The 55,375-nt window shown below is 73.2% G+C and carries 55 protein-coding genes and 1 pseudogene (2 of these 56 only partly in view); 31 read left to right on the top strand and 25 right to left on the bottom strand.

All coding sequences use genetic code 11. The features are described 5' to 3' along the window. The 4 genes from DEH69_RS09670 to DEH69_RS09655 all read left to right on the top strand — a co-directional run. Positions 1-602 carry the end of an NYN domain-containing protein gene (locus DEH69_RS09670; protein WP_113686508.1) on the top strand. The gene continues 616 nt to the left of window position 1, outside the view, so the window shows 602 of its 1,218 coding nt (coding positions 617-1,218); its start codon lies off the left edge, out of view; it ends in the stop codon at positions 600-602. Between the two features lie 193 nt (positions 603-795). After that, positions 796-1,758 (top strand): ABC transporter ATP-binding protein, encoded by a 963-nt coding sequence (locus DEH69_RS09665; protein ID WP_113686507.1) that lies wholly within the window; start codon positions 796-798, stop codon positions 1,756-1,758. Then, a complete protein-coding gene (locus DEH69_RS09660; RefSeq protein ID WP_113686506.1) occupies positions 1,755-2,522 on the top strand; it encodes an ABC transporter permease in 768 nt (255 codons plus the stop codon). The genes DEH69_RS09665 and DEH69_RS09660 overlap by 4 nt, the downstream gene beginning before the upstream one ends. A 119-nt stretch (positions 2,523-2,641) precedes the next feature. Beyond that, on the top strand, positions 2,642-3,259 hold the full coding sequence (locus DEH69_RS09655) for an ABC transporter permease (protein ID WP_113686505.1): 618 nt from the start codon (positions 2,642-2,644) through the stop codon (positions 3,257-3,259). A gap of 41 nt (positions 3,260-3,300) precedes the next feature. Here the strand turns inward: DEH69_RS09655 and ybaK are convergent, their stop codons facing one another. Continuing rightward, positions 3,301-3,774: a Cys-tRNA(Pro) deacylase gene (ybaK, locus tag DEH69_RS09650; RefSeq protein ID WP_258534561.1), complete on the bottom strand. Its 474-nt coding sequence runs from the start codon at positions 3,772-3,774 to the stop codon at positions 3,301-3,303. A 29-nt stretch (positions 3,775-3,803) separates the two neighbouring features. Further along, a complete protein-coding gene (locus tag DEH69_RS09645) occupies positions 3,804-4,559 on the bottom strand; it encodes an LON peptidase substrate-binding domain-containing protein (protein ID WP_113686503.1) in 756 nt (251 codons plus the stop codon). A gap of 91 nt (positions 4,560-4,650) precedes the next feature. On the opposite strand from DEH69_RS09645, the gene hisD reads away from it, so the two are divergent. The 10 genes from hisD to DEH69_RS09605 all read left to right on the top strand — a co-directional run bounded on the left by hisD (position 4,651) and on the right by DEH69_RS09605 (position 13,345). Beyond that, complete coding sequence (gene hisD, locus DEH69_RS09640) at positions 4,651-6,051, top strand: histidinol dehydrogenase (protein ID WP_113686502.1); 1,401 nt, start codon at positions 4,651-4,653, stop codon at positions 6,049-6,051. Next, positions 6,048-7,166: a histidinol-phosphate transaminase gene (locus tag DEH69_RS09635; protein WP_113686501.1), complete on the top strand. Its 1,119-nt coding sequence runs from the start codon at positions 6,048-6,050 to the stop codon at positions 7,164-7,166. The genes hisD and DEH69_RS09635 overlap by 4 nt, the downstream gene beginning before the upstream one ends. Next, on the top strand, positions 7,163-7,753 hold the full coding sequence (gene hisB, locus DEH69_RS09630) for an imidazoleglycerol-phosphate dehydratase HisB (RefSeq protein ID WP_113686500.1): 591 nt from the start codon (positions 7,163-7,165) through the stop codon (positions 7,751-7,753). The genes DEH69_RS09635 and hisB overlap by 4 nt, the downstream gene beginning before the upstream one ends. Beyond that, positions 7,754-7,912: a hypothetical protein gene (locus DEH69_RS31380; RefSeq protein ID WP_181727345.1), complete on the top strand. Its 159-nt coding sequence runs from the start codon at positions 7,754-7,756 to the stop codon at positions 7,910-7,912. It abuts the gene before it with no gap. Positions 7,913-7,916: 4 nt separating this feature from the next. Beyond that, positions 7,917-8,561 carry an imidazole glycerol phosphate synthase subunit HisH gene (gene hisH / locus DEH69_RS09625; RefSeq protein ID WP_113686499.1) on the top strand — a complete coding sequence of 215 codons (645 nt, stop codon included), beginning with the start codon at positions 7,917-7,919 and terminating at the stop codon, positions 8,559-8,561. After that, complete coding sequence (priA, locus tag DEH69_RS09620; RefSeq protein WP_113686498.1) at positions 8,561-9,277, top strand: bifunctional 1-(5-phosphoribosyl)-5-((5-phosphoribosylamino)methylideneamino)imidazole-4-carboxamide isomerase/phosphoribosylanthranilate isomerase PriA; 717 nt, start codon at positions 8,561-8,563, stop codon at positions 9,275-9,277. The genes hisH and priA overlap by 1 nt, the downstream gene beginning before the upstream one ends. After that, on the top strand, positions 9,274-9,696 hold the full coding sequence (locus DEH69_RS09615; RefSeq protein ID WP_258534560.1) for a Rid family hydrolase: 423 nt from the start codon (positions 9,274-9,276) through the stop codon (positions 9,694-9,696). The genes priA and DEH69_RS09615 overlap by 4 nt, the downstream gene beginning before the upstream one ends. Continuing rightward, positions 9,693-10,463 (top strand): imidazole glycerol phosphate synthase subunit HisF, encoded by a 771-nt coding sequence (hisF, locus tag DEH69_RS09610; protein WP_113686496.1) that lies wholly within the window; start codon positions 9,693-9,695, stop codon positions 10,461-10,463. The genes DEH69_RS09615 and hisF overlap by 4 nt, the downstream gene beginning before the upstream one ends. Positions 10,464-10,962: 499 nt before the next feature. Further along, positions 10,963-11,607 carry a serine/threonine-protein kinase gene (locus DEH69_RS33375; RefSeq protein ID WP_309302773.1) on the top strand — a complete coding sequence of 215 codons (645 nt, stop codon included), beginning with the start codon at positions 10,963-10,965 and terminating at the stop codon, positions 11,605-11,607. Further along, positions 11,489-13,345, top strand: coding sequence for an Hsp70 family protein (locus tag DEH69_RS09605; protein WP_309302772.1), 1,857 nt, complete (start codon positions 11,489-11,491; stop codon positions 13,343-13,345). Before DEH69_RS33375 ends, DEH69_RS09605 begins: the two co-directional genes overlap by 119 nt. A 213-nt stretch (positions 13,346-13,558) precedes the next feature. On the opposite strand, the gene DEH69_RS09600 is transcribed toward DEH69_RS09605, so the two are convergent. After that, entirely contained in the window at positions 13,559-13,966 is a 408-nt protein-coding gene (locus DEH69_RS09600; RefSeq protein WP_147255503.1) for a hypothetical protein, read from the bottom strand. Positions 13,967-14,606: 640 nt separating this feature from the next. Here DEH69_RS09600 and DEH69_RS09595 point away from each other — a divergent pair. The 3 genes from DEH69_RS09595 to DEH69_RS09585 are packed head-to-tail and all read left to right on the top strand — an operon-like array spanning position 14,607 to position 17,738. Beyond that, the gene (locus tag DEH69_RS09595) at positions 14,607-15,641 is read left to right on the top strand and encodes a polysaccharide lyase family 1 protein (protein WP_258534559.1); all 1,035 of its coding nucleotides are present in this window, start codon (positions 14,607-14,609) and stop codon (positions 15,639-15,641) included. 13 nt (positions 15,642-15,654) lie between these two features. Then, positions 15,655-16,707 carry a polysaccharide lyase family 1 protein gene (locus DEH69_RS09590; protein WP_113686493.1) on the top strand — a complete coding sequence of 351 codons (1,053 nt, stop codon included), beginning with the start codon at positions 15,655-15,657 and terminating at the stop codon, positions 16,705-16,707. Continuing rightward, positions 16,704-17,738, top strand: coding sequence for a polysaccharide lyase family 1 protein (locus DEH69_RS09585; protein ID WP_113686492.1), 1,035 nt, complete (start codon positions 16,704-16,706; stop codon positions 17,736-17,738). Before DEH69_RS09590 ends, DEH69_RS09585 begins: the two co-directional genes overlap by 4 nt. Before the next feature lie 135 nt (positions 17,739-17,873). Here the strand turns inward: DEH69_RS09585 and DEH69_RS09580 are convergent, their stop codons facing one another. From DEH69_RS09580 to DEH69_RS09570, 3 genes are read right to left on the bottom strand one after another with little or no spacing between them, the layout of a single operon-like run. Next, on the bottom strand, positions 17,874-18,617 hold the full coding sequence (locus DEH69_RS09580) for a succinate dehydrogenase/fumarate reductase iron-sulfur subunit (protein ID WP_113686491.1): 744 nt from the start codon (positions 18,615-18,617) through the stop codon (positions 17,874-17,876). Continuing rightward, positions 18,614-20,557, bottom strand: coding sequence for a fumarate reductase/succinate dehydrogenase flavoprotein subunit (locus DEH69_RS09575; RefSeq protein ID WP_113686490.1), 1,944 nt, complete (start codon positions 20,555-20,557; stop codon positions 18,614-18,616). The genes DEH69_RS09580 and DEH69_RS09575 overlap by 4 nt, the downstream gene beginning before the upstream one ends. Positions 20,558-20,561: 4 nt before the next feature. Continuing rightward, positions 20,562-21,320, bottom strand: coding sequence for a succinate dehydrogenase (locus DEH69_RS09570; RefSeq protein ID WP_113686489.1), 759 nt, complete (start codon positions 21,318-21,320; stop codon positions 20,562-20,564). Between the two features lie 95 nt (positions 21,321-21,415). On the opposite strand from DEH69_RS09570, the gene DEH69_RS09565 reads away from it, so the two are divergent. Further along, a complete protein-coding gene (locus DEH69_RS09565; protein ID WP_113686488.1) occupies positions 21,416-22,309 on the top strand; it encodes a LysR family transcriptional regulator in 894 nt (297 codons plus the stop codon). Between the two features lie 10 nt (positions 22,310-22,319). Here the strand turns inward: DEH69_RS09565 and DEH69_RS09560 are convergent, their stop codons facing one another. Genes DEH69_RS09560 through DEH69_RS09545 form a run of 4 tightly spaced genes read right to left on the bottom strand, consistent with a single transcriptional unit; the run spans position 22,320 to position 26,101 of the window. Next, the gene (locus DEH69_RS09560; protein ID WP_113686487.1) at positions 22,320-22,895 is read right to left on the bottom strand and encodes a hypothetical protein; all 576 of its coding nucleotides are present in this window, start codon (positions 22,893-22,895) and stop codon (positions 22,320-22,322) included. Positions 22,896-22,906: 11 nt separating this feature from the next. Beyond that, complete coding sequence (locus DEH69_RS09555; protein WP_113686486.1) at positions 22,907-23,788, bottom strand: carbohydrate ABC transporter permease; 882 nt, start codon at positions 23,786-23,788, stop codon at positions 22,907-22,909. After that, entirely contained in the window at positions 23,785-24,747 is a 963-nt protein-coding gene (locus DEH69_RS09550; protein ID WP_113686485.1) for a carbohydrate ABC transporter permease, read from the bottom strand. Before DEH69_RS09550 ends, DEH69_RS09555 begins: the two co-directional genes overlap by 4 nt. A 46-nt stretch (positions 24,748-24,793) precedes the next feature. Next, complete coding sequence (locus DEH69_RS09545) at positions 24,794-26,101, bottom strand: ABC transporter substrate-binding protein (protein ID WP_113686484.1); 1,308 nt, start codon at positions 26,099-26,101, stop codon at positions 24,794-24,796. 398 nt (positions 26,102-26,499) lie between these two features. Here DEH69_RS09545 and DEH69_RS09540 point away from each other — a divergent pair, with 398 nt between their 5' ends. Continuing rightward, positions 26,500-27,222, top strand: a complete 723-nt coding sequence (locus tag DEH69_RS09540; protein ID WP_113686483.1) for a VOC family protein — start codon at positions 26,500-26,502, stop codon at positions 27,220-27,222. 269 nt (positions 27,223-27,491) lie between these two features. Further along, positions 27,492-29,330 carry a GAF domain-containing protein gene (locus DEH69_RS09535; protein ID WP_181727344.1) on the top strand — a complete coding sequence of 613 codons (1,839 nt, stop codon included), beginning with the start codon at positions 27,492-27,494 and terminating at the stop codon, positions 29,328-29,330. Here the strand turns inward: DEH69_RS09535 and DEH69_RS09530 are convergent. Then, the gene (locus DEH69_RS09530; protein WP_113686482.1) at positions 29,318-29,782 is read right to left on the bottom strand and encodes a Crp/Fnr family transcriptional regulator; all 465 of its coding nucleotides are present in this window, start codon (positions 29,780-29,782) and stop codon (positions 29,318-29,320) included. The genes DEH69_RS09535 and DEH69_RS09530 overlap by 13 nt on opposite strands. Before the next feature lie 318 nt (positions 29,783-30,100). On the opposite strand from DEH69_RS09530, the gene DEH69_RS09525 reads away from it, so the two are divergent. Then, on the top strand, positions 30,101-30,955 hold the full coding sequence (locus DEH69_RS09525; protein WP_113686481.1) for a universal stress protein: 855 nt from the start codon (positions 30,101-30,103) through the stop codon (positions 30,953-30,955). 93 nt (positions 30,956-31,048) lie between these two features. Here DEH69_RS09525 and DEH69_RS09520 read toward each other — a convergent pair whose 3' ends face one another. Continuing rightward, a complete protein-coding gene (locus tag DEH69_RS09520) occupies positions 31,049-31,744 on the bottom strand; it encodes a response regulator transcription factor (RefSeq protein WP_113686480.1) in 696 nt (231 codons plus the stop codon). A gap of 236 nt (positions 31,745-31,980) precedes the next feature. On the opposite strand from DEH69_RS09520, the gene DEH69_RS09515 reads away from it, so the two are divergent. Further along, positions 31,981-32,700 (top strand): universal stress protein, encoded by a 720-nt coding sequence (locus tag DEH69_RS09515; RefSeq protein WP_113686479.1) that lies wholly within the window; start codon positions 31,981-31,983, stop codon positions 32,698-32,700. Between the two features lie 200 nt (positions 32,701-32,900). After that, the gene (locus DEH69_RS09510; RefSeq protein ID WP_113686478.1) at positions 32,901-33,530 is read left to right on the top strand and encodes a hypothetical protein; all 630 of its coding nucleotides are present in this window, start codon (positions 32,901-32,903) and stop codon (positions 33,528-33,530) included. Positions 33,531-33,616: 86 nt separating this feature from the next. Here DEH69_RS09510 and DEH69_RS09505 read toward each other — a convergent pair whose 3' ends face one another. After that, positions 33,617-34,501 carry an NAD(P)-dependent oxidoreductase gene (locus DEH69_RS09505; protein WP_113686477.1) on the bottom strand — a complete coding sequence of 295 codons (885 nt, stop codon included), beginning with the start codon at positions 34,499-34,501 and terminating at the stop codon, positions 33,617-33,619. Positions 34,502-34,596: 95 nt separating this feature from the next. Here DEH69_RS09505 and DEH69_RS09500 point away from each other — a divergent pair, with 95 nt between their 5' ends. Then, complete coding sequence (locus DEH69_RS09500; protein WP_113686476.1) at positions 34,597-34,941, top strand: helix-turn-helix domain-containing protein; 345 nt, start codon at positions 34,597-34,599, stop codon at positions 34,939-34,941. A gap of 140 nt (positions 34,942-35,081) precedes the next feature. Here DEH69_RS09500 and DEH69_RS09495 read toward each other — a convergent pair whose 3' ends face one another. Together DEH69_RS09495 and DEH69_RS09490 are read right to left on the bottom strand one after the other, a co-directional pair. Further along, complete coding sequence (locus tag DEH69_RS09495) at positions 35,082-36,029, bottom strand: DUF389 domain-containing protein (protein ID WP_113686627.1); 948 nt, start codon at positions 36,027-36,029, stop codon at positions 35,082-35,084. A gap of 192 nt (positions 36,030-36,221) precedes the next feature. Further along, entirely contained in the window at positions 36,222-36,860 is a 639-nt protein-coding gene (locus DEH69_RS09490) for a TetR/AcrR family transcriptional regulator (protein WP_113686475.1), read from the bottom strand. Positions 36,861-36,973: 113 nt separating this feature from the next. On the opposite strand from DEH69_RS09490, the gene DEH69_RS09485 reads away from it, so the two are divergent. Further along, a complete protein-coding gene (locus DEH69_RS09485) occupies positions 36,974-37,345 on the top strand; it encodes a hypothetical protein (RefSeq protein WP_113686474.1) in 372 nt (123 codons plus the stop codon). Between the two features lie 76 nt (positions 37,346-37,421). Here the strand turns inward: DEH69_RS09485 and DEH69_RS09480 are convergent, their stop codons facing one another. Next, positions 37,422-38,846, bottom strand: coding sequence for an MFS transporter (locus DEH69_RS09480; protein WP_113686473.1), 1,425 nt, complete (start codon positions 38,844-38,846; stop codon positions 37,422-37,424). 337 nt (positions 38,847-39,183) lie between these two features. On the opposite strand from DEH69_RS09480, the gene DEH69_RS09475 reads away from it, so the two are divergent. Continuing rightward, the gene (locus tag DEH69_RS09475) at positions 39,184-39,690 is read left to right on the top strand and encodes an N-acetyltransferase (protein ID WP_258534558.1); all 507 of its coding nucleotides are present in this window, start codon (positions 39,184-39,186) and stop codon (positions 39,688-39,690) included. A 12-nt stretch (positions 39,691-39,702) separates the two neighbouring features. Here the strand turns inward: DEH69_RS09475 and DEH69_RS09470 are convergent, their stop codons facing one another. The 7 genes from DEH69_RS09470 to DEH69_RS09435 form a co-directional block, all read right to left on the bottom strand. Continuing rightward, positions 39,703-40,080 carry a hypothetical protein gene (locus DEH69_RS09470; protein WP_113686471.1) on the bottom strand — a complete coding sequence of 126 codons (378 nt, stop codon included), beginning with the start codon at positions 40,078-40,080 and terminating at the stop codon, positions 39,703-39,705. 29 nt (positions 40,081-40,109) lie between these two features. Next, positions 40,110-40,535, bottom strand: coding sequence for a thioesterase family protein (locus DEH69_RS09465; protein ID WP_181727342.1), 426 nt, complete (start codon positions 40,533-40,535; stop codon positions 40,110-40,112). Positions 40,536-40,710: 175 nt separating this feature from the next. Beyond that, entirely contained in the window at positions 40,711-41,133 is a 423-nt protein-coding gene (locus DEH69_RS09460; protein ID WP_113686469.1) for a hypothetical protein, read from the bottom strand. Positions 41,134-41,146: 13 nt separating this feature from the next. Beyond that, positions 41,147-45,745 (bottom strand): DUF6531 domain-containing protein, encoded by a 4,599-nt coding sequence (locus DEH69_RS09455; protein ID WP_113686468.1) that lies wholly within the window; start codon positions 45,743-45,745, stop codon positions 41,147-41,149. 213 nt (positions 45,746-45,958) lie between these two features. Then, positions 45,959-46,498 (bottom strand): DinB family protein, encoded by a 540-nt coding sequence (locus tag DEH69_RS09450; RefSeq protein WP_258534557.1) that lies wholly within the window; start codon positions 46,496-46,498, stop codon positions 45,959-45,961. 587 nt (positions 46,499-47,085) lie between these two features. Further along, complete coding sequence (locus tag DEH69_RS09440) at positions 47,086-47,619, bottom strand: DUF6083 domain-containing protein (protein WP_147255501.1); 534 nt, start codon at positions 47,617-47,619, stop codon at positions 47,086-47,088. Between the two features lie 59 nt (positions 47,620-47,678). Next, on the bottom strand, positions 47,679-48,191 hold the full coding sequence (locus tag DEH69_RS09435; protein WP_113686465.1) for a hypothetical protein: 513 nt from the start codon (positions 48,189-48,191) through the stop codon (positions 47,679-47,681). A 298-nt stretch (positions 48,192-48,489) separates the two neighbouring features. Between DEH69_RS09435 and DEH69_RS31375 the strand changes: the two genes are divergently transcribed. Beyond that, positions 48,490-49,044, top strand: coding sequence for a DUF4142 domain-containing protein (locus DEH69_RS31375; RefSeq protein WP_181727341.1), 555 nt, complete (start codon positions 48,490-48,492; stop codon positions 49,042-49,044). 207 nt (positions 49,045-49,251) lie between these two features. Beyond that, complete coding sequence (locus tag DEH69_RS09425) at positions 49,252-49,815, top strand: hemerythrin domain-containing protein (protein WP_113686464.1); 564 nt, start codon at positions 49,252-49,254, stop codon at positions 49,813-49,815. 101 nt (positions 49,816-49,916) lie between these two features. On the opposite strand, the gene DEH69_RS09420 is transcribed toward DEH69_RS09425, so the two are convergent. Next, the gene (locus DEH69_RS09420) at positions 49,917-53,507 is read right to left on the bottom strand and encodes a BTAD domain-containing putative transcriptional regulator (RefSeq protein ID WP_181727340.1); all 3,591 of its coding nucleotides are present in this window, start codon (positions 53,505-53,507) and stop codon (positions 49,917-49,919) included. Between the two features lie 103 nt (positions 53,508-53,610). Here DEH69_RS09420 and DEH69_RS33635 point away from each other — a divergent pair. The 3 genes and pseudogenes from DEH69_RS33635 to DEH69_RS09410 all read left to right on the top strand — a co-directional run. Further along, positions 53,611-54,090, top strand: a pseudogene (locus tag DEH69_RS33635) (NAD(P)-dependent oxidoreductase); the annotation flags it as partial. A 21-nt stretch (positions 54,091-54,111) separates the two neighbouring features. Beyond that, positions 54,112-54,531, top strand: coding sequence for a hypothetical protein (locus DEH69_RS33630; RefSeq protein WP_369008268.1), 420 nt, complete (start codon positions 54,112-54,114; stop codon positions 54,529-54,531). Positions 54,532-54,535: 4 nt separating this feature from the next. Next, positions 54,536-54,826 (top strand): hypothetical protein, encoded by a 291-nt coding sequence (locus DEH69_RS09410; RefSeq protein WP_113686462.1) that lies wholly within the window; start codon positions 54,536-54,538, stop codon positions 54,824-54,826. On the opposite strand, the gene DEH69_RS09405 is transcribed toward DEH69_RS09410, so the two are convergent. Beyond that, a protein-coding gene (locus DEH69_RS09405; protein ID WP_113686461.1) for a TIGR03085 family metal-binding protein crosses the window boundary here: on the bottom strand, positions 54,823-55,375 show its 3' portion. Its footprint extends 83 nt past the window's final position; only the last 553 of its 636 coding nucleotides appear in the window; the start codon falls outside the window, past its right edge; the stop codon is at positions 54,823-54,825. The genes DEH69_RS09410 and DEH69_RS09405 overlap by 4 nt on opposite strands.

Here is a 55,375-nt window from a genome sequence, read left to right as displayed (position 1 = left end):
ACGCCGAGACCTCGGCCACGCCGTCGAGGACCACCCAGCGCGAGCCCGCCCCCGCGGGCAAGAACGGCACCGCCCCCGCCGAGGAGCCGGCCTGTGAGCCGGACGACCGCGACGGCGCCGTGCCCGCCGCCAAGGGCGTGCCCACCCCCAAGGACCTGGCGTCGCTCGGCCGCCCCGTCCCGCCGCCCGCCACCGCGACGCTGCGCTGGTCGTCCGACCGCGGCTGGGTGGACCGCGGGGGCCCCGAGGAGTCGCCCGAGATCGCCGCGCTGCCGATGCTCTCGCAGCTGACCACCGCGGAGCAGCGCTGGGCGGACCGCGAGGAGGACATCACGGCGGTGGGCGGCGACCCGTTCGAGGTGGGGCAGGTGTTCGCCAGGCGCTGGGCGGAACGCCTCGCCGGGCCCGCCCCGTTGCAGCAGCTCTCCGGCGAGTACCCCCGCATCCCGCACCGCATCGACGGCGAACTCCTGCGTTACGCCGCCAGGTTCGGCCTGCTGACCCACAAGGACGACCAGATCGACGAGCAGGACCGCTATGCGATCCGCGCCGGGTTCTGGCGTGAGGTCGACGGGCGCACCGGCGCCGAACGCACCTCCTGAGCCCGCCCGTCAACGGCCCCGTCACCGGCCCCGCCATCGCCGCCCGTGTCCGAAACGTGCCCCGGTGTCCGGCGCGCGCCCGCCGCCACGTAGGCTCCTGACCGTGGCCGCATCGATCGCCAGGGCCGGGTCACCGACGGCAGCAGCCCGGCGCGCGCCGGCCCGCCCCCCACTCGTCGAGGCCGCGTACACGGTGCGCGGGCTGACCAAGACCTATCCGGGCGGGCGCCGCCCCCGCGGCGCCCCGCCCGCGGGCCCCGTCACCGCGAGCCGCGACATTGCGCTCGACATCGCGAGGGGCGAGGTGTTCGGGCTGCTCGGGCCCAACGGCGCGGGCAAGACGACGCTCGTCAGGCAGCTCACCGGGCTGCTGCGCCCCGACGCGGGCAGCGTCACCCTGCTCGGCCACGACCTCGTCCGCCACCCGCGCCGCGCGCCCCGGCTGCTCGCCTACCTCGGTCAGGAGTCCACCGCGCTCGACGAGCTGACCGTGGCCCTGGCCGTCGAGACCACGGCGCGGCTGCGCGGCCTCGACGCGGAGGCGGCCCGCCGCGAGCGCGAGGCCGTCATGGAGGAGCTCGACCTGGCCGCCGTCGCCTCGCGCCCGCTCAAGCGGCTCTCGGGCGGCCAGCGCAGGCTCGCCTGCGTGGCCGCCGCGCTCGCGGGCCCGCGCCCCGTGCTCGTGCTCGACGAGCCGACGGCGGGCATGGACCCGGTGGCCAGGCGCGCCGTGTGGGCCGCGATCGACCGGCGGCGCGCGTGCGAGGGAACGACGGTGGTGCTGGTGACGCACAACGTCATCGAGGCCGAGACGGTGCTCGACCGGGTCGCGGTGATCGACGCGGGCCGCGTCATCGCGTGCGACACCCCGGGCGGGCTCAAGGCGCTGGTGGGCACCGACGTCCGCCTCGAGCTGGTCTGGCGGGACGAACCCCCGCTCGGCGAGCCGGAGATCGCGGCCCTGCGCGCGGCGGCGAAGGTGGCGGGTCGGCGCTGGACGCTGCGGCTGCCCGCCGACCGCGCCCGCGAGGCGGTGGCCGCGGTGACGGCGGGCCCCGCGTTCGCCGCGCTCGACGACTTCACGCTGGCCACCCCGAGCCTCGAGGACGTCTATCTCGCCCTGGGCGGGCGCGGCACGGGCCTGGAGCGTTCGTGAGCGCCCACCCGCTGGCCCCCGGGGTGGGGGTGTGGCCCGCGCTCGGCGCCGTATACCGGGCGCAGCTGTCGCGCGCGCGGGTGGCGCGGATCCCGCTGCTGTTCGTGGCCACCTTCCAGTCGATCGGGATCATGATCCTGATGCGCGGCGTCGTCGACGGCGGCGAAGGCGAGGAGGCGCGGGCCGTGGTCGCCGGGTCCGCGGTGCTCGTGGTGGCGTTCGTCGCCCTCAACCTGCTGGCCCAGTACTTCGGGCAGCTGCGCGCCGCCGGTGGCCTCGACCACTACGCGACCCTGCCGGTGCCCGCCGCCGCGGTGGCGCTGGGGACGGCGGCGGCGTACGCGTCGTTCACCGTGCCGGGGGTCGTGGTGACCGCCGTGGCCGGGGGGCTGCTGTACCAGCTGCCGCTCGGCGGCCTGTGGGTGCTGCTCGCCGTGGTGCCGCTGGCCGGGGCCGCGCTGGCCGGGCTCGGCGCGGCGCTCGGCCTGCTCGCGCCGCGCGCCGAGCTGGCCACGCTGTGCGGGCAGCTCGGGATGTCGGCGGCGCTGCTGCTCGGCGTGCTGCCCGAGGGGCGGCTGCCCGAGCCGGTGCGCCTGCTGCGCGACCTGCTGCCGTCGAGCTACGGCGTGGACGCGCTGGCCGTGGCGCTCGGCCCGCGCCCCGACTGGGGCTCGGTGGTCGCGAACCTCGCCGTGTGCGCCGGGGTGGGCGCCGCCGCGCTCGCGCTCGCCACCTGGGCCTACCGCCGGGCCGCGCTGCGCTGAGCCCCTTCGCGCCCGCGCGAGCCCCGGCGCCCTTCTCCGCGCCCCCGCGAGCTCCCGCCCGACGCCCGAACGGCCGTCCCCGGGACCGAACAGGCGGCCGGGCCTGGCAGGATGACGGGGTGACCGATCCCCAGCCCGCACCCGATCACCACCCCGAGTCCCCGTCCACCGGGGGGCCGCCCGGTGGCGGGAGCCCAGGGCAGCGCACGGACTGGCGGCGGGAGATAGCCGACGGCGTCCGCGTGGCGCTGCCCCTCGCGGCGGCCAGCGGCCTGGCGCTCGGGCTGCTGTGGCTGTGGCTCGCGCCCCGGGTGCCGCTGGTGTCGGACGGCAGGTCGGTCATGCTGGCGAACTCAGAGGGCCAGCAGGCGATCGCGGCGGACGGCACGTTTCTGCTGCTCGGCCTCGCGATCGGCGCGGTCGCGGGGGTCGTGGTCTTCGCGCTGCGGCGCACGGGCGGGGTGGCCCTGGTGCTCGGGCTCGCCGCGGGGGCGCTCGCGGGCTCCTGGCTCGCCTGGCAGCTGGGCATGTGGCTCGGCCCCACCGACGACGTCGCGGCGGCGGCCCGGGACGCCGGGGTCGACAACGTCTTCGACGCGTCGCTGCGCCTGGGCGCCAAGGGCGTGCTGTTCGCCCTGCCCGCCGCCGCGGTGGGTGCCCACCTGCTGTGCCAGGCGGTCCTCGGCCCCCGCGACCCCGAGCCGGTGCCGGTCGAGCTCCCCCAGTGGCGCGAGTAGGCGACCCTCAGACGAGCCTCGGCCGGGGCCGTGCGCCGGGCCTACTCCCGCGTGATCGGGGCCGTCACCGCGCCCGTCAGGGCGATCAGGTCGCCGGGGGCGAGCTCCATCTCCAGGCCCCTGCGGCCCCCCGAGACAAAGATCGTCGCGTGGCGCTGCGCCGACGCGTCGAGCACCGCGCGCAGGCGCTTGCGCTGCCCGACCGGCGAGATGCCGCCCCGCACATAGCCCGTCGCGCGCTCGGCCGCGGCCGGGTCGGCCATCGCGGCGCGCTTGCCCCCGGCCGCCCTGGCCAGGGCCTTGAGCGCGAGCGACGCGGAGACCGGGAGCACCGCCACCGTCAGCGTCCCGTCCACCTCGGTCACCAGCGTCTTGAACACCCGCTCCGGGTCGACCCCGAGCGCCTTCGCCGCCTCCTCGCCGTACGAGGGCGCGGCCGGGTCGTGGGTGTAGGAGTGCAGGGTGAACGCCACCCTCGCCCGGGCCGCGGCCACCGTCGCGGGAGTGCCTGTCATGGGAACCTCCACGTCCATGGTGCCGATGGTCAGTTGAGGCTGGTCGGCCTGGCCGTGTACTCCGCGCCCGGCACCGAGGGCAGCTTGCCGATCAACGCCGTCTCGTGGCGCAGGATCCGCAGCTCCTCCGCCAGCCGCGTCGCCGTGTCCTTGGCCTGGAGCAGCCGCTGCTTGTCGCCGGAGTAGAGCATCGTCGCCGCGGCCACCAGGTAGGAGACCACCGACGGGTCGTCCGGCAGCTCCTGGCCGGGTGCGAGGGTCCGCTCGTTCGCCCCGGCGAGCACCTTCTGGTAGGAGCGGAACGCCCGCAGCACGCCGGACGCGAGCGCCCCCGCGCCCTCCCCCGCGACCTCGGGCAACGGCTCGATCTCCGCCGTCAGATACGGGCCGCTCGCGTCCACCGACACCAGCCGGAAGCGGGTCGTCCCTGTGGCCAGCACCTCGTAGCTCTCGGCGGGGTCGCCCTCGCCGCGCGGCCTGATCGTCGAGGCGTCGGCGACGCAGCCGACCGCGTGGAACGAACGGGCCGGGTCGTCGGGCGCGAAGCCCGCGGCGGCCCCCGCCTCGGGCGGCTCGGAGCCGTCGGGCAGGCCAAGCGCGCTCGGTGCCACCTCGTGCCCGTCTCTGATGGCGACGACCCCGAAGGGCCGCGGCCCCTCGTCGGGCAGGGCGAGCAGGTCCTTCATCATCGCCCGGTACCTGGCCTCGAAGACGTTGAGCGGCAGCACGAGCCCGGGGAACAGCACGGTGTTCAGCGGGAACAGCGGGAGGCGCGTGGTCGTCACGACCGGCCAGCCTATCGGTTGCCCTTCGGGCCATGGACCGCATCGTGAAACGGGATCTCGCCACCGTGAGACGGTCTGCGAGACTGGAACGGTGCTGACCCGAATCGATCTGCGGGATTCGTCCACCCCGGGCGTGATCGACCGCGACCTGCTGCCCCGCGCCGAGCTCGACGTCGAGGCCGCCCTGGCGAAGGTGCGGCCCATCTGCGACGACGTGCGCCATCGCGGCACCGCGGCGCTGATCGAGTACGCGCGGCGGTTCGACGGTGCCACCATCAGCCGCACCCGGGTCCCCGCGAAGGAGCTGACGCGCGCGCTCGATGGCCTTGATCCGGCCGTGCGGGCCGCGTTGGACGAGTCCATCCGCCGCGCCAGGACCGTCCACCGCGACCAGCGGCGTTCGGACACCACCACGCGCGTCGTGCCGGGCGGCACGGTGACCGAGCGGTGGGTGCCCGTGGAGCGCGTGGGCCTCTATGTGCCGGGCGGGCAGGCCGTCTACCCCTCGTCCGTCGTGATGAACGTCGTGCCCGCGCAGGAGGCGGGCGTCGGCTCGCTGGCCGTCGCGTCGCCGCCGCAGCGCGAGCACGGCGGGCTGCCGCACCCCACGATCCTGGCGGCCTGCGCGCTGCTCGGCGTCGACGAGGTGCACGCGGCGGGGGGCGCGCAGGCGATCGCGATGCTGGCGCACGGCACCGACGAGTGCGCCCCCGTCTCGCTGGTGACGGGCCCGGGGAACGTGTATGTGGCCGCCGCCAAGCGGCTGCTGCGCGGGATCGTCGGCATCGACGCCGAGGCCGGTCCCACCGAGATCGCCGTGCTGGCCGACGAGAGCGCCGACCCGCGCCTGATCGCCGCCGACCTGATCTCCCAGGCCGAGCACGACGAGCTGGCCGCCGCCGTGCTGGTCACCCCGTCCGTCGCGCTGGCCGACGCCGTGGACGCCGAGCTGCGCGTCCAGGTCCCCGCCGCCAAGCACCAGAAGCGGATCGCCGAGGCCCTTTCGGGCCGCCAGTCCGCGGCCGTCCTGGTCGCCGACCTCGACCACGGCCTCGCCGTCACCGACGCCTACGCCGCCGAGCACCTGGAGATCCAGACGGAGAACGCCGCCGAGGTCGCGGCCCGCGTGCGCAACGCCGGGGCCGTCTTCGTCGGCCCGCACTCCCCGGTCTCCCTCGGCGACTACTGCGCCGGGTCCAACCACGTGCTGCCGACCGGCGGTTGCGCGTGCCACTCATCGGGGCTCTCGGTGCAGTCGTTCCTGCGCGGCATCCATGTCGTCGCCTACGACCGCGCCGCGCTGGCCGAGGTGGCGCACCACGTGGTCGCGCTGGCCGAGGCCGAGGACCTGCCCGCGCACGGCACGGCGGTCACCGTCAGGCTTGAGGGGAACGGCAGCCTCAAGGGGAACGGCAGCCTCAAGGGGAACGGCAGCCTCAAGGGGAACGGCAGCACAGCGACCGTGAACGGGAAGGCACCGCACCGCAAGTGACCCGCATCGACGACCTGCCCATCCGGGACGAGCTGCGCGGCAAGACGCCGTACGGCGCCCCCCAGCTCGACGTCCCGGTCCGGCTGAACACCAACGAGAATCCCCACCCCGCCCCCGAGGCCCTGGTGCGGCGGATCGCCGAGCGCGTCGCCGACGCCGCCCGCGACCTCAACCGCTACCCCGACAGGGACGCGCGGCAGCTGCGTGCCGAGCTTGCCGCGTATCTCACCCGCGCCACGGGGCACCCCCTCACCGCGGAGCGCGTCTGGGCCGCCAACGGCTCGAACGAAGTGCTCCAGCAGCTCCTCCAGGCGTTCGGCGGCCCGGGGCGCGGGGCCATCGGCTTCGACCCCTCCTACTCGATGCACTCCCTCATCTCGCGCGGCACGGGCACCTCCTGGATCTCGGGCCCGCGCAGCGAGGACTTCGGCATCGACCAGGACGCCGCCGTCGCCGCGATCCACGCGCACAGGCCCGCCGTGGTCTTCGTGTGCTCGCCCAACAACCCCACCGGCACCGCCGTATCGGCCGGGACCGTGCTCGCCCTGCACGACGCGGCCCAGGCGGCGGCGCGTGACGAGCGCGGCGCGCTCGTCGTGGTGGACGAGGCGTACGCCGAGTTCAGCCACGGGCCCTCGCTGCTGCCGCTCATCGAGGGCCGCCCGCGCCTGGTGATCACGCGCACGATGTCCAAGGCGTTTGGCGCGGCCGGGCTGCGGCTCGGCTATCTGGCCGCCGACGCCGCCGTGGTGGACGCCGTGCAGCTGGTGCGGCTGCCCTACCACCTCTCCGCGGTCACCCAGGCCACCGCGCTTGCCGCACTGGAGTTCGCCGATACGCTGCTCACCTATGTCGAGGAGCTCAAGGACGAACGCGACCGGCTCGTCACGGAGCTGACCGCGATCGGCTGCGAAGTGACCGAGTCCGACGCCAACTTCGTCCAGTTCGGCCGCTTCGACGACGCGGCGGCCGTGTGGCGGCGGCTGCTCGACCACGGGGTGCTCGTCCGGGACAACGGCGTGCCGGGGCGCCTGAGGGTCACCACGGGGACCAGGGCGGAGAACGACGCGTTCCTCGACGCGGTACGCGCAGTGACGAAGGAGATCAGCCAATGAGCCGCGTGGGACGCGTGGAGCGCACCACCAAGGAGACGTCGGTGACCGTCGAGATCGACCTCGACGGCACGGGCCGTGTCGATGTGTCGACGGGCGTCGGCTTCTTCGACCACATGCTGGACCAGCTGGGGCGGCACGGGCTGTTCGACCTGTCGGTCAAGACCGAGGGTGACCTGCACATCGACAGCCACCACACGATCGAGGACACCGCGCTCGCGCTGGGCGCGGCGTTCCGGCAGGCGCTCGGCGACAAGGTCGGCATCGTCCGCTTCGCCGACGCCTCGGTGCCGCTCGACGAGTCGCTCGCCCAGGTGACCGTCGACCTCTCGGGGCGCCCCTACCTGGTGCACCGCGAGCCCGACGGCATGGCGCCCATGATCGGCGCGTACGACACCACGATGACCCGGCACATCCTGGAGTCCTTCGTCGCCCAGGCCCAGATCGCGCTGCACGTTCACGTCCCCTACGGGCGCAACGCGCACCACATCGTGGAGTGCCAGTTCAAGGCGCTGGCCCGCGCCCTGCGGTACGCCAGCGAGATCGACCCCCGGCAGACCGGCGTTCCCTCGACCAAGGGGGCGCTGTAGATGAACGGCGTCTCCACCCTGCTGATCGTCGTCGGGCTCTTCCTCGCGGGCGGCGTCTACTCGTTCGCCAGGCAGGGCCTGCCCCGGGGCGTCGTCGGGCTGCTCGGCATCGGCAGCGCCCTGTGCCTGGTCGCGGGCGTGCTGCGGCTGGAGCTGTAGCGCCATGGCAGGCAACGCCAAGAGCGTCGTCGTCCTCGACTACGGCTTCGGCAACGTCCGTTCCGCCGAGCGCGCCGTCGCCAGGACCGGGGCGCGCGTGGAGATCACCCGCGACCTCGACGCCGCGATGAACGCCGACGGGCTGCTGGTCCCCGGCGTGGGCGCGTTCTCCGCCTGCATGGCCGGGCTGCGCGCCGCGCGCGGCGACTGGGCCGTGGGGCGCAGGCTGGCCGGGGGCAGGCCGGTGCTCGGCATCTGCGTCGGCATGCAGATCCTGTTCTCGCGCGGCATCGAGCACGGCCAGGAGAGCGAGGGCCTGGACGAGTGGCCAGGCACGGTGGGCCCCTTGGAGGCCGACATCGTGCCCCACATGGGCTGGAACACCGTGCGGCCGCCCGAGGGCTCACGGCTGTTCGCCGGTCTCGACGCCGACGAGCGCTACTACTTTGTGCACTCCTACGCCGTTCACGACTGGGAGTTCGCCGCCCACCACGCCGTGCGCGCCGCGCCCAAGGTCGCGTGGGCCACGCACGGCCGCCCGTTCGTCGCCGCCGTGGAGAACGGCCCGCTGTGGGCCACCCAGTTCCACCCGGAGAAGTCCGGGGACGCCGGCGCCCGCCTCCTCACCAACTGGATCGAGACCCTCTGATGCTGGAACTGCTGCCCGCCGTCGACGTCAGGAACGGCCAGGCGGTCCGCCTGGTGCACGGCGAGTCGGGGACGGAGACCTCCTACGGCGACCCCCTGTCCGCCGCGCTCACCTGGCAGCGCGCGGGGGCCACCTGGCTGCATCTGGTGGACCTCGACGCGGCGTTCGGCACCGGGGACAACCGCGAGCGGATCGCCGAGGTGACCGCCGCGGTGGACATCCGCGTCGAGCTGTCGGGCGGCATCCGCGACGACGACTCGCTCGCCGCCGCCCTGGCCACCGGCTGCACCCGGGTCAACCTCGGCACGGCCGCCCTCGAGTCGCCCGACTGGGTCGCCAAGGTCATCGCCGAGCACGGCGACCGCGTCGCCGTCGGCCTCGACGTGCGCGGCACCACGCTGCGCGGGCGCGGCTGGACGCGCGACGGCGGCGACCTGTACGAGACGCTGGCGCGCCTCGACCGCGAGGGCTGCGCCCGCTATGTCGTGACCGACATCAACAAGGACGGCACCCTCAAGGGCCCCAACCTCGACCTCCTGCGCAACGTGTGCGCCGTGACCGAACGCCCCGTGGTCGCCTCGGGCGGCGTCTCCTCGCTCCACGACCTGCGCGCCATCGCCGCGCTCGCGCCCGAGGGTGTCGAGGGGGCGATTGTCGGCAAGGCGCTCTACGCCGGGGAGTTCACCCTGGAAGAGGCGCTGGAGGTCGTGTCGTGAGCGGAACGGGTGTGAACGGTCCTGGCGTGGAGCGGGTCGAGGGCTCCACGCCGTGGCAGGAGGCGGTCGGCTCGGGGCGGGCCGTCGCCGCGGGCGACTTCGTGCTGGTCGGCGGGACCCTGCCGCCCGCGGACGGTGCCGCGGCCCCGGGGAACCCCTACGACCAGGCCAGGTCGGCGCTGAACGAGGCGGTGGCGGCGCTCGCGCCGTTCGGCCTCGGCGCCGACGCGGTGGTGCGCACGCGCCTGTATGTGAGCCACGCGCGCGACGCCGAGGACGTGGGGCGCGCGCACCGCGAGGTGTTCGACGGTGTGCGGCCCGTGACGACGCTGCTCGTGGTCTCGGGCTTCGCGGACTCGCGGGTGCTGGTCGAGGTCGAGCTCGACGCGTACAGAGGAGCGAAGGGAGCCGTGACATGACGCTGGCCGTGCGGGTCATCCCGTGCCTCGACGTGGACGCGGGCCGGGTGGTCAAGGGCGTCAACTTCCAGAACCTCAGGGACGCGGGGGACCCGGTCGAGATGGCCAGGGTCTACGGGGACGAGGGCGCGGACGAGCTGACGTTCCTCGACATCACGGCGTCGTCGGGCAACAGGGAGACCACCTACGACGTGGTGCGCAGGACCGCGGAGCAGGTCTTCATCCCGCTGACGGTGGGCGGCGGGGTCCGCGCCGTGGACGACGTGGACCGGCTGCTGCGCGCGGGCGCCGACAAGGTCGGGGTCAACACCGCGGCCATCGCGCGGCCCGAGCTGCTGAGGGAGATCGCCGAGCGGTTCGGGCGGCAGGTGCTCGTCCTCTCGGTGGACGCGCGGCGCTGCCCCGACGGCACGTCGACGCCCTCGGGGTTCGAGGTCACCACGCACGGCGGGCGGCGCGGCACGGGGATCGACGCGGTGGAGTGGGCGCACCGCGCGGCCGATCTGGGCGCGGGGGAGATCCTGCTCAACTCGATGGACGCGGACGGCACCAAGGACGGCTACGACACGGCGATGATCGCGGCCGTGCGCAAACATGTGTCGGTGCCGGTGATCGCCTCGGGCGGCGCGGGACGGCTTGAGCACTTCCCGCCCGCGATCGGGGCGGGCGCGGACGCGGTGCTCGCCGCGTCCGTGTTCCACTTCGGCGACCTGCGGATCGGCGAGGTCAAGAACGCCCTGCGCACGGCGGGCCACACGGTGCGCTGAACGCGGCTCGGCCCCGGCCCCCCGCCGGTGGCCGCTCGGCCCGTCGTCGGCCCGCGGGCGTGCGGGCTCCGGGCCCGTGGTCCGGGTCGCCCCGCGGCTGCGCCGCGCTGGTGGGGCCGCCGTGCGTGGTCGTCAGAAGAACCGCTGGCGAACTGGACGCGGGTAGACGGCGACTGGGACCTGGTCGCGAACGGGTGCGTCGTGAGGAGCCGGGCCAGGCAGGGTCTGGCCGAGAGCGCCGCGCCTGGCAGCAGCTGCCGTCCGCACCTTCGGCGAGTACGGCCAGGCACATCCGGATGCGGGGCCCGCACGGTGAACTCGGCCCTCTGGCTGGCCACGGCGGAAGCCGGGGGAACGTAACCTGCATGGGGGCGCCGGATACTGGCGCCGGGCCGTGGGTGCCGGGTGGGGAAGGGGGACCGGGGTGGAGCCGCTGAGGGCCGGGGATCCGGAGAAGGTGGGTGGGTTCGGGTTGCGGGGCCGGCTGGGTGCCGGAGGGATGGGCGAGGTGTTCCTTGGCCGGTCGCCGGGCGGGCGGGCGGTGGCGGTGAAGGTGGTGCATCCGCATCTGGCGCGGCAGGGGGAGTTCCGGCGGCGGTTCGCGCGGGAGGTGGCGGCGGCGCGGGCGGTGGGCGGGGCGTTCACGGCTCCGGTGATGGCCGCCGGTCCTGAGGACGACCGGCCGTGGATCGCGACCGCCTACATTCCGGGTCCTGATCTGGCGGAAGCGGTCGGTGTGGCGGGGCCGTTGCCCGAAGACGCGGTGTGGCGGCTGGCGGCGGGGCTGGTGGAGGCGTTGCAGGCCATTCACGCGGTGGGGGTGCTGCACCGGGATCTGAAGCCGTCGAACGTGCTGGTGGCCGCCGACGGGCCGCGGGTGATCGACTTCGGGATTGCGCGGACGCTGGAGGACACCGCACTGACGACGACCGGCCTTGTGGTGGGGACGGCGGGCTTTATGGCGCCCGAGCAGGCCGAGGGCGGCGAGGTCGGCCCGGCCGGTGATGTGTTCGTGCTGGGGGCGGGTGATCGCCTTCGCCGCCACGGGGGCCGGGCCTTTCGGCCAGGGCCCGCCGCTGGCGGTTCTCCACCGGGTGGTCAACGGGCGGCCCCGGCTGGACGGGCTCACAGGACCGCTGCGTGAGCTGGTCGACGCGTGCCTGGCGAAGGACCCCCGTGAACGGCCCGCGCTCGCGACGTTGCTGGAGCGGATCGGCGCGCACTGGGAGCCGACGGACGACTTCCCTGGCGGCTCACCCTGGCCGGATGCCGTCACCACCCTCATCCAGCGGCACGCCACACCCCCGACCGCCCCCTACACCGAAGCCGCCGAGGCCACGGCGCCGCCGGACGGCGGACCGGACGCGGCGCGTCGGGCGGGTTGGCCCGTCGGCATCGACTTGGGCACGACGAACTCGGCCGTCGCCGTCATGGAAGGCGGCGAGGTCTCGCTGGTCCCCAACGCCCAGGGAGCGCATACCACTCCCAGCCTGGTGGCCCTCACCGCCGAGGGGGACGTCCTTGTCGGCACGGCTGCCGAGCGGCAGGCCCTCACCAACCCCGGCTCCACCGTGCGCGCCGCCAAGCTGAAGCTGGGCACGGACTGGAGCGTCACGCGGGGCGACGTCCGGCTGGCCGCCGAGGACGTCGCCGGGCTGATCCTCGCCCGCCTGCGCCAGGACGCCGAGACCTACCTCGGCGAGCGGGTCACCGACGTGGTGCTTGCGGTGCCCGTCGGCTTTGGTCACGACCAGCGGGCCGCGCTGGTCGTGGCCGGTGAACGGGCCGGGCTCACCGTCCTGCGGCTGATCAACGAGCCCTCGGCCGTGGCGATGGCCTACGGCCTGGACCGGGACGATTGCACCCTCCTGATCTTCGATCTCGGCGGGGGCACCCTGGACGTCTCCCTCGTCGAAGTCGGCGACGGCGTCGTGGAGGTCAAGGCCACCGCGGGCGAGGGCCGGCTCGGCGGCGACGACTGGGACCTGCGGATCGTCGAGCACCTGACCGACCGCGTACGGCGGCGGCATGGCGTGGATCTCACCGGCGACGTCGCCGCGGCCCAGCGGCTGCGCGAGGCGGCCGAGGCGGCGAAGATCGAACTGTCGGCGGCGCGCACCACGACCCTCCGGCTGCCCTATCTCGCCACCGGACCGGACGGTCCCGTCCACCTCGAAGAGGAGCTGACCCGCGAGGAGTTCGAGACGCTCACCCGGGACCTGCTGGAACGCTGCCTGGCCCCCGTCCACCGCGTTCTCGCCGACGCCGAGCAGACACCCGCCGACATCGACCGGGTCGTCCTGACGGGCGGCGCCGCCCGGATGCCCGCGGTGGGCGACCTGATCCGCCGGCTCACGGGCAGCCATGGGCCCTACCAGGGCCTGAGCCCGGAGGCCGTCGCCCAAGGCGCGGTGCTCCAGGCGGGCGTCTCGACCGGTGCGGTGAAGGACGTGCTGCTCCTCGACGTCGCCCCCCACTCGATTGGCATCGAAACGCACGACGGGACCACGACGAAGCTGCTCCCGCGGAACGAGACCATCCCCACGAAGCGCTCCGAGATCTTCACCACGCACATGGACCACCAGCCCACAGCGGTGCTCCACGTCGTGGAGGGCGAGCGGAAGGACGCGGCACGCAACCGGACCCTCGCGGTCCTCGAGATCGCCCTGCCCCCCGTACCCCGCGGCGTGCCCCGGATCGAGGTGACGGCCGACTGCGACGCCAACGGCATTCTCCACATCTCGGTCAGGGACCTGGGCACGGGCGACGAGACGGCCGCCACCGTCGACCAGGCGACGATGGAACGGGCGGCCGCGCTCCTCCGCTCCTCCCGCTGGGCCAGCCTGCGCGGTCTCGCCCCGGTGACTCACCCGGCCTTCTAAAGGCTCCTGTTCTCCTGCCGCACCCCACCTCGACGTCGACGCGATCGACGGAACCGAGGGCAGCCTCGGCCTGGCCGGGTGCCCGACGGCCTCACCGGCGCCGAAGTTAACCGGATCGCCCAGGTCACCAGCGGGCTGGGTTCCGCGGGAAACCCGCGGCAGTCGAATACGAGAGCCCGCCAGTATCGGTGGCCACTCGGACCCGTAGGCTGATCAACTTGGGGTGACGGCAGGGCGGTAGCGGCTCCGCCTCAGGGCGGCGGGGATCCGGGTGGCCGCCCCGTCGCGGAGGACCGCGGTCACGACGAGTGTGCCGCCGCGCCCGGCACGGGCGAACGTGATGTACGTGACGTCCTGCCATGGGACCGTGAGCGTATTGCCGCGGTACCGCACGAACAGCCCGTCGGCCCCGATCCGCATTCCGCTTCTGACCAGAAACGACAACGAGCCCAACAACCCGAAGAACAGCAGTACCGCCGCGATGAGGCCGCCGATGGCCAGCCCCCAGTGCGGTTCTCCTTCGAAGACAGCGGGAGCCGACACCCCGACGAGGACCGCCAGCCCTCCCAGGACGGGCCTTCGCATGCGCTGCCGGAACACCGCCGGTCCGCCGTCTTCCACCGCGAACGCGTCGCGGGACGGCCCTCCGGCAGCCGATACCCGTGGGGGCGGATGCGGCGTCGTTACCGCCTCAGGCCGCACCCAGAAACCGCTAGACGGCGGGGGTGTTCGCAAAGATGGCCGCCCTCATCTGGATCACCTTTCCCTCTCCGGTGCGTTCCCGGCTGCGGAGTGGGGCCGTCGACTGCCGCTCGCACGCGGCTTCCGCTCTCTCCCCGCAGGGGCCCACCCGTTCGAAGGCTGCTTCCGCATCTCTCATGGGGGCGGCATGTCCGAGGGGCCGCCGTGCCGGATGTCATGGCCCGGGAGGTGAGCCCGCCGCATGCCCCGGAGGGCCCGCCCGCCCGGGATGAGCGTCCCGAACTCCCGCGGAGCGGGAGAGCCAAGCCCGGGGGTTCCGCAGCGACCAGCGCGCGCCGCACCCGTATCCCACGCCGGGGGCGGCAACCGCTCCCACTCAATTGACATGTCCTCGCCGCTACCCTAACGTCCCATGGTAGTAAGCGCTTGCCCGGGGGTTGCGGGACGCCCCCCCGGGCGGGCGTTCCAGGCGGGGCGCGCGCGTGCGTCGGCCGCCTCATGGAGCGGGAGCCGCTCCCTTTCCTTTCCGCGAAGGGGTACCTCTGTGCGCACTTCGAGAGTGAATCGTTTAAGTTTCACCGTCTCAGGGACGCTGGCCTGTGCGCTGGCCTTCGGCGCCTTCATGGCGCCCCCCGGGGCAACGGCCGCCGCGCCCACGGGAGTCGACGCCGCCGCCGCGGCCGACGGGTTCGCGGGCGTGTCCGCGCTGGGGCAGGACGGGACGACGGGCGGGGCCGGTGGCGAACGCGTCACCGTGACCACCGCGGCGGAGTTCCTGGCCGAGATCGCCAGGCCCGAGCCGGTGATCGTCCAGGTCAGCGGCACCATCACGCTGCCGACCGGCGACAGCGACGGCATGCACGACGTCGCGTCGGACAAGACGATCGTGGGGCTGGGCGACGACGCCCGGCTGACCGGGGGCGGCCTCAACATCGGCCTCCCGGTGGACGAGGACGTCACCGAACCGCCCGCGGACGCGGTGCACAACGTCATCGTTCGCAATCTCTCGATCGACGGGGCCACCGACGACCTGGTCAACGTCCAGATGTTCTCGCACCACATCTGGATCGATCACAACACGTTCTCCAACGGCGACGACGGCGCGGTCGACATCAAGCGCGGGTCCGACTATGTGACCGTCTCGTGGAACCACTTCCTCGACCACGACAAGACCTCGCTCGTCGGCCACGACGACGACAACGCCGCCCAGGACGCGGGGCGGCTGCGGGTGACGTACCACCACAACTTCTTCGACGCCTCCGACCAGCGCAACCCGCGCGTCCGCTTCGCCGAGACGGTGCACGTCTACAACAACTACTACGACGACAACAGCTACGGCGTGGTCGCCGCGATGGACGCGGGCGTGGTGCTCGAGGGCAACTACTTCTTCAGCGTCAACAACCCCGCCCGCGTGGACTTCAGCGGCGACCTCGGCCGCCTGGTCGCCCGGGACAACGTCCTGGTCGACTGCAACCACGAGATCGAGACCCGCGGTTCGGTCACCGATCCGGGCACTTACTACTCCTATGCGCTCGACCCGGCCGCCGACGTCCCCACCGTCGTCCCTGCCGGTGCCGGGGCGGGGAAGATCTGAGGGGGCGGCGGACATGACACATCGACGACAGGCGTTCGACGCCCCGCTCGGCCGCCGGCGCCTGCTCACCGGCGCCGCCGCGACCGCCGCCGCCCTCGGCGCGGGCTCGCTCGCCGCCCGGGGCGCCCGTGCCGACGGGCCCGCCCCGCGGGCGGCCGCCGCGGCCCAGGCGCCGCTCGGCTTCGCTGGCATCGACCTCTACGGCCAGAACGGGACGACGGGCGGCGCGGGCGGCGAGGTCGTCACGGTCTCCGACGCCGAGACGTTCCTCGACTACTGCGACCGCGACGAGCCGTATGTCATCCAGGTCCAGGGCACGATCAGGATCAGCAGCAAGCAGGGCCTGCGGTCGAACAAGACCGTCATCGGGCTCGGCCAGGGGGCCGAGATCACCGGCGGCGGCCTCGACCTGTACCGCAGGCAGAACGTGATCGTCCGCAATCTGCGGTTCACCGGGGCCGACGACGACGCGCTCAGCATCCAGCAGGACTCGCACCACATCTGGATCGACCACTGCGAGTTCAGCACGGGCGCGGACGGCCTGATCGACATCGTCAGGGGCGCCGACTGCGTCACCGTCTCCTGGTGCCACTTCCACGACCACAGCAAGACCGCGTTGATCGGCCACTCCGACGCCAACGGCACGCAGGACACGGGGAAGCTGCGGGTGACGTTCCACCACAACTTCTTCGACGGCACCGACCAGCGCCACCCCCGCGTCCGCTTCGCCGACCCGGTGCATGTGCTCAACAACTACTTCCGCGGCAACTCCCTCTACGGGGTGGCCTCGACCGAGGACGCGGGCGTCCTGCTTGAGGGGAACCACTTCGAGGACGTGCCGTTCCCCGCCTACTCCGGCTACGACGAGAGCGGCCCCGGCCGCCTGGTCGAGCGCGACAACCTCTATGTCCGCTCCGGCACTCCCGAGACGCTCGGCACGGTGACCGAGCCGAGCACGTTCTACGCCTACACCGTCGACGACCCCGCCACCGTGCCCGCCACCGTCACCGCGGGCGCGGGCGTGGGCCGCCTGGGCGGGGCCGCGGCCCCGAGGAGGACGCGATGAACAGGACGCTTCCCGTGGCCGCGACGGCCGCCCTGCTCGGCGCGTTCGCCCTGCCGGACGCCGCGCCCGCCGCCCCGGCGACCCCGACCGCCCCCGCGGTGGCCGTCGCGCAGGACTCCCCGCGGGGCTTCGCGAGTTACGACGCCCTCGGCCAGGACGGCACGACGGGCGGCGCTGGCGGGCCCGAGGTGCGGGTCACCACCGCGGAGGGCCTGATCGAGGCCATCGCCTCGCCAGGACCGCTGGTGGTGCGGGTGGACGGCATGATCGCCGTGCCACCGGGGATGTACGACGTGGCATCGGACAAGACGATCGTCGGCGTGGGCCCCGACTCGGGCATCACGGGAGGCGGGCTCAACATCGGCCTCCCCGCGGACGACGCCGTCACCGCTCCGCCGCCCGACGCGGTGCACAACGTGATCATCCGCAACCTCAACTTCCGCGACGCCAGCGACGACTCGATCAATGTGCAGATGTTCTCGCATCACATCTGGATCGACCACAACGACCTGGCCGACGGCTACGACGGGCTGATCGACATCAAGCGCGGCGCCAGCTACATCACCGTCTCCTGGAACCACACGCACGACCACGCCAAGAACATGCTGCTCGGCCACGACGACGACAACGCCGCGCAGGACGCCGGCCATCTGCGGGTCACCTACCACCACAACTGGTACGACCACACGCCCCAGCGCAACCCCAGGGTGCGGTACGGCGATCCGGTGCACATCGTCAACAACTACTTCCTCGACAACAGCGACACGGGCCCGGCCTGCCAGGCCGACTCCGGCTGCCTCATCGAGGGTAACTACTTCGAGGACGTCGAGGAGCCCATGACCAACGACTACGCGGGCCCCTCGGGCAACATCGTCGAGCGCGACAACCACTATGCGGGCGAGACCGGCCCACCGGTGGTCGGCGGCCAGGTCCAGGACCCGGCGGCGTTCTACGACTTCGTCCCCGACCCGGCCGTCGACGTCAAGGCGCTGGTCATGGCGGGCGCGGGCACCGGCGTCGTGGGGCTGTAGAGCCCTTCGGGCCTGAGAGGCACGCGGGCGGCGGCCCCGGGAAACGGCGAGAGGGCGGTCCTCCAGCGCCGGGGCCGCTCTTCCCAGCGCTGCCGTTCGTGAGGACCGCCCTCCGGACCCTGGACGGCGCCCGTCTCAGGCGCCTTTCCTGATGGCGCGGAGATATTCGCGGTTCATCGTGGCGATCGACGCCAGCGGGATGCCCTTGGGGCAGACGGTCGCGCACTCGCCGGTGTTGGTGCAGCCGCCGAAGCCCTCGGCGTCCATCGTCTCGACCATGTCGAGCACGCGGGTCTCCCGCTCGGGGGCGCCCTGCGGCAGGGAGTTGAGGTGGACGACCTTGGCCGAGGTGAACAGCATCGCCGAGCCGTTGGGGCACGCGGCCACGCACGCGCCGCAGCCGATGCACTCGGCGTGCTCGAACGCTGTGTCGGCTGCCTCCTTGGGCACGGGCGTGGCGTGCGCGTCGGGCGCGCTGCCGGTGGCGACGGTGATGTAGCCGCCCGAGCCGATGACGCGGTCGAACGACGTCCGGTCGACCACCAGGTCCTTGACCACGGGGAACGCGGCCGCGCGCCAGGGCTCGATGTCGATCACGTCGCCGTCGGAGAAGTGCCGCATGTGCAGCTGGCACGTGGTGGTGCGCTCGGGGCCGTGCGCCTGGCCGTTGATGACCATGCCGCACGCGCCGCAAATGCCCTCGCGGCAGTCGTGGTCGAACGCGACGGGGACCTCGCCGCGCAGGATCAGCTCCTCGTTGAGCGTGTCGAGCATCTCGAGGAACGACATGTCGGGGGAGATGTCGCTGACCTCGTAGGTGGTCATGGCGCCCTTGGCGTCGGGTCCCGACTGCCGCCAGATGCGCAGGGTGAGGTTCACGCGTAGCTCCGCTGGGTGGGATGGACGTACTCGAAGACGAGGTCTTCCTTGTGCAGGACGGGCGCGGCTCCGGTGCCGGTGAACTCCCAGGCGGCGGCGTAGGCGAACCGCTCGTCGTCGCGGGCCGCCTCGCCGTCCGGGGTCTGGCTCTCCTCGCGGAAGTGGCCTCCGCAGGACTCGGCGCGGTGCAGGGCGTCAAGGCACATCAGCTCGGCGAGCTCGAGGTAGTCGGCCACGCGATTGGCCTTCTCGAGCGACTGGTTGAGCTCCTCGCCGCTGCCCGGCACGGTGATCCTGCGCCAGAACTCCTCGCGCAGCTCGGGGATCCGGTCGAGCGCCTTGCGCAGCCCGGCCTCCGAGCGCGACATGCCGCACTCGTTCCACAGCAGCTCGCCGAGCTCGCGGTGGAACGACTCGGGCGTGCGGTCGCCGTCGTTCGCGAGCAGCCGGGCGAGCCGGTCGGTGACGCCTGTGACGGCCTCGCCGATCGCGGGGTGGTCGGCGGGGACCTCGTCGTGCGGGTGGCGGGCGAGGAAGTCGGCCAGCGTGGACGGGAGGATGAAGTACCCGTCGGCCAGGCCCTGCATCAGGGCGGAGGCGCCGAGGCGGTTCGCGCCGTGGTCGGAGAAGTTGGCCTCGCCGACGGCGAACAGCCCCGGGATGGTGGTCTGGAGGTCGTAGTCCACCCACAGGCCGCCCATCGTGTAGTGGATGGCGGGGTAGATCCGCATCGGCACGCGGTAGGGGTCCTCCGCGGTGATGCGCTCGTACATCTCGAAGAGGTTCCCGTACTTGGCCTCGACCGCGGCCCTGCCCATCCGGGCGATGGCGTCGGCGAAGTCCAGGTACACGCCCTGCCCGCCGGGGCCGACGCCGCGGCCCTCGTCGCACACGTTCTTGGCGGCGCGGGAGGCGATGTCGCGGGGGACCAGGTTGCCGAACGAGGGGTAGATGCGCTCGAGGTAGTAGTCCCGCTCGTCCTCGGGGATGTCGGCGGGGGCGCGGGTGTCGCCCGCCTGCTTGGGCACCCAGATGCGGCCGTCGTTGCGCAGCGACTCGCTCATCAGCGTGAGCTTGGCCTGGTGGTCGCCCGAGCGCGGGATGCACGTGGGGTGGATCTGGGTGAAGCAGGGGTTCGCGAAGAACGCCCCGCGCCGGTGGGCGCGCCAGATGGCGGTGGCGTTGGAGTTCTTGGCGTTGGTGGAGAGGTGGAAGACGTTGCCGTAGCCGCCGGTGGCCAGCACCACGGCGTCGGCGGTGTAGGTGTCGACGCGCCCGGTGATCAGGTCGCGGGCGACGATGCCGCGGGCGCGCCCTTCGATGACGACGAGGTCGAGCATCTCGGTGCGCGGGTGCATCTCGACGTTCCCCGCGGCGATCTGCCGGGACAGCGCCTGGTACGCGCCGAGCAGGAGCTGCTGGCCCGTCTGGCCGCGGGCGTAGAACGTGCGGGAGACCTGGACGCCGCCGAAGGAGCGGGTGTCGAGCAGGCCGCCGTACTCGCGCGCGAACGGGACGCCCTGGGCGACGCACTGGTCGATGATCTCGACGGAGACCTGGGCCAGGCGGTGGACGTTGGACTCGCGGGCGCGGAAGTCGCCGCCCTTGACGGTGTCGTAGAAGAGGCGCTGGACGGAGTCGCCGTCGTTGCGGTAGTTCTTCGCGGCGTTGATCCCGCCCTGGGCGGCGATGGAGTGGGCGCGGCGCGGGGAGTCCTGGTAGCAGAACTGGACGACGCGGTAGCCCTGTTCGGCGAGGGTGGCGCCCGCGGCGCCGCCCGCGAGGCCCGTGCCGACGACGATGACGGTCTGCTTGCGGCGGTTGGCCGGGTTGACCAGCTTGGCCTCGAAGCGGCGGCGGTCCCAGCGCTCGGCGATGGGGCCATCGGGAGCCTTGGCGTCGGCGAGGGGGTCGCCGGTGGTGTAGTCGAGGTAGCTCATGTCGTCACTCCACGATTCCCGTCATGACGCCGATCGGTACGGAGAGGAAGCCGAGGGTCAGCACGAGGGCGAGCCCGTCGGCGGTGGCCTTGAGTGCGCGGTCGCGGCGCGCGCTGCCCGCGCCGAGGGTCTGGGCGGCCCCGTAGAAGCCGTGGCGGATGTGCAGGCCGACGGCCAGCATGGCGACGATGTAGATCACATTGCCGTACCACGTGCTGAAGGTGGCCACGATGTTCTCGTAGGGGCGGCCGTGCTCGCCGTTGGGGTTCACCGTGCCGGTGGTCAGGTCGAGGATGTGCCACACGACGAACAGCGCGACGATGACGCCGCCCCAGCGCATGGTGCGCGTGGCGTAGCTGGCCCGGCGGCGCTGGTGCACGTACTTCACCGGGCGGGCGGCGATGTCGAGTCGGCTGAGCTGGTACGCGGCGACGGCGTGCGCGACGACGGCCGCGAGGAGGGCCACGCGCATGATCCACAGGAACCACTCGTGGTGGACGACGGGCTCGCCGATCGTGCGCAGCCAGTGCGCGTAGCCGTTCATCTCGTCGGGGCCGAAGAACACCTTGAGGTTCCCGGCCATGTGCACGACCAGGTACCCGAGGAGGAAGAGGCCGCTCACGGCCATGACCGTCTTCTTGCCGATCGTCGAACTCCACAGCCGCCCCAGGGCCGTTCGAGGGCGGCGGGTGCCCTTGGTGCGGGGGGCGCGGGTGTCCGTGGGCTTGTCCGTGCGCGGATCCGGGCGCGTCGCCAGTGCCATGGGAGCGACGGTAGGCAGAACGGAATGAATCAGTCCAAGACATAGAATCGCTGATCTTGATAGGCGATTCCTATCGATCGCTTACGGTGGATGTCATGCAGCTGCAACAGCTCAGGTACTTCACCGCCGTCGCGGAGACCCGGCACTTCACGCGGGCCGCCCGGCGCGAGCACGTCGCCCAGCCCTCGCTGTCCCAGCAGATCAGGGCGCTGGAGCGGGATCTCGGCGCGGAGCTGTTCCACCGCGCCCGCGGCCATATCTCGCTCACGGACGCGGGGGCGGCGCTGCTGCCGCTGGCCCGCAGGATCCTCGCCGACGTGGAGACGGCGCGGCGCGAGGTGCAGGAGGTCGCCCAGCTCAGGCGCGGGCGCGTGCGCCTGGGCGCGACGCCGAGCCTGTGCGCCTCCCTGGTGCCTGGCGTGCTGCGAACGTTCCGCGACAGCTATCCGGGCGTGGAGCTGTTTGTGCACGAGGACGGCTCGCAGGACCTGGTGCGGACCCTGGCCGAGGGCGAGCTCGACCTGGCGCTGATCATCACGCCGCTGCCGGGGCAGGCGCCCGCGCTCGCCACGGAGGAGCTGCTGCGCGAGGAGCTGGTGGTGGTGTCGTCGCCCGGCCTGCCCGCGCCCGTGCCGCACCGGCACATCACGATCGGCGACCTCAGGAACCGGCCGCTTGTGATGTTCCGGCACGGCTACGACCTGCGCGAGCTGACCCTGGCCGCGTGCCACGGCGCGGGGTTCGAGCCGTCGTACAGCGTGGAGGGCGGCGAGATGGACGCGGTGCTCGGCTTCGTCCGCGCCGGGCTCGGGGTCGCGGTGGTGCCGCGCATGGTGGCCGACCACTCCGGTCTTCGCACCACGCCGTTCGCCGCCCCGGGGCTGCACCGCACGATCTCGGTCGCGCACCGCGGCGACGTCTCACCGCCGAGGGCCGCCAGGGAGCTGCAACGGATCCTGCTGGAGCGGCGCGGCGACGCCTGGGACTGAACGGCGGCCCTCACTCCGGGCGTTCGGCCGCCGCGTCCGGCGCGGCGCGCTCCGTCACGGCGACCGTGGCCAGGGACAGCAGCCCGCCGCACACCAGGGCGAGCGGGAGCAGCATCCAGACGAACACGCCGCACATCGCGCACGCGAACGCCAGCAGCACCGAGCCCGGCACGTCCGCGCGGGCGCGTTCGGCCGCCTCGCGCACCGCCTCGCCCGCCGTGCCGCCGCGGCGCCACGCGTCGGCCGTGCGCAGCGTGCCCACGGCGAGCGCCGCGAGCAGCAGCCCCGTCACCACGAGCAGGCCCGCCGCCCCCGGCACCACCCCGGCCTGGGCCAGGGACAGGTTCCACAGGAGCAGCAGCGCCGCCGCCGAGGCGGCGAGGGCGGCGGGCCAGAGCGCGCGGCAGGCCGCGGCGAAGTCCCGCAGGACATCGGCCACCCGCACGCTCTCGCCGTTTAGATGGCGCCGCAGATGGGCGCTTCCCGCGGCGAGCGCCGGAAGCGCCGTGACCAGGGGGACCGAGAGCAACGCCACCAGCGCGCCCGTGATCACCACCTCGCCGAACAGGGCGAGCCCGGTGCTCAAGCGCCTGCCGCTCATCCCCGCAGCCCCTGCGTCGAGACGCCCTCGACGATATAGCGCTGGAAGAGGACGAAGAACAGGATCACCGGCACGAGCGCCAGCGTCGCCGCCGCCATCTGCGCGCCGTAGTCCGATGTGCTGGTCTGGTCCGCGTACTGGCGCAGCATGAGCGGGAGCGGATAATTTTCGGGGCTGCGCAGATAGATGAGCGGCGCGAGAAAGTCGTTCCAGCTCCAGATGAACGCGAAGATCGACGCCGTCGCCAGCACGGGGCGCATGAGCGGCAGCATGATCGACCAGTAGATCCGCGGATGTCCCGCCCCGTCGAGCCGCGCCGACTCGTCGAGCTCCTTGGGCACCGTCCGCATGAACTGCACCATCAGGAAGACGAAGAACGCGTCCGCCGCCAGGAATTTCCCGATCAGCAGCGGCACGAACGAGTCCGTCCAGCCCAGCTCGTTGAACATGATGAACTGCGGAATGATCACCACGTGGAACGGCAGCAGCAGCGTGCCGATCATGATGGCGAAGAACACCTGGCGCCCGGGAAAGGCGATCCGCGAGAAGCCATAGGCGGTCACGGAACAGGAAAGGCAGGTCCCGATCACCGAACCCACGCCGAGATAGACGGAGTTCATGAAGAACGTCCAAAACGAAATGCCGCCGATCCCCTCGAACACCGTCCTGAAGTTGTCGAGCGTCGTGTTGTCGGGGATGAGCCCGGTCTCGCCCAGGATCTGGTTCGTCGGCCGGAAGGACGACAGCAGCAGCCACGCGCCCGGGTAGAGCATGACCACGCACAGCGCGACCACGGAGACGTGGAACAGCACCGTCCTGCCCGAACGGCGGCGCCTGATCCCCCGGCCGAGCCCCTTGGAGGCCATGGTGGTCGTCATCGTCCCTCCCCGGAGTAGAACACCCAGTACCGCGAGGTCCTGAAGAAGACGAGCGTGATGATCCCCACCACGATCACCAGCAGCCAGGCCATCGCGGCGGCGTAGCCGAGCTGCCCCTGCCCGAACCCCCGCTGGTAGAGGTAGAGCGTGTAGAACAGCGTGGAGTTGGCGGGCCCGCCGCGGCCGCCCGAGATGATGAACGCCGAGGCGAACACCTGGAAGGAGTGGATCGTCTCGAGCACCAGGTTGAAGAACAGCACGGGCGACAGCATCGGCAGCGTGATCCTCGTGAACTTGCGCCACGCGCCCGCGCCGTCCACGTCAGCCGCCTCGTAGAGCTCGTTCGGGATCTGCTTGAGCCCGGCGAGGAAGATCACCATCGGCGCGCCGAACTGCCACACCGCCAGCAGGATCATCATCGGCAGGCTCAGATCGGGGTTGCCGATCCAGCCGCCCTCGGACATGCCGAACAGCTGCCCCGCCTCGTCCACGATGCCGTCGTCGTTGAACATCGCGCGCCACACGATCGCGATCGAGACGCTGGCGCCGATGAGCGAGGGCGCGTAGAACGCCGAGCGGTAGGTGCCCTGCCCCCTGCGGCGGTTGTTGAGCAGCATGGCGACGCCGAGCGCCGCGGCCAGCTTGATGGGCGTGCCCACCACGGCGTAGAGCGCGGTGACCTCGACCGAGTCGAGGAACCGCGGGTCGTCGAAGAGGCGTTGGTAGTTGTCCCAGCCGATCCAGTCGCCGCCGCGCACCGGGTGGTAGTCGGTGAACGACAGATAGGCGGAGGCCACCATGGGCCCGGCCGTCAGGGCGATGAAGCCGAACAGCCAGGGGGCGAGAAAGGCATAGCCCGCCCGGGTGTCGGCGGCCCGCCGCGGCGGCCGCTTGCCGAGCGGCCGCCGCGAGGGCTCTCCGGCGCGCGGGGTCCTGGCCGCCTCACGCGTCAGAGCCATGAGGGGGATCCTTTTCCGAAGGGGGCGTTCAAGGGAAGTGCCGCGGTCACTCGGTCACCAGGAGGTTTTGGGCCTCCGTGAACAGCCGGTCCACGAAGTCGTCGGCGTCGATCTGCCCGTAGGAGAACTCGTTGCCCAGGACCTCGACATACTCGGTCTCAAGGGCGCCGAAGCCCTCGGGGTGCCGCGGCACGGTCTCGGTGATGTAGCCCTCCTCGTCGACCCGCCGCTCGTACTCGATCGCGCGCTGCTCCAGGCTGCCGTCCTCGACATCGAGGGCGTCGAGCCGCCCCTGCGACGCGGGAACGCCCAGGTCGGTGCCGATGATCTGGCCCGCCTCCGGGTCGTTGATCAGGAAGTCGATCAGCGCCGCGGCCTCCTCGGGATGCGCGGTGTTGGCGCCCATGGAGAGCTGCATCGACGGCTTGTAGAACATGTGCTTCTCGCCGTCCGGGCCGCTGGGCATCGGCATCAGCTGGATGTTCTCGTTGCCCAGGTCGTTGGCGTAGGAGTGGATGAAGTTGTCCCAGTGGAACTCCACGGCGGCCTCACCCGAGTTGAAGCCGCCGAGCGGGGCGAGCTGGTCGAGGCGCTCGACCGGGAAGGTGTGGCCCGCGTCGCGCAACGCGTCGGTGCTGCTCAGGAACGTGCGCAGGTCGTCCTCGGTGAAGTTCAACTCGCCGTTCTCCGCGAATGGCTCGGTGCCCTGCTGGACGAGCCACTGGAGGAAGACCCACCACGTCACCGTGTAGTCGGTCGCCCCGTAGACCCGCGGATCCAGGTCCGCGCCCGCCTCGCTGACCTCGGCGACGAACGCGTGGTAGTCCTCCCACGTGTAGTCCCACTCCGGGGGCTCGACGCCCAGCTCGGCCAGCAGGTCGGGGTTGTAGTGCAGCGCCCAGGTGTTGGTGCCGGTGGGGATGCCGAGCAGCTGCTCCTCCACCTGGCCCGAGGCCAGCAGCTCCTCGTCGATCCCCGACGTGTCGAGCTGGTTCCCCTCGAACTCGGTCAGGTCGTAGAGGAGTCCGGCGTTGGTGTACTCGAGCAGCCGGGAGAGGTCCATCTGGAGGACGTCGGGCAGCTCACCCGAGGTCGCGTCGGTGCTGCGCTGCGTCCAGTAGTCCTGGAACTCGGCGAAGCCCGTCTGCACCTCGATGCCCGGGTTCGCCTCCTCGAACAGCGCGATGGCCTCCTCGTAGCGCTGCGAGCGCTCGTCGGCGCCCCACCACGTGAAACGCAGGGTGACCTGACCACCGTCATCCCCGCCACCGCCGTCCGAGCCGCATGCCGTGAGTGCCAGGGAACCGGCGAGGGCGAGGGCAAGACCGCTGAGCGCGGTCCTTCTGAGTGACATAGAGAGCCTCCCTGCTCTGCTGATGCGTAACGGTGCTTCAGGTGCGGTGCCACCGTGTGTCCCTGCCCCCGGCCTGCCCGAAGTGAATCGTTACAGTACCGGCGGCGCCCGCGGGGGCAACCGGGCGGGCGGTAACGTTTGGGAAACGCGGTCCGGGGTGCTTCACCCCAGGTCAACGGCCTTGTGCGTGCTCTTTGTCCGGCGAGTGCGGCGCCCGCCCCCTGTCTCTTTGGCGGCTCGGGAAGGGGGTGTGCATGAATCGATTCATCTCCTGGGCGACATGCGGATGGGTGGTAGCAAGCGCTTTCGGATGCACCGGAGTGTGGCAACGGTTCGTCGTCGCCGTCAAGAGTCGGGCCCGCCAAGGCTTCTATTCAAATTTGACTAGACTGGCGCGTGTGACCGAGAAGACCATTCCGCTGCTGTCCTGCCCGGCCATCCAGCCCGTCGTCGACTTCTACACCGCGCTCGGCTTCGAAGTGACGTTCCTCCAGAGGAGCCCCTACGCGTACGCCGTCGTCGAACGGGGCGATGTCGAGCTCCAGTTCCACGGCATGAAGGAGCTCGACCCCGAGGAGTCGCTCGGGGGGTGCTACATCCTCACCGACGAGGTCGACGCGCTCCACGAGGCGTTCCGCGCGGGGCTCCGCGAGGCGTACGGCAGGGTCCCCACCCGGGGCATCCCGCGCATCGGCCCCGTGCGCGACATGTCCTATGGCGTGCGGCAGTTCCTCATGACCGACCCCGGCGGGAACTCCATCCGGGTAGGCCAGCCCACCGGCGGCGACTCCGCCCACCCGCCCGCGCCCCGGGAGACCTTCGCCCGCGCGCTGCACTTCGCCGTGACCTTCGCCGACTCCAAGGAGGACCCCGAGGCCGCGGCCAAGATCCTGGACCGCGTCCTGGCGGTGCGCGGGGAGAAGCCCACGGACGAGCAGCTGCTGCGCATCCTGGTGCTGCGCGGCGACATCGCCCACCGCCTCGGCCACCCCGACCAGGCCCGCGACCTCATCGACCGCGCGGCCGCGATACCCCTTGCCCCGGGGCAACGCGCCGCTTTGGCCGACGACCTGGCCCGGCTCGGCGAGGTGAGGGAGGCGCTGGCCGGGGAGGGGGTGTGACGGCCGGGGAGGGGCGGTCGAACGCCACGTCGGGGGTGCGATGGCCGGACGTCGGGGGTGCGATGGCCGGGGAGGGGCGCGCCGCCGCCGTCTCCGCGCATCACCACGGGCGGGGCACGAACGCGCGGGCCGGGGGCGGGCCGCCGCTTGAACGGGGCGGGCCCGCCGCTGACCGGCCCGGCACCCTCGGGCGGCACCTCTGCCTGCCCCTGGGGTGGGAGGGCGCGGTCGTTAGGGTGGGGTCGGTCCGGCCGTGGGAGGGAGACGGCATGGCGCAGGACGGCCCCGCGCGGAACGGTGAGCTGCCGCAGCTTCGACTGGATGAGCTGCTCGAGGAGTTGCAGCTCCGCATCGACGCGATCCGCGGCACGCGGGACCGGGTGCACGGGCTGCTCGAGGCGCTGCTCTCGGTGGGGCGCGAGCTCGACCTGCCGGGCGTGCTGCGGCGGATCGTCGAGGCGGCGGTGGCGCTCGTCGACGCGGAGTACGGCGCGCTTGGCGTGATCGGGGAGGACGACCGGCTCGCGCAGTTCATCACGGTGGGCGTCTCGGAGGAACGGATCGCGGCGATCGGCCGCCTGCCGTCGGGGCACGGCATCCTCGGCGAGCTGATCCGCCACCCCGAGCCGCTGCGCCTCACCAATCTGACCGCGCACCCCGCGTCGTTCGGCTTCCCGCCGAACCACCCGCCGATGCGCTCGTTCCTCGGGGTGCCGGTGCGGGTGCGGGACGAGGTGTTCGGCAACCTCTACCTCACGGACAAGCGCGGCGGGCGCGAGTTCGACGCCGAGGACGAGTCGGTCCTCACGACGCTCGCCGTCGCCGCGGGCGTCGCCGTGGAGAACGCCCGCCTGTACGAGGAGGCTCGCTACCGGCAGCGCTGGCTCGAGGCGAACGCCGAGATCGTCGGCGGCCTGCTCTCCGGCGCCGGGGAGGCCCAGGTGCTCGAACAGATCGTCGTGCACGCCCGCCGCATCCTCGCCGCCGACCTGGGCGTGCTGGCCCTGGCCGGGGAGAACGGCGACGACCTGCGCGTCGCCATCGCCGAGGGGCGCGAGGCCGAGGCGCACCGGGGGCTTGAGGTGACGCGCGAGGGCTCGTTCCTGGGCGCGGCGATCACCGCGGAGGCGCCCGTCATCAGCCGCGACATCGGCGCCGACCCGCGCGCGGCGGAGGGGCCGCGCCGCTTCGACGGGCTCGGGCCCGCGGTCGCGGTGCCGCTGGGCACAGGGGCGGGGACCCGCGGGGCGCTGCTCTTGGTGCGGGCGGTGCGGGAGCCCGCGTTCACGGACAACGAGACCGCGCCGCTGCTGGCGTTCGCCGGGCAGGCCGCGCTGGCGCTCGAGCTGGCGGAGCGTCGGCGGGCGGCCGAGCAGCTGATCCTGCTCGAAGAGCGGGACCGCATCGCCCGTGACCTGCACGATCTGGCGATCCAGCGGCTGTTCGCGACGGGGATGACGCTTCAGAGCACCGTGCGGTTCGTGGACCATCCGCAGGCCGCGGAACGACTCGTGCGCGCGGTGGACGACCTGGACGAGACCATCAAGATCATTCGTTCGACGATCTTCGGCCTGCGCGCGCACGAGGCGGGCCCCGCGGCCAGGGGTCCGCGGGCGCGGCTGATGGCGACGGTCGAGGAGGCGGTGGCGGCGTTGGGCTTCACCCCGGGGCTGCGGCTCGAGGGGCTGATCGACACCGACGTTCCCGCGGGGGTCGCCGACCACGCCGTGGCGGTGCTCGGCGAGGCGCTGTCCAACGTGGCCAGGCACGCGTCGGCCCGTTCGGCGCGGGTGTCGGTCGTGGTGGCCGCGGGGACGCTGACGCTGACGGTCGCGGACGACGGGGTGGGCGTGCCCGCGGGGGAGGGGCGCCGCAGCGGGCTGCGGAACCTGGCCGAGCGCGCCGAACAGCTCGGCGGCGCCCTGGAGTTGACGCCCGGTGAGGGCGGGGGGACCCGGCTGGTGTGGCGCGTGCCGCTCATGGGCGGGGCTGGCGGGGCTGGCGGTGCGGGTGGTGCTGGCGCTACGGGGGGCGCGGGTGGTGCGGGTGGTGCTGGCGCTACGGGAGGCGCGGGTGGGGCGGGCGGGGTGGGTGGTCAGCCCGCCTGACGGGCGCTGTCGTGGCCGTAGGGGCCGTAGACCTCGATGAGGCGTTGGCGGGTGGTGCGCAGCCGGTGCGCGACCGTCGTGGCGAGATAGCGGTGGATCGCGCACGCGAGCGGCGGGTCGGCGTCGCACAGGTCGTGGAGGTCCGCGGCGTCGAACTCACGGGCGTTGAGCCAGCCCACCGTGTACGCGCCGAACTCCCGTACATGCGGAGGGATCAGCGCCGACCAGCCGGTGAGGTCGCCGGGGCCGAGGGTGCCGACGGTGGTGAGGAGCCGCCCGGGCACGCGCGCCCGCAGCGTGAGGGAACCCGAGGTGATCACCCAGAGGCGTTGGGCGCGGTCGCCCTCGTCGAACAGGCGGGTGCCCGCGGGGAAGGACACCTGCCGGGAACGGGCCAGCAGGCGCTCGCGGCCCCGGGGCGGGACCGCGGTGAAGAGGCTCGGTGTGGGCATGGGGCTCCTCCTGTGTCTCCTGACCGGCGCTCTGTCCCCTGAGCGCGCCCGGCCGTTGTCCGGCCGTCGGCGCGGTCGTCGGTGTGATCGTGACTGTTCGTCGGCGGGGGCGTCGTCCGTCCGGTGGGCTTCCACGGTGCCCCGGTGGCGGGGGCGGGCACGTGGGCCGGACGGGTCGGAAAGCCGGGCCAAACGGCCCCGCCCCCGGCGTCGATCGGCCCCATGTCCTGGCGGGGTGTGCGGGGCGAGGGTGGTGGTGAGGAAGCGGCGGAGACACCGCCCGCACCGCACTGCTGGAGACCCCTGGAGGTACTGGTCATGTCCCGCGCCATCGTCGTGGGCCTCGACGGCTCGCCGGAGAGCCTGGCCGCCGCCGCGTGGGCGGCGGACGAGGCGTTGCGCCGCGGCGCGGCGCTGCGGCTCGTGCACGTGGACGAGCCCGAACTCCGCCCGCCGTCCTGGCCCGTTCAGGGCGCGGACCGCCGGGCGGCCCTGGACGGCGTGCTCACCGAGCGGGCGGCCGACCTGACCGCGCGGCACCCGGGCCTGCGGGTGACCCTCGAACGCCTCTCGGGCGTGCCCGGCGTGGAGCTGGCGGAGCTGTCCGGCGCAACGGACCTCGTCGTCCTCGGCTCCCGCGGCCTCGGACGGATCTCGGGGTTCGTCACCGGCTCGGTCGCCGGGGCCACGGTGGCGCGCGCGGGGTGCCCGGTGGCGCTGGTGCGGGCGGCGGGCGCGGAGGGAACGGGAACAGTACTCCTGGGCCTCGATCTCCGCGACTCCGCCGACGAGTTGATCACCTTCGCGTTCGATGAGGCCGAACGCCGGGGCGCGGAGCTGCTCGCCGTCCACGCCTGGGACGTGCCCTCCCTCGCCGAGCTGGCGCCCAGCGGCATCGACCCCGGCGTCCTGGCGGCCGTGGGCGCGGACAGCGCTCGGCGGGTGTCCGCGGTGCTCGGCCCGTGGCGCACGAAGTACCCGGACGTGGCCGTGCGGGAACGCGTCACCCGGGGCCGCGCCGCCCAGCTGCTCGTCGAGGAGGCCCCTGACGCCGCCCTCGTGGTCACCGGGCGGCGCATGCGCGTCACCCGCCTGGGCGCCCACATCGGGCCGGTCACCCACGCGTTGATCCACCACTGCCCGGCGCCGCTCGTGGTGGTCCCGCACGAGTGAAGGACGCGCGGCGCGGGCCGGTGCGGGGCAGGCGGCAGTCGGCGGGTGGCGGGTGGCGGGTGGCGGTCGGGCGGCCTTCGGGCGACGCGATTGTCAGCCCCGCTCGCCGCCGGTCTGCGGCCTGGCCCGGCTGGCGAGCACCGCGGCCTGGACGCGGCGCTCCACGCCGAGCTTGGCGAGCAGCCGGGATATGTGGTTCTTCACCGTCTTCTCCGACAGGAACAGCCGCGCGCCTATCTGCCGGTTGGTCAGCCCCTGGCCGATGAGCACCAGGATCTCCCGCTCGCGCGGGGTGAGCCCGGCGATGGGGTCGTCCGCGGGCTCGGCTGGGGCGTTGTCGCCGCGGAGGCTCCCCATGAGCCGGGCGGTGGTGGCCGGGTCGAGCATCGACTGGCCCGAGGCGACGGTCCGCACGGCGGCCACCAGGTCGGAGCCCCTGATCTGCTTGAGGACATAGCCAGCGGCCCCGGCCATGATGGCGTCGAGGAGCGCGTCGTCGTCATCGAACGACGTCAGCATCAGGCACGCCAGCTCCGGCATCCGCGAGCGCAGCTCCCGGCAGACGGTGATGCCGTCGCCGTCCGTGAGCCGCACGTCGAGGATCGCCACGTCGGGGCGCAGCGCCGGGCCCCTGGCCAGGCCCTGGGCGGCGCTCGACGCCTCGCCGACCACCTCGATGTCGGGCTCGGCGTCCAGCAGGTCGTGCACGCCGCGGCGGACCACCTCGTGGTCGTCGAGCAGGAACACCCTGATCGGTGCCTGCGCTGAGAACGTACGCGCCTCGCCCATGTGCCGTCGTGCTCCCCGATGGTCGTCCGTCGCCTGATCCCGTCCCGATGGTGCCCCTCCGTGCCCGAAGGCACCAGGGCCGAACGGCCCCCTTCCGCGCCACGGCCCTGCCCCAACGACCCCCGTGAGGGGTGCTCTTCGGCCCTCGTCCTCCTTTCGTTGCGCCCGGAGCCTGGGGGAGAGCCCGCGTGCCCGCGGGGCGTGGGCGCTCCTCCCCAGCCCTGTGAGGACCGGACATGACCACACAACGGCACGTCATCGTCGGCTTCGACGGCTCCCCGACCGCCACCCGCGCGCTCGACCTAGCCGCGCGCGAGGCCGAACTGCGCGGCTCCGCGCTCGACATCGTCTATGCCGTCCCCGACCGGGACGAGGCGGAACCCGTCCTCGCCGCCGCCGTGGACCGCGCCCGACGGCGCCATCCCGGACTGCTCACCCTTCCCCTTCCTCTGATCGGCGACCCGGTCACCGTGCTGCTCCGGTGCGCCGGAACGGCCGCGCTCACCGTCGTGGGCGCCCGCGCCCCCGGTGGCCAGCCCGCCTGGCCGTGGCGGTCGGTCGGCGCACGGCTCGCGTACGGGGGCACCGCCCGGGGCAACAGGGGCCGGGGGCGGGTCGCCGGGCCGGTCCTGATCGTGCGCGGCGACCCGGGACCGGCGCGGGTCCATGGCGACGTCCTGCTGATCGCCGCCGACGGGGCGGACGCCGAGGCGGCGCTCCACGCCTTCGAGGAGGCCGCCCGGCGCGGCGCCCCGCTCCGTGTCCTCCCGCCGTCCCTGCACTCGGCCGCCGCGCTCGTCGAGGTGACGCGCACCGCCGCTGTCGCCGTTCTCCCCGTGCACCGCTCGGGGGCGCGGCGCGGGCGACTGACCCGTGCGCTCCTCCATGGCGCCCACTGCCCGGTGCTCCTGGTGCCGGTGCCGCCTCCCCCGCGCGGTGCCTCCCCGACGGCCTGACCGGCCAGGGGACCGACCCGGCCAGGGGACCGACCGGGCCCGCCCGTTGGGGACCTTCGGCCCTCCGCCCCTGGCCCGCGCGGCCCATCCTCCGGAGGGTGCCGCGGCGAGACATTCGTGGTGCACCGGAACACCGGACGGCGCACACCACGCCAGAGCGAACCACCCCAGAGCGAACCACCTCGGAAGGGACAGCGATCATGGCCATCCAGGATCACCCGAACCCCCGCCGCCGGACGCAGGGCGGCACGGGCGACACCGCGCCCGCGGCGGGGCGGGCCACGGCCGACGCCGCCGTCGGCCTCTCCACGGCTTCGGTGTCCGGCCGGATGCTTGCCGGGCTTCGTGTGGCGCTGGGCTTTGTCTTCCTGTGGGCGTTCCTCGACAAGACCTTCGGCCTCGGCTACGCCACCCAGGCGGGGAACGCCTGGACCGACGGCGGCTCCCCGACCCGCGGCTTCCTCAGCGGCGTCGCCGTCGGCCCCCTGGAATCCACCTTCCACTCCTGGGCCGGGGACGCCTGGGCCGACTGGCTGTTCATGCTCGGCCTCCTCGGCATCGGCCTCGCCCTCACCGCGGGCATCGCCCTACGCCCCACAGCCCTCGCGGGCACCCTGATGATGGCCCTCATGTGGGCCGCCGAATGGCCCCCCGCCCAGCACCTCTCCGACGGCACCCCCACCATGTCATCCAACCCCTTCATGGACTCTCACCTCATCTACGCCATCGCCCTCATCACCCTCGCCGCCCTCCACGCCGACCGCACCTGGGGCCTCGGCCACCACTGGCAACGCCTCCCCCTCATCCGCACCACCCCCTGGCTCCGCTGACACCCACCCACCCCACCCCGGGGCGCCCACACCCGGCGCCCCGGGCGCACGCCGTCCTTCTACCCGCCGGGTGCCCCGCCGCCCGGTCAGCTCCGTATCAGCAGCTCGACCACCCCGGTGGTGTCCTCGTCGGGGTGCCCCTGGGCGAGGCGACGCTCCGTCAGGGCGAGATAGGGCGCGATCAATTCGGCGCTCACCCTCTGCTCCTCGGCCGTGCGCAGCAGGGTTGCGTTCCCGGCCACCTGCATCGCGAGGTTCGACACGACGCCCTTGGTGTAGTCACCGCTCTCCAACTGCTCGGCGGCCTTCTCCACCGACCGGCTCATGGCGACCAGCCACCCGGAGAGCAGCGGCGCGAACTCGCTCGGCCTGATGTCCTCCCCGCGGATCAGGGCGAAGGCGTGCATCACGCCAGCGAACATGCCGTTCATCGCGCTGAGCAGCGCCACGTCGTGGAGCGCGGCGAACCCGGCGTCCTCCCCGACGAACTCCGCCTCCGCGGGCACGATCAGCGCCTCCCGGCGCTCCTCGAACAGGTGGCGGTCCCCGCTGTAGAAGACATAGGCGCCCGAGCCCTCGATCCCGATCATGGGTGGGATGGCCATGATGCCGCCGTCGAGATAGCGGGCGCCCCGCTTCTCGGCCCAGATGGCGCGGGCGCGGGCCTCGGCGGGGGTGCTCGTCGTGATGTTCACCAGGTCCACGCCCGCGAGGTCCGTGGTCGTGAGCGTCTCGCCGACGGAGGCGTCGTCGAGCAGGGAGGTGACCACGAGCGGGCTCGCAGCCACGGCCTCCGCGGCGGTCCCCGCGACCGTCGCGCCCGCCTCGGCGAGCGGGGCGGCCCGCACCCGGGTGCGATTCCAGACGGTGACGGAACGGCCCTTCGAGAGCCAACTCCTGACGAGGGCGGTGCCCATGGCGCCCAGGCCAAGAACGGTGATCGGCAGCGGTCTCGTGATGTTGTCGGTCATGCCATTTAGGCTGGTCGAGGATGCCGGGGTGGGCAAGAACGCACTTTGAAGTGGGTGGTTTCCCCCGGGTGAGCGAGCAGGCAGGAGGGTTGGACATGGCGACGGCGGCGAGGCCGGGGGGACCGGCGGGACACGTCTGTGGGATCGACGCGGCGATGTCGGTGATCGGCGGCAAGTGGAAGGTGCTGATCCTGTGGGCGCTGGGCGAAAGAGCGTGCCGCTTCGGGGAGTTGCGCAGGCGGCTGCCCGGCGTCACGGAGAAGGTGCTGGCGTCGCACCTGCGCGAGATGGAGGAGCACGGCATCGTGCACAGGGAGGCGCATGACGAGGTGCCACCCCGGGTGGTCTACTCCCTGACGGAGACGGGCACTTCACTCAATGCCGCGCTGGTGCCGCTCGGCATGTGGGGGAAGGCGCACGTGCTCGGCGTCGCCGCCTGAGCGCCGTCCCGGCGCGCCACGTCGCCGAAGCCGCTCAAGGTGCCGAAGCCGCCCAGGCCGTCGAGGGTGCCGAAGGCACGGAGGCCGCCGAAGTCGCCGAAGTCGCCGAAGTTGCCGCAGGCGCTCAGGCGCTCAGGCGCTCAGGCGCCAGGCGCGGCCACGGGCACGAGGCGTTTACGCGCCCAGTAGAGCTTCTGCGCCAGCAGCGTCAGGGTGCCCGCGACCAGGATGCCCAGCAGGTTGAGCCCGAGCTGGGTCATCGAGCCTCGGGCGTCGGTGAAGTGGCCGTAGCCGAGGGCGAGCGCGGCGTGCCCGGCGGCGGGGACGGTCGTCACCGAGATCGCCACGCCCACGAGCATCCCGGCCTTGGCCGAGGTCAGGGACAGGATCCCGGCGATCCCGGCCAGCGCCGCCACCACGAACGACATCGCGTCGGGCTTCCAGACGAACTGGCTCGCCGGGTGCGGCTCCTCGAACATCGCCTTCGAGAACAGCCCGAACGCATCCATCAGCAGCGCAAACGCGCACGTCAGCAGCGTGGCGAGCGGAAAGCCGACGAGCAGCGCCACCACGGGCCGCACCGCCCGGCGCGGGGACCACATCGCCACGCTCGTGCAGATCCCGGCCAGCGGACCGAACTCAGGCCCCACCGCCATCGCGCCCACCAGCAGGATCGCGCTGTCGAGCATGACGCCAGAGGCCGCCAGCATCGTCGCGACGACGAGGAACGCCAGCCAGGTCACGGACAGCCGTGACTCGCCCTGGGTGGCCTCGTCCATCGCCTCCCACAACACGGCGTCCACGCCCTCGCCGGGCGCCTCACGCTCGGCCCTGGCGGAGCGGGTCGAGAGCGACAGATCGACATTGTCGACGATGATCGCGCCCTCGTCGGACAGCCCGAGCGCGCGCAGTTGACCGAGCAGCGCGTCCGCCGCCTCGCGCGCCACGTCGCACAACACCACATCCCCCTCGGGCTCCCGCGCGACCCCGGGCAGGACCATCAGGTGCGCGGTGCCGACGGTGCGCCGCAGCAGGGCGACGACGTCCTCGGTCCGCTCGGACGGGGTGATCAACCTCATCTGGAGCATGGGCATGCCCGGCAGACTACGAGGCTCGGCGGGCCCCGGCGATCTCCGCCCCGGCCCCGCGCCGCCGCTCGTCGGCCCGGTGTTCCCCGCCCCGGTCCGGGCACCGCCGTCGGCCGCGCGCCGCCATCTGCCGCGTGCCCGCGCCGCCATCTGCCGCGTGCCCGCGCCGCCATCGGCCGCCGCGGCCTCGCGTTACGGCCCGGTGGCGCCGTTGGCTGCCGCGACCTCCGCCCTGATCCCCGCCATCAGCAGCCGCAGCCCGAAGCGGAACTGCTCCTCGGAACCCACGACGAACAGCTCCCCGCCGGGCATGTGGCTCCCCGGCAGCCCGTCGAGCATCGCGCGCACCTGCTCCCAGCGTTCGTCGCGCGCGCCCGCCCGCACGGCCATGGCGAGCGAGGACGCCAGATACGCCACCAGCGTCTGGAGGCAGCGCACCGCCGTCGCCGGGGGCAGCCCGCTGGTCACCAGGGCCGTCACCAGGCCGACGGCGATGCGCCGCCCGTTCGCCCCCATCGGCGGCCGGGCGGCCACGTGCGCCGCGATGCCCGGGTGGCGCAGCGCGGCCGTGCGGATGGCGTCGGCGGTGGCGAAGACCCGTTCCTCCCAGGGGAGTTCGGCGTCGGGGGACGGGACGTCGCCCAGTGCGAGATCGGCGACGGCGTCGAGCAGCGCCTCGCGGTTGGCGAAGTGGCGGTAGAGCGCCATCGGGTCGCAGCCGAGCTCGGCCGCGATCCGGCGCATCGACATCGCATCCGCGCCGTCGCGGTCCCCCAGGTCGGACGCGGTGCGCACGATCAGCTCGGGCGAGAGGAAGCGGGACGTGGCCATGGGCTCATTCTGGCATCCTGTCTACGGTGTAGACAGGATGCTCCCTCTGTGTCTACGCTGTAGACATCCGGCCGCGCACCGCCGCGTTCCCGCCGATCGAAGGAGAAGAGACCGTGCGTTCCCCGCTGACCGTCGGCCGAGGGCTGGCCGTCTTCATTGGCGTCGGCACCCTGGGCAACGTGGTGTTCCGCGGCGTCGAGGAGCACTTCGTCGTTCCCGACCTGCTCGTCGCCGTCGCGCTGCTGGTCGCCGCGGCGCTTCCGCCCGCTCGCGCGGTGCCGTTGCTCGGTGTCGCGTTCGGCATGGCCTCGGGCGTGTTCACCGTGGCGACCTTCTCCTATGTGGCGCGCGGCGAAGTGGGCGTCCCGGTCCTGCTGTTCGCGGTGTCCTGCCTGGCCATGGCCGCCGTGCTCACCTGGCGCGCCGCCTCGCCCGGCGGGGACGCCGCCCCCACCGGGCGGGTCGCCGCGGCCTCGGCGCCCTGAACGGCGGCGCCCGCGACCGCTGCGCCGCCAGCGTCGGCGACCGTTGCGCGTCCGGCGCGTCCGGCGCGCGCGGTCACTACGCGCCCGGCGCACGCGCCCCCCGCGCGTCGTCGGCGGCCCTGACCGGCGTCCGGGGGGACGCCGGTTCGGCCCCGGCCCCGGCCCGGGCCCGGGCCCCGGCACCCGCCTCGGGTGTCGCCGCGCGGGACGGCAGGAGGAACGTCGCGGCCAGCGCCGCCACGAGCAGGGCGGCGCACAGCACCAACGTGCCACGGAACGCGCCCCCGACCCCGTCGGCCAGTGCCTCGGGCGAGCCGGTCGCGGTGGCCAGCACGTCCCGCACGCCCGAGAAGTAGTACGTTCCGATCGCCGCGCCCCCGATCGCCGCGGCGATCTGCGTCACGGTGTTGAACAGGGCGGACCCCGAACCCGCGTGCTCCGTCGGCACATCGGCCAGCGTCAGCTGCACGATCGGGGCCACGACCAGGCCCATCCCCGCGCCGCCGAGCAGCACGCCGAGCAGCACGCCGGGCAGCAGGTCGAGCAGGCCGAGGTCCGGCGTGGCGCCCCCGGCCACCGGCGTCAGCAGCAGAAACGCGCCCATCAGGAGCGCGAGCCCGGCCTGCACGGTGACCCGGCCGATGCGCGGCACCAGCACGGCCGCCCCGAGCGACGCCCCCACGCCGACCGCCACGGCCCAGGGCGCGATGGTCAGTCCGGCCTCGACGGGGCCCATGCCGACGCCCACCTGGAGGAACTGGGTGAGCACCATCAGAAAGCCCATCACCGGGACGAAGAACAGCAGTTGGACCAGCAGCCCGTCGCGCAGCGACCTGTAGCGGAACAGGGTCGGCTCCACCAGGGGCGTGCCGTCGCGCGCCCGCGCCCGGCGCTGATGCAGGGCGAACGCGCCCAGCGTGAGCGCCCCCACGACCACGAGCGCGGTGGCCCAGCCCGGCCAGTGGGCCTCGTCGGACACGGCGATCAGCGGATAGAGCAGCAGGACAAGGGCGGCCGTGGAGAGCGCCGCGCCCGGCGCGCGGCTCTCCGGCAGCAGCCGGAGGGAGGCGACGAGGGTGAGCACGCCCACCGGCACGTTGACCCAGAAGACCAGGCGCCAGCCCATGCCCCACAGGTCGGCCTCGGCCAGCAGCGGCCCGAGGATGGGCCCGAGCGTGGCGGCGAGGCTGACAAGCGACGAGAACGCCGCCATCGGACCGCCGCGCTCCTCCGGCGCGAACATCACCTGGATCTGCGCCAGCACCTGCGGCACCATCGCCGCCGCGAACAGCCCCTGGGCGACCCGGGTGGCGATCAGCATCCCGGGCCCGACCGCGAGCGCGCACAGCGCGGACGCCGCGGTGAACCCCGCGACGCCCACCACGAACATCCGTCTGCGCCCATGGATGTCGCCCAGTCTGGCCCCGGTGATCAGGCCGGTGCCGAGCGCGAGGGTGTAACCCCCGAGGATCCACTGGAGTTGGGCGGGGGAGGCGTTCAGGTCCTCCTAAGCCGACCCTCGACGGGCTGGCCCGCTGCGCGGAGTACTACGCGGGCCTCGGCGAGCGCACGATGGCGATCCTGTCGACGTTCGACGAGCCCCAGCTCCGCGCGATCCTGGAGTTGGTGACGACGAGCAGGGAGGGCACAGTCGCGGAGGCGGCCCGCCTCCGCGAGGACGGCTGAACGTGCCGGACGCGAACGCCCGCCGAACGCCGGACGCCGGACGCGCCCAACGTGCCGGACGCGAACGCCCGCCGAACGCCCGCACGAACGCCGACAAACCCTTTGCCGCGCACCCCGGTTGACGGAAGAGTGACGCCCCGGAGGTGGGGACGGTGGACGCTGGAGGAACGGCCGACCGCGTGACGCTGCCTGTCGTCGTGCGGGATCTGCTGCCCGAGGACCTGGAGCGCTGCGGCTGGGCCGGGTCGCGGCTCCATCTGGCCGCGGTGGCAGGGGAGTTGACGAGGGTCCGCGCGGGGGAGGTCGACTACCTGGCCGTCTGTCCACCCTCCGGGCTCCCCGTGGCCATCGGCGCCGTCGACTATGTGGACCGGCCGGGCGCGGGCAAGCTGTTCCAGCTGGTCGTCCACCCGGCGCTGCGCTCGTGCGGCCTGGGAACGCGCCTGATCGCGGCGGCCGAGCACCGCGTGCGCGCCCGCGGCCTCGCCCATGCGGAGATCGACGTCGAGGAGGACAACTCCAGGGCCCGCGCCCTGTATGAACGCCTCGGCTATGTCGCCTACGCCTCGGCACCCGTCGGCTGGGACGAGGAGCGCCCCGACGGCTCCATCACCCGCTATGAAACGGTGTGCACGCTGATGCGCAAGCCGCTGGCCTGAGCCCTTGAGCGGTCATGCCGCGTGGCCCTGGCCCACGACGGTGTCGAAGTGCGGCCAGCCGTCCGTCTCGGTCGTGCCGGGGGTGGCGGGCAGGACGAGGCCCGGCGGGGCGGCGTCCAGCAGGGCCCGAACCGTCCCGGGACGGTGGAGGTTGGGGTAGGCGCGGTCCGGAAGACGGATCAACGCCCCCGCCTCGAAAGCCGAGTTGGAGATCACGCGATCGGGTCCAGGGCGGAAGACCAGTGCGAGGCGGCGCCGGGTGCCCTCGCGGTAAAGGGACAGCGCCAGGCGGCAGTTGGCGTCGTCGGAACGATCCACATGCTGACGCGCCGCCCAGCGCCATGTCGTTCCGTCCACGACGAGGCTGCGCAGGTGGCGGTCGGTGCCCATGCCGCCACCGTAACGCCGAACGGCAGGCGTCAGCCAGCGAGTTGGGCGGCCGCGACTGGGACGAGAGGTTCCTCGATCTGATGCCTGCCGAACGACTCCCGCTCCACGTCCGTGAGCGCGCGCGGCCGTTGGCGCACCGGGTCCACGCCGACCCAGGTCGAGGTGATCTCGGCGAAGATCACCGAGCCATCCGTGATCCGCGCGATCCCCGTCACCGATGACCGGCCCAGCTTGGTCACCGTGGTCTCGATCCGCACCCGGCGCTGGTACGGCAGCGGCGCCTGATATCGCGCCGTGTGCTGCACGGCGACAAACGCCGGGGGAACGCCCTCGGCCGTCGCCGCCATGTCGGCCCACGAGTCCTGGACCCATGCGAGCATCCGGGCGTTGTTCACGTGACGGTGGAAGTCCAGGTCGGCCAGGGAGACGCGCTGCTCCCACACATGCGGAGTCATGCCCGTCAGCCTGCCCGACGCCACGCCGCGCCGGGGGCGGCAATCCCCCATGTGGCCTAGCGTGGGCGTCGAACTTCACTCACAGAACATCTGCTCCGGCCCCAACGCGCGTGAACTCCGGCCCCCCTCACCGTATTTGATCAAGAGAGCGCCGCTGTCGCGCCCTGGCGCGAACTCATCGTGGCGCGGCGGTGATCCGCACGCAGGGCGGGACGAAGCCGTCCGCGAAGTGATCGGCCTCGAACCCGGACGCGACCAGAACGCGCAGCACCGCCTCATTCATCGCGGCGCCGACCTCGCCGCGGCGCCGGATCAGCGGGTCGTCCATCCTGCGCTCGCGGACGCACGCGATGACCGCCTGGTTCATCTCCGCGCTGATCTTCCAGCGGGCGTAGACGCCGCCGAGCGCGTCGGCCTTGGCGTCGACCCAGACCTGCGCGCCGGAGTGGGCGAACTCCTCGCGCAGCACCGGCAGTCCGGCCGCCCGCAGTGCGGCGTCGGCCGCGTCGGCGAGCACCGCCCGGGCCGCCAGCACCTCATCGGGCGCCTTGGGGTCCCCCCCGGGCGCGGCGTTGGAGGTGTCGGATGTGTCGGACATGAACGAACGCTCCTCATCGGCCGTCGGCGCGTCGGATCATATCGGACAGCAGATCCGCGCTCGCCTGGTTCATGAGCAGCGCGTCATCCGCCGACAGCGGGGGCGAGTTGTAGTAGGGAACGGACCACGACACATTGACCTGGCCCATGCTGGAGTCGATGAGGTTCTGGCAGTTGGCGCACGGCTGCCGCTCCGTGTAGAGGTCGATGACCCGCTGCGGGTCGATGCCGCGCTGCTCGAGCTGCTGGAGGATGTGCCCCTCGGAGTGCCTGCCCGCGCCGCTGAACCCGACGATCAGCTCGTCGAGCCCCTGCACCCGGGCGACCGCGACGTTGTGATCGGCGTCCCAGTAGCCCGCGTTCCTGCGTTCCTGGAACGCCCGCTGGCTCAAGTCGGTGCTGTTGTAGCGGATTTCGCCGACCGGGTGGGCCGCGAGGCCCAGCGCGTCCGACCAGGTCAGCGGGTTGTGGGGGTAGCCGAAGACATGGGGCGAGGGCCCGAGTCCCAGAGGGTCGGGGGAGGTGTAACGCCCGGCGAGGGGGTCGTAGTAGCGGTGCAGGTTGTAGTGCCACCCGGTCTCCGCGTCGGCGTACTGCCCGGGGAAGCGCAGCGGCATCCGCCGTGCGTCGCCCTGGAGTTGGGTGGGAACGCCCCACAGGCTCGTGCGGGCGTGCCAGGCGAAGGAGCCGTCCTCGCCGACGAGATGCGTTGGCGCGCTGGCCAGGTCGGTGACGATCGCGTAGAAGCGCCGGTCGATCGCGTCCTGGTCCGCGTCGCGCCCGAGGCGTTCGATCTGGGCGACGGGCCGCAGCCCGTCGTATTCCCATGTCGTGGTCATGCCCCCGCCGGAGACCGACGGCGCGCCGCTGCGCTGCTCGACGAGCTGCGTCTCGTCCCATGTGAACGTCGTCTCCTCGACCACCCCGCCGCCGTCGACCACCTCGCCGCCGTCGTCGAGCCGCTGCTTCGCGACGCGGCGGCCGAAGGGGTCGTAGAGGTAGCGCCATGTGGTCCCGTCCGGCGTGACCACCCGGGCCAGCCGGTCCTCCGCGTCCCACACATACCGCCACACATCGGGCTTGCGGGACAGTCTCTTCCGCTGCCGTTTGACGACGCGCCCCGCGTCGTCGTACCAGTACCTGACGCCTCCTGCCCGGGTCAGCAGACCCCCGTGGTACTCCCGCTCCCCGATCGCCGCGCCCCCGTCGGATGTCCCCGACTCGCCCCAGCGCGCGGAGAGTTGGTCGCCGACGTCGTTGTACCGGTAGCTCTCCCGGGCGTTAGGAGCCTCGACGTCCAGGACCCGGCCGACGGGGTCGAGGCGGTAACGGGTCTCGCCCGACGGCTCGGACATCGACACCGGATAGTGGTCCGCGCGGTAGGCGAAGGTCCGCCGCACCAGCGGGCCGCCGTCCGAGGACGCCTGGGCGCCCGGCCCGGCCTGCGCCGCCTGCGCCGTCGTGACGGTCTGCTCGGTCAACCGGGCGGCGGCGTCCCAGGATTGGGCGGTCTCCAGGATGCCGAAGACGTCCTGCCCGATGAGGCGCCCGGCCGGGTCGCGGTGGAACGTGACCGTCCGCCCGGCCGCGTGCAGCGCGACGGCGCGCCCCGCCTCGTCCCGCTCCCACCGGGTGATGTGCCCCGCGGGGGTGGTCCGGCTGAGCGGCCTGCCCAGCGGGTCATAAGTGAGCCTGAGCGTCCTGCCGTTGACCGTCTCGGTCAACAGATTCCCCAGGACGTCGAACGTGCGGACCAGCTCGACACCGGGGGAGCGGGCGGCGACGACGCGCCCGGCCTCGTCGTACTCGAAGGTGGTGACGGCGCCCTCGGAGGTCTCCTTCCTGACCACGCGACCGGCGAAGTCCCGCGTGTAACGCACGGACTGCCCCGCCGCGTTGACGCGGGAGGCCACCCGGCCCGCGGCGTCCCGCGTGTAACGGGTGATGCGCCCGTCGAAGTCGCTCTCCTCCGTCAGGCGTCCGGCCTCGTCATAGCCGAAGTCCCAGGTCTCACCACGGGAGTTGCGCACGGCGGTGAGACGCAGTTCCGAGTCGCGCTCGAACGTGTAACGGCGCCCGTCCGGCCACGACTTGGACGTCTCCAGGTCGAACACCCCATAGGTGGAACGGGCCACGCCGCCGTTCTCGTCCGTCAGCTCGAGGACGTTGCCCTCAGGGTCCCGGGCCCAGGTGCGCTGACCCCCCAACGCATCGGTGACACGGGCCGGTTGACCGTCAATGGTCCACTCCGTCGACGTGGTCGCCCCCAGCGGGTCGGTGCGCCGCACGACCCGGCCGAAGGCGTCGCGGTCGAGGCGGGTCGTCCGCCCGAGGCTGTCGGTGACGGCCAAGGGGAGCCCGGCCGCGTCGCACAAGCGCCGGGTGCTGCGGCCGAGTTGGTCCGTGGTCTCGGCGGTGGCGCCGGTGGGGTGGTACGAGAGCCGCACGACGTTTCCGGCCGGGTCGGTGATCGCGACGCGATTGCCCCGGTCGTCGTGGACCTGCGCCCAGACCGAGCCATCGGCCAGGGTCGTGCGGACGGGCCGCCCCGCGGCATCGCGCTCCACGAGCAGCTCGGTCCCGGCCGGTCCCTCGATGGCGAGGAGGTCGCCGTACCCGTCGTAGCGGAAACGCGTGGTGGTGCCGACGGGGTCGGTGACGCCGGTGGCCCGGTCGTAGCGGTCCCACTCCCAGGAGGTCGTGTTGCCCAACGGATCGGTCTCGGCCGTCAGTTGGAAGCTGTCGTTGAACTGGTGGACGGTGGCGTGGCCGAGGCTGTCCGTCACGGTGGTGCGGTGGGCGGCCGCGTCGTACGCGTAGTGGTACTCCAGCGCGCGCTCGGACCCGGTGGTGTGGACGCACCGCCCGTCCTCGTCGTACTCGTACGCGTACCAGTAGCCGTTGCGGTCCTCCCACCGGGTGATCCTGGCGTGGTCGTCGTAGACGAACGTCAGGGGCAGCCCTGAGGAGTTGTGGATCCGGGCCAGCAGGCCCGCGTCGTCGTAGCCGTAGCGGCGCAGAACGGGCCGGTCGGGGGCGTTGAGCAGGCGCAGCTCGGTGACCCGGCCGCGCTCGGTGGCGATGCCGACCCGGTATCCGCCGCTGTGGCTGACCTCGGTGGGCGCGCCTGTGGCGGGGTCGTAGGCGAACCGGATGGTGTTCCCGTTCCGGTCGGTGACCGAGGCGAGGGGGAGTTCGGCGCCGGGGCGCCCGGGGACGGGGGCGAAACGCAGCGTGTGCCCGGTCTCCCGCTGGCGCACGGTGAGCGGCGAGCCGGGCCGTCCGTCCCAGGTCAGCCCCCAACGCGGGCCCTCCACAGGGAATACGGGCTCGTCCGGATCGGGGCGCGGGTAGAGCAGGGCCATGCCGTCGGCGGTGTGGAGCCGGGCGCCGTACGCGTCGAGCACCAGCCGCTGGTCGAGGGTGGAGGCCCAGGAGCGGCCGAAGCAACGCCCGTCGCGATAGCTGGAGATGTGATGGCGCTCGATGATCAGCGGGAGGACGCCGGGGAGTTGGACGTCGGTGGCCGACATCAGCAGCTCGCCGGTGGCCACGTCGACGGGGTCGCCGCATGCGTTGCGGCCGTTCATGGGGACGGCGTCGCCGCGGGTGCGGCGGCCCAGGCCCAGCGCGCCCTGCCGGATGCCGCGCAGCCCGGTGCGGGCCAGGCCGCGCACTCCGGCGGCCAGCGCCCCCAGCGTGGTGAGGCCCTTCATGCCCGGGATGCAGTCGAGTGCCGCCATGGCGACGTCGAAGAGTGAGGCTTCGCCTCTGGCGTATTTGATCAGCGTGTCGGCTAGGACGATCAGCGCGGCGGCCAGGACGACCCAGGCCAGCGGCCCTCCGATGATCATGACGACGACGCCGAGGACGGCGACGACGAGCTTGGCGATGTCGACGATGGTGTCCCAGTTGTCGACGACCCAGTCGATCGCGTCTTCCCACCAACTGCGGTTCTGGATACCCGCGTCGGAGGCGGCCTCGATGTCGCGGGCGCAGATCCGCGCGGCCTCCTCGCGCATCTCCTTGGCCTGCTGGGCCAGTTCACGCGCCGCCGACAGATCCGCCTGCGCCGCGTCCACCCGCCCCCGCGCCGCCGATGCCGCCGCCTCGGCCGCGTCATGGTCGCGCATCGCCGAGCGGATCTCGCTCTCGGATGGCGGCTCGGGCTCCTCGCCCTCCTCCTGGAGGCGTTCGGCCTCGGCCCCGGCGCGTCCGACCCAGTCCTCCGCGCTGCCCAACTCCGTTTGCGCCGCCCGCAGATCCGCCTGCGCGGCGATGGCGCGGTCCAGCGCGCGGTCGGCCTGTGCCTGCGCGCGTTGCAGCTCAGGCCAGTACCGGGCGAGGGCGTCGGCGGCCATGTCGTACGACGTCTGAAGCTTGGTCAGATTCTCCGGAACGCCGTCGAACTCCCCGCGGAACGCGTCCGCCGAGAGCCCCGACCAGTCCTGCACGGCGCGGTCGGAGGCCATCCCCCGGATCTGTGCCAACGCCTCGCCCACGTCGTCCGCGAACTCCTGCAAGTCCTCGGACAGCGTTCGAACTTCCTCCGGATCCCCCGGAGTCGGGTCCGAGTCCATGTCCACCGGCGACCAGTCAGACGCACGAGCCATCGAGCCGTCACCCCCCAAGTGGGCCGACTACGACAGTAGGCGCGAAGTGGCCCACACCTCAATGGTGTTGCGCGCGGCGCAGTCGTTCGCGGCGTGTGGAGTTGATGACGACGTACCGGGGTGGCATACGGCTCGCGTTCACGTCGGGCGAGTCCTCGACCCTCGCCCAGGCAACGGAGTTGCGGCCCGGAGGTTGGGGCCCGCCGGGAGGGTTCAGCGCTGAGTGGCGCGGATCAGGCGGAGTTGGCCGATCTCCGTGACGTTCTTCGTCAGCTCGGTGTTGAGCCAGGCGAGGGTGTGGGCGACCGTGTGGGCCGCGTCGTCCGGCCAGGGAAAGGAGGCCGGGGCGTCGAGGTCCTCGTCCGTGAGGCGCCCCAGCTTCTCCCGCCAGGCCGCGCGGAGTTCGCTGAGCCAGGCGATGGCGGCCTCGCCGCTGCCGGGCCAGGTGATCTCCGTGCGGTCGCGGGGAGTTCGGCCTTCCAGATGGTCGAGCGTGACGCTCCACCACCAGCCGATGTGCCAGCTGATCCAGCCGATCGTCGGGACCGGGATCGGGTCCGGTTCCTTGTCCGACCAGTCGGGCACCCAGCCGCCCGCCCTCTCGGCGGTGGGGCGCACGGTCCAGCAGAGGGGGCCGGGCTCCCACAGGAAGTCGTCCTCGTCGAGGCGTTCCAGGTGGTACTCGAAGAGGGCCCAGGCGAGATCGAACTGCCAGCGCAGCAGGTCGACGCGGGAGGCGTTGACGGATGGCACGTGGAGGACATTGGCATGTCCCGCCCGGCGGGCCAACCGGATTTTCCGTGGCTGTTGTTCACCCGGTCGAGTGATGACGCGGGGGCGACGGTCGACTACTGTCTGTGATCAAGCGATGTCGAGAGGGAAGGGGAGTGGTGATGGAGTCGCAGCAGTCTGCGGCCGCCGACGCGGATGGGAAGGGTGCGAAGCATGAGGTCAATGGCCATGAGGCGGGCCGTCGTCCGGTCGCGGGGGGCATAGAGGTCGACGTTGAACGCCATGCCCGACTCGTCGCACACCGTCACGCCGTTCTCGCCTGCACCGAGACCGGGTGGCGCTGCCGGGCCACGCCCTTCGCCGTATGCCTGTCCGCGGGGACGACGGGCGACGGGCGAGCGGCGATGGTGGCGGGTTCCCTGGGGAGCGGTGCCGCCAACGGGTGGGAGTCGGCGATCGCGGAGTCCACGCACGGGAGGGACCGGGGCTGGCGTCGCGATCACCGCGTCAAAGCCCTCGCGTTCGCCCCGCGGCCGCCGGGAGCGGTCCTCGACCAGGTCGAGGATCTGTGGGCCGCGTATGACCGGTTTGCGTCGCGCGCCCAGGGGTCACGGGGATTCGCCCGGCTCGCGAGCGGCCCGTGCGAGGTCGTACCGCCATGCGGCCTCGACCTCGGCCTGAGCCTCGGGGCTGAGGCAGCGCAGCCGATGCGCGGGAACGACACGTTCACCGGGGAGGGGCTCGATCCCCCGTATCCGGATGGCGACATGGCCGACGACATACCGCGACGTCGGCGGCGTGATCGGCCGGACGCGCCACCGATACCGGCTCGGCACCTGCTTGGCGGGCAGCTCGTCGAACTCCAGGTCCACCCAGCGCTCATAGGTGGTGGGCAGCCGCCGCACCGGCTCGTCGCAGCGGCGGCAGAGCGGAGGCCCCCACGGGCCGATGCCGTCGAGGGCATCGCCGTCCACCGGCGCGGCGTCCGCACCGTCATGGGCGGCCATGGCGTTGGCATAGACATTCCAGCAGGGCGCGCACAGCACGACCATCAGCGGGAAGTGGCCCCGCTCGCAGGCCGGGCGGCTCTCGTCCCGGCACTGTTGACAGGCATCCGGGCTGGCGGAGGGTCCTGGCCCCATGGATCGAGTGTGGGAGGAGGGGCCCGGGCCCGTGAAGGGCGCGATCCGGCCACCCCCGGTCAGGGACTGCTGACCCAGTCCGTGTCGTGGTCGAGGCGGGCCAGGAGCTGGTCGCGGTGCAACTCCGCGACCACCTCCGTGAGATCGGGGTGCCGCAGCAGCGCCGCGGCCTGCCGGTCGCGTTCGGCGGGGAGCGTCAGGCGGCGGAACTCATGCTCGCCGCCATCCACGGCGGCCACCGCCTGCCGCGCCAGGTGGGGCGAGGTGAGCAGACAGACGGCCCAGCTGGCGACCGTTTCGTCGACCCAGGTCCGCCAGGCGAACTCCTCGCCCTCGGGCAGCACGGTGTCGGCGCCCACGACCCAGTCGAGATGTGCCGAGCCACCGGGCCCGGCCATCGTGACCAACGCCGCGTCCATGGCGGTCGGATAGCGGAGCCAGGCGGCGACGGTGACGGCCTGGCGTGCCTGGACTTCGGCCAGGACTTCGTTCAGCGGGCCGTCGGCGGCGGGATACGCACGCAGAAGCCACTGGCTGGTCGCGGCTATGACGGGTGAGAGATCAGCGCACACGGATGGGTCTTCCTCGTGCAGCGGGTGTGGGGGCGAGGCGAACCGCCCGCCAGCGTACCGGCCCGTGGTCCAAACCATCAGACCGCCGGGGCACAGGTGCGCAACGTCATATCCGGCAACGCGCCACGCTCGGCGGTCACGCAGCGTGCCCGGCGCGCACGGCGCGGTGTCCGGCGCCACCCCATCGGCCCAACGGCGCGGTGTCCGGCGTGCGGGTGACGCCGCGCGCCCGCACGGTGGCGGGGGTGGGAGCGGCATACCACCCGCACCTTCCGGAACTTCCGAGCGGAGAGGCACCATGATCCCTGCGACACCCGCCCGAGCGGCCCTGAGCGCCCTGGGCGCCCTCCTTCTCGTCGGCTCGTCGGCCGGCGTTGCCCATGGCCAGACTGACACGCTGTCCACCACGGACGAGACATTCCTGACCTCCGCGCACCAGAGCAATCTGGCCGAAATAGCCGCGGGCGAGGACGCGCAGACCAGCGCTACCACCGAGTGCGTCAAGGAGGTCGGCGAGACGCTGGTCATCGACCACCGGCGGCTCGACGACTCCCTCACCGCACTGGCCGGACGGCTGAACGTCGCGCTGCCCGACGCCCCGACGCCCGAGCAGCAGCAGACGCTCTCCGACCTCGCGGCGGTGGCGGGCACCCCCACCTACGACGAGGAGTGGCTGCGCACCGAGGAGGCGGCCCACCGCGCGACGCTCGAGCTGATCGACGACGAGATCAACGGCGGGGAGAACGCCGAAGTCATCGCGCTGGCCGAGGCCGCGCGCCCGGTGGTGGCGCTGCACCTGGAGATGGTCGAGGGCGGCCGTTGCGACGCGCGCCCCTCGGGGAACGTCGACTGAACGCCCCACTCCCGCCCAGGAGAGACGGCCCGCCGTGACCAGGCGGGCCGTTCCCGTGCGCCCTCCCCAGAACGCGCCCCAGGAAAGCGCCGTGAGCGTGCCCGCCCGTGAACGACGTTTTTCGCGCGGCCCGTTGGTTACCCGGGTGTCCGGTGCGAAGGCGTTCAGGCGCGCAGACGTTCAGGCGAGACACCGAAGGAGGCCGCCATGGGACACGGCGGAGACATCATCCATGAACTCACCACGGATCACCGGGAGGTGGAGGACATCTTCTCCGACATCGAGTCGATGCCGCCGGGGGAGCCGCGCCGCAAGCAGCTGGCCGACCAGGTGACGATCGAGCTCGTGCGCCTCTCCATCGCCGAGGAGCAGTACCTCTACCCGGCGGTGCGGGCCCATGTGCCCGACGGGGCCGCGATCGCCGACCGCGAGATCGGCGACCACGCGACGGCCGAGCGCGTCATGAAGGAGCTCGAGGAGTACTCGGCGTCCCACGCGAGGTTCGACCAGCTGATCGCCCGGCTGATGACCGAGATCAGGGAGCACATCCAGGACGAGGAGGACCACCTCTTCCCGATGCTGCGGGCCGCCTGCACCCCCGAGGCGCTGGCCGACCTGGGCGGCAAGGCGCGCCGCGCCAAGAGGATGGCGCCCACCAGGCCGCACCCGTCGGCCCCCGATACCCCGCCGCTGAACAAAGTGCTGGCCCCGGGCGTCGGCCTGGTGGACCGGGCGCGCGACATGATCAGCGGGCGCGGCCAGGGAAGCTGAGCCGGTCGAGCCCGTTGATCCGGTCCATCCGGTCGATCCGGGCCACGGGTGCCGGGTCCCGGGTCCCGGGCCCCGGGTGAACGCTGCGCCCGGGGCCCGGATCAGCCGCCCACGCCGAGCGCCTTCGCGATCACGGCGTGGACCAACTGGTCGGCGGGCAGCCGGTTCTCCTTGAGCCGCTCCAGGTCGCCAGGCCCGAACCAATCCCACGCCGGGTGCTTGGACCACTCCAGGACCGGCGTGTCCAGGTCGCCATCCACCTCGACGACGTAGTCGGCCTCGTGCCGCAGGCCGCGCCCGTCGTCGCCCTCCCAGGTGATCACGCCGAGGAAGCGCGTCACCGCGCGCACGCGCCAGCCGGTCTCCTCCTCGACCTCGCGCACCAAGGCATCGAGCAGCGTCTCGCCCTCCTCCACATGCCCCCCGACCAGGTCCCAGCAGTCGGGGAACAGCCGCCGCGTGGCGCTGCGCCGCTGGGCGAACGCCTGGCCGCGGGAGTTGAGCACCACCGCGGCCACGGCCCACGTGCGGCCGCCGCCCGGCTCGGGGAATGTCACACCGGGCGCCACCGCCACGGTCGCCGCGTCGGGGGAGAGGCCCGCGCCCCGTTCCCGTTCCGCCGCGAACTCCTCGGGCGCCAGCGCGGCGCGCGCCGCGGCCTCCACGCGGTCGACATCCGCGCGTTCGCCCGGGGGCAGGGGGGCGCCCACGGCGCTCCTGAGCGAGTGCGCGGCGCCCAGGAGGCGCGCGGCGTGCGCGGCCTCCCCCGCGCGCGCCCGTGCGCCCGCGAGTCCTTCGAGCGCCAGCGCGACCGCCCGCGGATCGCCGAGCCTCCGCGCCGCGGCATAGCCCTCGCCCTGGAGCCGCAGCGCGCCCGCCGCGTCGCCCCGCAGCTCGGCCACAAAGCCCAGCTCCGCCAGCAGGAACGCCACCCCCGCCCGGCCCTCGACCCCGCCCAACCAGCCGAGCCAGGGCCGCAGATGGGCCTCCGCCGCGTCGAGGCGCCCCTGCCGCCTCGCCACCAGGCCGAGCCCGATCTCCGCGAACTCCTCGGCGGGCTTGGCCGAGTGCGCGAGCGCCAGCCGCAGCGCCCGTTCGTGCAGGTCACGCGCCTGTTCAAGGTCGCCGGTCAGCAGCGAGAGGCGGCCGAGGCCCGCGAGCCTGAACGACGCCTCGGTCCACATGCCGAACCTCCTGGCCAGCCGCATCCCTTCGAGGCGCAGGCTCCTGGCCCGCTCGTAGTCGCCCGTGATCTCGGCGGCCAGGTCGAGCGCGTAGGTGGCCTCGAGACGGCCCCACGCGTCGCCGAGCTCGTCGAAGGCCGCCAGGCTGTCCCGCGCGTCGCGCTCCATCGCCGCCAGATCGGCGCGGCCCGACGCCAGCCTGGCGCGGGTGGCCAGCGCCGCCGCCGTCCCCCACCGGTCGCCCCGTGCGCGGAAGACCTCCAACGCCCCGTCGACGAGCGCCACATGTCCCGACAGGTCGCCATAGCCCCAGTGCGTCAGGCTCAGGAACCACTCCGCCCGTGCCAGGCCCAGCGGGTCGTCCACGCCATCGAACGCCCGCCGCGCCGCGCCGTTCCAGCCCTCGCCGAGCGGCGCCCCGAACCCCGCGCGCCACGCGAGCGCCGCCGCCCGCACCGCCGCGGGCGCCTCGCCCGGCGCGGCCAGGGCGGCGTCCACGGCGCGGCGCCCCTCGCCAAGACGCCCGCGCAGGAACCAGTACCACGCCAGCGCGTCGACCATCCGCAGCGCCCGCTCGGCCGCGCCCGCTCCCGCGGCCCACTCGATCGCGGCCCGCAGGTTGGCGGCCTCCGCGTCGAGCCGGTCCATCCAGCGGAACTGCCCACGCGCCCGCAGGTGTTCGGCGGCCCGCTCGGCCAGCGCCCCGTAGAACGCGGCGTGCCGTAGCCGCGTCCGCTCCTCCTCGCCCGCCTCCCGCAGCCGTTCGAGGCCATAGGCGGCCACCGACTCCAGCAGCCGGTAACGCCCCTCTCCCGCGATCACCAGCGAGCGGTCCACCAGCCTGGCCAGGACCTCGACGGTGTCCCGCGCGCCGCCCACCGCCTCGGCCGCCTCCAGGGTGCAGCCGTCCACCACGACGGCCAGGCGGCGCAGCACCGCGCGCTCGGGCTCGCCCAGCAGTTCCCAGCTCCAGTCGAGCACGGCGCGCAGCGTGCGCTGCCGCGTCGGGGCGTCGCGCGGCCCTGAGGCCAGCAGCCGGAAGCGGTCGTCGAGGCGTTCGGCCAACGCGCCCACGCCGAGTGCCCGCACGCGCGTCGCGGCGAGTTCGAGCGCCAGCGGGATGCCGTCGAGGCGGCGGCACACGGCGGCGACGGCGGCGGCGTTCCCGCCGTCGAGCGCGAAGCCGGGGTCCGCGGCCGCGGCGCGTTCGACGAAGAGGCGCGCCGCGCTCGACCCCGCGAGATCGCCCGGCGCCGTGGCCCCCTCGGGCGGCAGCCCCAACGGGTCGACGGCGAACAGGACTTCGCCCGACACCCCCAGCGGCTCCCGGCCGGTCGCCAGGATCCGCACCCCGGGCGCGGCCTTGAGCAGCCGGGACGCGAGGGCCGCCGCGGCCTCGACCACGTGCTCGCAGTTGTCGAGGACGAGCAGCGCCCTGCGGTCCGCGAGCGCCTCGGTCAGCTGATCGTCCAACGAGCCGCCCGGCCTCGCGTCATCGCGCACGCCCAGCACGGCCGCCACCGCGCCCGGCACCCCTTCCCCGGTGACGGCGGCCAGCTCGACGAGCCACACGCCGTCGGGGAAGCGGCCGGTCTCGCGCGCGGCCGCGGCGAGCGCGAGCCGCGTCTTCCCGACCCCGCCGGGCCCGGTCAGCGTCACCAGGCGCGCCGAGGCCAGCCGTTCCCCGGTCCCCGCCAGGTCCTTCTCACGGCCGATCAGCTCGGTCACGGGGGCGGGCAGATTGGTGCGCGCGCGGGGCGCGAGCGCCGGGTCGTGGTGGAGCACCGCCCGGTACAGCTCGGCCAGTTCGGGCGTGGGATCGACGCCAAGCCCGTCGGCCAGCGCGTCCCGCAGCGCGCGGTAGCGGGCGAGCGCCGCCTCTTGGCGCCCCGCGCGATAGAGGGCGCGCATGTGCGCGGCGACAAGCCGTTCCCGCAGCGGGTGGCGCTCGATCAGCGCCGGCAGCTCCGCGGTGAGCGCGTCGTGCTCGCCCAGGTCGAGCCGGGCCTCGGCGCGCTCCTCCCACGCCGTCAGCCGCCGCTCGTCCAGCCGGGTCACCGCGGCCCGCGTGAACGGCTCGTCGGCGAAGTCGGCGAACGCCTCGCCCCGCCACAGGTCAAGCGCCTCACCGAGCAGCGCCGCGCGCGTGCGCGCGTCCCCGCTCGCGGAGGCGCGATCGAGCAGCGCGTCGAACGCGCGCGCGTCCACCGCGTCCGGCGCGGCGGCGAGCGCGTAACCGGCGGGGCCGAACGTCACCAGCTCCCGTCCGCCCGGCTCCGCCTCGGCCAGCGCGCGGCGCAGCTGCGAGACCCGCGCCTGAAGCGTGGCGGTGGGATTGCGCGGGGGGCGCGCGCCCCACAGGTCCTCGACCAGCCGGTCCGCGGGGACGGGGCCGCCGTCCCGCGCCAGCAGATCGGCGAGCAACGCCCTGACCTTGGTGTCAGGAACGATGACCGGCGTCCCCTCGTCCGTCCACACGGCCAGCGGACCGAGCACCCCGAAGCGCATGCGGCCAGGCTAACCGGGCGGCACGGCCCCAGCCGCTCCACAGGGGGCCCGAAGCGTTCCCGAAGCGTTCCCGAAGCGGGGACGCGCACCGTGGGGCCCTGCACAAGCGGAGGAGAGTGGGACGGACATGAGCACGCGTGAGCCGGTGACCGTGATCGGACTTGGCGTGATGGGCGCGAAGATGGCCGGGATCTTTATCGATGCCGGTCACCCGACGACCGTATGGAACCGAACGGCATCTAAGGCCGATCGGCTGATGGAACGCGGCGCCACCCTCGCCGCCTCGCCGACCGAGGCGTTGCGCGCCGCGCGCCTCGCGGTCGTCAGCCTCGTCGACTACCGGGCGACGCACGACGTCATCGGCGCGGCCGACCCGGCGGCACTGAGGGACCTGGTGCTGGTCAACCTCAGCTCCCACACCCCGGAACAGCTGCGCGGCGCGGCCCGTTGGGCGGCAGGGCACGGCGCGCGGTTCGTTGCGGGCGGCATCATGGTGCCGCCTCCCGCCATCGGCGGACCCGCGGCGTACACGTTCTACGGCGGCGACAGGGACGCGCTCGACGCGCATCGGGAGACGCTGGCCCGGCTGAGCAGGATCGACTGGATGGGCACTGACCCCGGACTGGCGATGATCTACTACCAGGCGATGCTGCACGTTTTCACCGCGTCGTTGACCAGCTACATGCACAGCGTCGCCCTGCTCCGCGCGGCGGGTCAACGGGTCGAGCGGCTGTTCCCCTACGCGTCCGAGCTGTTCGCCGGGATGTCGCAGGACAGCCCCGTCGGCTATCTGCGGGAGGTCACCGCGGAGATCGAGGCGGGCTCCTATCCGGGCGAGGAGAACGACCTCGCGATGCAGGTCGTCGGCGCAGAACACGTCGCGGAGACGATGCGCGAGGCGGGCGTCGCCACCGCCCTGTCCGCCGCGGTGCACCACCTCTTCGCCAAGGCCGAGGCCGAGGGCCACGCGGCCGAGAGCGTGTCCAGCGTGTTCGAGACGCTGCGCGCCACCGCCCTACAGTAGGCCGATGGCCGGGGAGACCGACGGGCAGACCGACGGGGAGTGGGCGCTCGTGGTCGCCTCTCGCAATGACGGGGGCGACGGCGGCCGACGCGCGTGGGAGCGGTGGCTGCGCGGGTGGGGGATCGACTGGGACCCCTTCCACCCGCACGAGGTGCGGATCGACATCGCCCGCGTGGCCCTGCCCGACGGCGGCGTTGGATGCGTCATCAGCAGGTCCGTGCGCACCACGGCGCTGCGCAGACTCGGCATCGCACCAGGCCCACGCCCCGACGGCGACCCACCCGTGCCCGCCTAGCTCATGCCCAGCTTGGCCTTGCGCAGGCTCAGCACCGCGTCCTCGTCGCCCTCGATCGTCACCCTGGCCGCCTCCTGGCGGCCCATCGCGAACAGCAGCAGCTCGCCGGGATCCCCCGTGACCGTTACCACGGGGGTGCCCTTGTGGGCCACCGCCGTCTGCCCGTTGGGCCGCCTGAGCACCAGGCCCACCGGGCTGCGGCGGCCCATGATCCGCGCCCCGGACTCCAGCCGCTTCCACAGCGCGTCCGAGAACACCGGGTCGAGGTCGCGCGGCTCCCACTCGGGCCGCGCGCGCCGCACGTCCTCGCCGTGGACGAAGAACTCCACGGTGTTCGCCGCCTCGTCGATCTGCTTGAGCGAGAACGGCGAGACCCGGGGCGGGCCCAGCCTGATCATCTGGATCAGCTCGTCGTAGGGCCGCGCCGCGAACTCGCCCCGCGTGCGCTCCCCACGGGCGGCGAGCGGCTTGATCACGATCCCGGCCGCCGCGTCGGGCCGCCGCTCCCGCACCACCACATGGGCCGCCAGATCACGCGCCGTCCACCCC

The organism is Streptomyces sp. PT12, assembly GCF_003311645.1.
Taxonomy (GTDB): Bacteria; Actinomycetota; Actinomycetes; order Streptomycetales; family Streptomycetaceae; genus Streptomyces.
The sequence above is the reverse complement of the archived record's forward strand: the minus strand, read 5'-3'. Positions and strand labels throughout refer to the sequence as shown.

Bases quoted from the DNA above. Each gene is read 5' to 3' on its own strand.
- DEH69_RS09505 (WP_113686477.1), bottom strand. From the start codon at position 34,501: ATGACCGACAACATCACGAGACCGCTGCCGATCACCGTTCTTGGCCTG.
- DEH69_RS09585 (WP_113686492.1), top strand. From the start codon at position 16,704: ATGAACAGGACGCTTCCCGTGGCCGCGACGGCCGCCCTGCTCGGCGCG.
- DEH69_RS09510 (WP_113686478.1), top strand. From the start codon at position 32,901: ATGGCCATCCAGGATCACCCGAACCCCCGCCGCCGGACGCAGGGCGGC.
- DEH69_RS09470 (WP_113686471.1), bottom strand. From the start codon at position 40,080: ATGGGCACCGACCGCCACCTGCGCAGCCTCGTCGTGGACGGAACGACA.
- ybaK (WP_258534561.1), bottom strand. From the start codon at position 3,774: ATGACAGGCACTCCCGCGACGGTGGCCGCGGCCCGGGCGAGGGTGGCG.
- DEH69_RS09570 (WP_113686489.1), bottom strand. From the start codon at position 21,320: ATGGCACTGGCGACGCGCCCGGATCCGCGCACGGACAAGCCCACGGAC.
- DEH69_RS09490 (WP_113686475.1), bottom strand. From the start codon at position 36,860: ATGGCCACGTCCCGCTTCCTCTCGCCCGAGCTGATCGTGCGCACCGCG.
- DEH69_RS09520 (WP_113686480.1), bottom strand. From the start codon at position 31,744: ATGGGCGAGGCGCGTACGTTCTCAGCGCAGGCACCGATCAGGGTGTTC.
- DEH69_RS31375 (WP_181727341.1), top strand. From the start codon at position 48,490: ATGATCCCTGCGACACCCGCCCGAGCGGCCCTGAGCGCCCTGGGCGCC.
- DEH69_RS09530 (WP_113686482.1), bottom strand. From the start codon at position 29,782: ATGCCCACACCGAGCCTCTTCACCGCGGTCCCGCCCCGGGGCCGCGAG.
- DEH69_RS09465 (WP_181727342.1), bottom strand. From the start codon at position 40,535: ATGACTCCGCATGTGTGGGAGCAGCGCGTCTCCCTGGCCGACCTGGAC.
- DEH69_RS33375 (WP_309302773.1), top strand. From the start codon at position 10,963: ATGGGCGAGGTGTTCCTTGGCCGGTCGCCGGGCGGGCGGGCGGTGGCG.
- DEH69_RS09545 (WP_113686484.1), bottom strand. From the start codon at position 26,101: ATGTCACTCAGAAGGACCGCGCTCAGCGGTCTTGCCCTCGCCCTCGCC.
- DEH69_RS09555 (WP_113686486.1), bottom strand. From the start codon at position 23,788: ATGACGACCACCATGGCCTCCAAGGGGCTCGGCCGGGGGATCAGGCGC.
- priA (WP_113686498.1), top strand. From the start codon at position 8,561: ATGCTGGAACTGCTGCCCGCCGTCGACGTCAGGAACGGCCAGGCGGTC.
- DEH69_RS09535 (WP_181727344.1), top strand. From the start codon at position 27,492: ATGGCGCAGGACGGCCCCGCGCGGAACGGTGAGCTGCCGCAGCTTCGA.
- DEH69_RS09440 (WP_147255501.1), bottom strand. From the start codon at position 47,619: ATGGGGCCAGGACCCTCCGCCAGCCCGGATGCCTGTCAACAGTGCCGG.
- DEH69_RS09515 (WP_113686479.1), top strand. From the start codon at position 31,981: ATGACCACACAACGGCACGTCATCGTCGGCTTCGACGGCTCCCCGACC.
- DEH69_RS09460 (WP_113686469.1), bottom strand. From the start codon at position 41,133: ATGTCCGACACATCCGACACCTCCAACGCCGCGCCCGGGGGGGACCCC.
- DEH69_RS31380 (WP_181727345.1), top strand. From the start codon at position 7,754: ATGAACGGCGTCTCCACCCTGCTGATCGTCGTCGGGCTCTTCCTCGCG.
- DEH69_RS09425 (WP_113686464.1), top strand. From the start codon at position 49,252: ATGGGACACGGCGGAGACATCATCCATGAACTCACCACGGATCACCGG.
- hisH (WP_113686499.1), top strand. From the start codon at position 7,917: ATGGCAGGCAACGCCAAGAGCGTCGTCGTCCTCGACTACGGCTTCGGC.
- DEH69_RS09575 (WP_113686490.1), bottom strand. From the start codon at position 20,557: ATGAGCTACCTCGACTACACCACCGGCGACCCCCTCGCCGACGCCAAG.
- hisF (WP_113686496.1), top strand. From the start codon at position 9,693: ATGACGCTGGCCGTGCGGGTCATCCCGTGCCTCGACGTGGACGCGGGC.
- DEH69_RS09455 (WP_113686468.1), bottom strand. From the start codon at position 45,745: ATGGCTCGTGCGTCTGACTGGTCGCCGGTGGACATGGACTCGGACCCG.
- DEH69_RS09500 (WP_113686476.1), top strand. From the start codon at position 34,597: ATGGCGACGGCGGCGAGGCCGGGGGGACCGGCGGGACACGTCTGTGGG.
- DEH69_RS09590 (WP_113686493.1), top strand. From the start codon at position 15,655: ATGACACATCGACGACAGGCGTTCGACGCCCCGCTCGGCCGCCGGCGC.
- hisB (WP_113686500.1), top strand. From the start codon at position 7,163: ATGAGCCGCGTGGGACGCGTGGAGCGCACCACCAAGGAGACGTCGGTG.
- DEH69_RS09495 (WP_113686627.1), bottom strand. From the start codon at position 36,029: ATGCTCCAGATGAGGTTGATCACCCCGTCCGAGCGGACCGAGGACGTC.
- DEH69_RS09525 (WP_113686481.1), top strand. From the start codon at position 30,101: ATGTCCCGCGCCATCGTCGTGGGCCTCGACGGCTCGCCGGAGAGCCTG.
- DEH69_RS09565 (WP_113686488.1), top strand. From the start codon at position 21,416: ATGCAGCTGCAACAGCTCAGGTACTTCACCGCCGTCGCGGAGACCCGG.
- DEH69_RS09410 (WP_113686462.1), top strand. From the start codon at position 54,536: ATGGCCGGGGAGACCGACGGGCAGACCGACGGGGAGTGGGCGCTCGTG.
- DEH69_RS33630 (WP_369008268.1), top strand. From the start codon at position 54,112: ATGGGCACTGACCCCGGACTGGCGATGATCTACTACCAGGCGATGCTG.
- DEH69_RS09420 (WP_181727340.1), bottom strand. From the start codon at position 53,507: ATGCGCTTCGGGGTGCTCGGTCCGCTGGCCGTGTGGACGGACGAGGGG.
- DEH69_RS09550 (WP_113686485.1), bottom strand. From the start codon at position 24,747: ATGGCTCTGACGCGTGAGGCGGCCAGGACCCCGCGCGCCGGAGAGCCC.